Genomic DNA, 55,130 nt, shown 5'->3' on the forward strand with positions numbered 1-55,130 from the left:
GTATCCGAGCGGCCGAAGCCGTCGGTGCCGAGCGATACGAAGCGCCGGCCGTCGACGAACGCGCGGATCTGGTCGCCGACGATCTTCATGTAATCGGTCGCGACGACCACCGGCCCCGTGCGGCCGTCGAGGCATTGCTGCACGTATGGCACGCGCGGTGCCTGCTCGGGATGCAGCAGGTTCCATCGTTCCGCGGCAAGCCCGTCGCGGCGCAGCTCGTTCAGGCTCGTCGCGCTCCACACGTCGCTCGACACGCCGAAGTCCTGCGCGAGCAGGTCGCTCGCGGCGATCACTTCCCGCAGGATCGCACCGCTGCCCATCAACTGCACGTGCGGCGCATCGGTGCGCACCGCGCCTTCGCGCAGCAGGTAGAGACCCTTGAGAATGCCGGCCTGCGCGCCGTCGGGCAGCGCCGGCTGCGGGTAGTTCTCGTTGAGCAGCGTGATGTAGTAGTAGACGTCCTCCTGTTCCGCGAACATCCGCCGCAGGCCGTCGCGCACGATCACCGCGAGTTCGTACGCGTAGGTCGGGTCGTACGATACGCAGTTCGGAATCACCGACGACAGCACGTGGCTGTGCCCGTCGTCGTGCTGCAGCCCTTCGCCCATCAGCGTCGTGCGGCCCGACGTCGCGCCGAGCAGGAAGCCGCGCGTACGCGCGTCGCCGGCCGCCCACGCGAGATCGCCGACGCGCTGCAGCCCGAACATCGAATAGAAGATGTAGAACGGGATCGTCGGCAGGCCGTGGTTGCTGTATGCGGTGCCGGCCGCGATCCACGACGCGATCGCGCCTGATTCGTTGATGCCTTCCTGCAGGATTTGCCCGTCCTTCGCTTCCTTGTAGTAGCTGAGCTGGCCTGCATCCTGCGGCGTATAGAGCTGCCCGAGATACGAGTGGATGCCGATCTGGCGGAACAGGCCTTCCATGCCGAACGTGCGCGATTCGTCCGGCACGATCGGCACGACGAGCTTGCCGAGCGCAGGATCCTTCAGCAGCGTGCCGAGGATGCGCACGAACGCCATCGTCGTCGACAGCCCGCGCTCGCCGCTGTCCCTGAGCTGCGCGTCGAACGCGGCGAGCGGCGGCACCGGCAGCGGCGCCACGCGACCGAAGCGGGCCGGCACGTGGCCGCCGAGTGCGGCACGGCGCTCCGCGAAATAGCGCGCCTCGGCGCTGCCCGGTTCGGGTTTCAGGTAAGGCAGGTCGTCGAGCTGCGCGTCGCTGACCGGCAGCGCGAAGCGGTCGCGGAACGCGCGTACGGCATCTGCGCTCATCTTCTTCAGCTGGTGGTTCACGTTCTGGCCTTCGCCGGCTTCGCCCATCCCGAAGCCCTTGACCGTTTTCGCGAGCACGACGGTCGGCCGCCCGTCCGCGCGCATCGCCTGCGCGTAGGCCGCATGCACCTTTTCCGGATCGTGGCCGCCGCGCGCCAGTTTCCAGATGTCGTCGTCGGACAGGTCGGCGACGAGCTCGAGCAGTTCGGGATACTTGCCGAAGAAATGCTCGCGCACGTACGCGCCGCTCTGCGACTTGAAGGTCTGGTAGTCGCCGTCGACGCATTCCATCATGCGCTGGCGCAGCAGGCCCGTCGTGTCGCGTTCGAGCAGGCGATCCCAGCCGCCGCCCCAGATCACCTTGACGACGTTCCAGCCTGCCGCGCGGAACGTGCCTTCGAGTTCCTGGATGACCTTGCCGTTGCCGCGCACGGGGCCGTCAAGGCGCTGCAGGTTGCAGTTGACGACGAAGATCAGGTTGTCGAGCCGTTCGCGCCCGGCGAGCGAGATCGCGGCGAGCGATTCGGGCTGGTCCATTTCGCCGTCGCCGAGAAAGGCCCAGACCTTGCGGCCCTGATGTGCTTTCAGCCCGCGATATTCGAGGTAGCGCATGAAACGCGCCTGATACGCGGCCGTGAGCGGCCCGAGCCCCATCGACACGGTGGGGAATTGCCAGAAATCCGGCATCAGCCGCGGATGCGGATACGACGACAAGCCGTCACGTCCCGCTTCGCGGCCGGTCTCGCGGCGGAAGTTGTCGAGTTGCGCGTCCGTGATGCGGCCTTCCAGATATGCGCGGCCATAGATGCCGGGCGCCGAATGGCCCTGGATGTAGACCATGTCGCCGTCGAAGGTGTCGGTGCGGCCGCGGAAGAAGTGATCGAAGCCGACGTCGTACAGCACCGCGGCCGACTGGTAGGTCGCGATGTGCCCGCCGACGTTCGAATGCCGGCCGGCGCGCAGCACCATCACCATCGCGTTCCAGCGGATCATCGCGTTCAGGCGCCGTTCGAGTGCGAGATCGCCCGGATAGGGCGGTTGCCGGTCACGCGGCACGGTGTTCACGTACGCGGTCGTGACGCGGCCGTGCAGGTCGCCGTGGCGCGCCGCGTCGAGGTCGGAAAGCTGGTCGAGCAGGTAGTGCGCGCGCGGGCGGCCTTCGAGCGCGATCACGGATTCGAGCGCATCGAGCCATTCGCGGGTTTCCTGCGGGTCGATGTCGGGTAGCGCGAGAGGTGCGGTCATGCAATGTCTCCAGAAGCATAAGGCTGCGCGGGGCGACGGTCGTGGCGCCGCGTCGCGCGACGGGACGCCCGCCGATCGGCGGGCATATAGTTGCAATTGCAATCGTGTGAGGGCAATTGTTATCGAGGTAAAATTTAATTGCAACTGCAATTCAACGAGAGGAACGACCTGACATGAGCGCACCCGAACCCGATCTGTGGTTCTCGTTCGTCCGCGCGCACCGGACGATGATTCGCGAGATCGAGCGCCGCCTCGCGGCGGCCGGCCTGCCGGCTTATGCGTGGTACGACGCGTTGTGGGGGCTCGAGAGCGGGCCCGACGGCACGCGCCGCATGCACGAGCTGGCCGACGTGCTGGCGATCGAGCGCTACAACCTCACCCGGCTCGTCGACCGGCTCGAACAGGAGGGGCTCGTCACGCGCGCGCGGTCGGCGGACGACGGCCGCGCCGCGTATGCGAGCATCACCGACAAGGGGCGGGCGCTCCGCAAGAAGATGTGGAAGGTGTACCAGTCGACGGTCGCGGAACTCTTTCTCGACCAGTTCACCGGCAAGGAGCAGGCGGCGATGGCCGCCGCGCTCGACCGTGCGACCGCCACGGCGCGCGAGGCGGCGGCCGACGCGAAGTAGCGGCGGCCGGCCCGCGCGTCAGCCGCTCGCATGGCGGCGCATCGCCTGCGCGGCCCAGTCGGCCGGCACGCGGCCGTCGTCGGCCAGCAGGCGGAGCGCGACCGCAGCGATCCAGCGTGCATTCGGCGCGCGCGTGTCAGAGCCCGGGCCGGCCAGATCCGCGCCGAGCGCCGCAAAGCGGGCTGGTACGAACGCGCCGATCTGCGCGGCGACGTGCGCTGCGTAGCCCGTCACCGCGAGCACCGGTGTGCGGCTGTCGCCGATGCATCGGCGCACATGCGCGATGCGCGGTTCGGCATGCGGGTGCAGCAGGTTCCACCGGTCGGCCGCATGGCCGTCGCGGGCGAGCTGCGTGTAGCTCGGGCAGCTCCAGATCGTCGAGTCGACGCGCCATTCGTCGTGCAGCAGATCGGCCGCTTCCATCACCTGCGCGAGCGTGCTGCCCGCGCCGCACAGCCGGATCTGCGCGGCCGCACCGGCCGCCGCGCGCCGGCCGGCCCGCACCATGCCGCTGAATGCATCGCGGGCCGCCGTCGCCGACAGCGGCTTCGCATCGGGCACGGGATCGTCGTGGCTCGCGAGGTAACAGAACCCCGGCTGGCCGGCGACATAAAGCGTGCGCAGCGCGTGGCGCAGGATCGCGATCGCCTCATGCCCCGAAGCCGGATCGTACGGCGTGCACGCGGGATTCGCGGCCAGCCAGTGCGGAACGTCGGGTGTCACGCCTTTCGGCCAGGACGACGCGACCGTTTCGGCATCGTTCACGAAGATCCCGCGATCGACGGTTTCGATCGACGCCAGCCGCAGCCGGTCGGTCGCGCGCGCATGCAGCAGGTACAGCAGCGGTTTTTCGAACCGCTTGCGCGCATCGAGAAACCGCAGCGGCCACGCACTGATGCGGCGAGGCGCCCCCGCGTCTGCAGACGGCGCCTGCGCATCGGCACGCACGATCCATACGCGCTCCGATGTTGCCGCATCGCGTTCGAGGCAATCGGCGGCCGCGTGCATCGCGCCGAGCGGCGACACCGCACGGCCACGCGGCGCGAGCTGCTGCGTCAGCAGCCTTTCGAGGCAGGCCGCCGCGGCGCGGCGGGTGTCGGGCGTCCGCACGGGCGGACCGGATCGCGCAGTCTGCATGTCCCTCCTTCGAGTACTGGCATGTCGCCGGGACCATCGGTTCCGGCATAGGATTGCAATTGCAACGATTGTAGTTGCAACTATAACCGGAAGACAAGGACCGACATGATCTCGACGCATCCCCTCACGTTCTATACGGCCGACACGCCGAACGGGCACAAGATCGCCATTTACCTGGAAGAGGCCGGGCTCGCGCACGACCGCGTGCACGTGAACCTGTCCGCCGGCGAGCAGCGCAGCCCGGCGTTCCTCGCGATCAACCCGAACGGCAAGATCCCGGCCATCGTCGATCACGACACCGGGCTGACCGTGTTCGAATCCGGCGCGATCCTCGGCTATCTCGCCGCGAAGACGGGTTTTCTGCAGCCCGACACGCTGGCCGAGCGCACGGCGGTGCAGCAATGGCTGCACTTCCAGATCGGCGGGATCGGGCCGATGCTCGGCCAGCTCTGGTGGTTCCTGCATGCATCGAAGACGGTCAACGCGGAGGCGATCGAGCGCTACCGGAACGAGGTGCGGCGTCTCTATGGGGTCGTGAACGGCCGATTGGCAGAATCGGCGTATCTCGCGTCGGCGCGGTACTCGATCGCCGACATCGCCGCGTTCCCGTGGCTGCGCGCGGCGGCCGAACTCGATATCGATCTTGCCGGCTACCCGCACGTCGAGCGCTGGCTCGCCGGCATCGAGGCGCGGCAGGCCGTTCAGCGGGGCCTGATCGCATGTCGCGCGCCGGAGGAGGAGGACGCGCGCTGACGTCGCATCGCCCGCGCCGCACGGATGGCGCGGGCGCCGGCCGCTGGCCTGCCGGGAAACATCGTTCCCCTTCGTCGTAAACGTCTCGAATGCGTGATATTTGCGCTGCGCGATCCGGTTTAGAGTGGCCGCGAATCGATGACGATGTGTCGTATCGCCGCAGCACCGGGCGGTACAGATGCACCAGAGGAGTGGGAGACAAATGAGTGAAGGCAGGATTACGCAGGTCGAGTCGTTCGGTTTCGAGCGCATTCCCGATGCATCGCGCTATGCGCGGCCGATCGATCTGTTCCGGTTGCTGTTCGGCGGCTGCAATACATTTTCCACCTCGGTGCTCGGCAGCTTTCCCGTGCTGGTCGGGCTGTCGTTCAAGGCGGGTGTGTGCGCGATCGTGCTCGGCGTGCTGGCCGGCACCTGCATCCTCGCGCCGATGAGTTTGTTCGGCCCGCGCAACGGCACGAGCGACCCCGTGTCGTCGGGCGCGCATTTCGGCATTCACGGCCGGATCGTCGGCTCGTTCCTCGCGCTGCTCACGTCGATCGCGTTCTTCTCGCTCGCGGTGTGGAGCTCGGGCGATGCGCTCGTCGGCGGCGCGCACAACATGGTCGGCGTGCCGGTCAACGGCGTCACGCTCGGCGCGGCGTACCTGGTGTTCGCGGTGCTCGTGCTGATCGTCTGCATCTACGGCTTCCGCTTCATGCTGTGGGTCAACAAGATCGCCGTATGGGCCGCGAGCGTGCTGTTCGTCGCGGGGCTGTTCGCGTTTGCCGGTCTGTTCGACACGAACTACGCCGGCACGGTGCAGCAGGGCAGCGCAGGCTTCTGGGCCGCGTTCGTCGGCGCGGTGCTGGTTGCGCTGAGCAACCCGGTATCGTTCGCGTCGACGCTCGGCGATTGGGCGCGCTACATCCCGCAGCACACGCCGAAACATCGCGTGATGGGTGCCGTATTCGCCGCGCAGATCGCGACCTTCGTGCCGTTCTTCTTCGGCCTCGCGACCGCGACGATCATCGCGACGAAAGCGCCTGCGTTCATCGCGTCGAACGACTACGTCGGCGGCCTGCTCGCGATCTCGCCGCGCTGGTTCCTGTTGCCGATGTGCCTGATCGCGATCATCGGCGGGATGTCGACCGGCACGACCGCGCTGTACGGCACCGGCCTCGACGTGTCGAGCATGTTCCCGCGCCTCCTGAACCGCGTGCGTGCGACGCTGCTGATCGGCACGATCGCAATCGCGTTCATCTTCGTCGGGCGCTTCTGGTTCAATCTCGTCGAAAGCGTCGCGACGTTCTCGACGCTGATCGATACGTTCAGCTGCCCGTGGATGGCGATCATGGTGATCGGCTACGTGACGCGGCGCGGCTACTATCTCGCCGACGACCTGCAGGTGTTCAATCGCGGGCTGCGCGGCGGCCACTACTGGTTCGCGCATGGGTGGAACGTGCGCGCGATGGGCGCGTGGCTGCCGGCCGCGTTCGTCGGGCTGTCGTTCGTGAACTTGCCGGGCCAGTTCGTCGGGCCGCTCGGCAACCTGGCGGGCGGGCTCGACCTGAGCGTGCCGGTATCGCTGGTGGTGGGCGGGGTGCTGTATTTCGTGCTGCTGACGCTGCATCCGGAACCGGATGGCGTGTACGGTCCGCACGGGCGACGCTTCGTGCGCGGCGGCAGGCAGGCGGCGCGCGGCAGCGGCGCACCGGCGATCCAGCCGAAGGGATACTGAGCGGCACGTGGTGCATCGCTCCGTCGATGACAATGCCGCCGCGCGGGAGAGCCGCCGGCGGCATTGTCGTTTCCGGGCGTGTGATTGCCTGAAGGGGGCGGCCGTACATTCCACGCACTGCTCCCTGCCAACGAAAACGCCCGCCGGGTTGGCGAGCGCGCGTCGACCCGGATGCGTGTCAGTGGAACGAGCTGCCTGCGAGCATCCCGCCGTCGACGATGAATTCCGATCCCGTGCAGTACGCGGATTCGTCGGATGCAAGGAACAGCACGAGACTGGCCACTTCGTCCGGCTTGCCGATGCGCGCGATCGGCAGGCCGCTGTAGATCGACGATGGATCGAAATCCGCGAACTCGGGCGGGCGCGCCATCGCGGTATCGATGCCGCCCGGATGCACTGAGTTCACGCGAATGCCGTAGCGGCCGAATTCGAGCGCGGCGGCTTTCGTCATCCCGCGCACCGCGAACTTGCTCGACACGTACGCGCTGCCGCCCGCGACGCCTTCCATCCCGGCCGTCGACGACACGTTGACGATCGAGCCGCCGCCCGCCGCCTTCAGCGCGTCAAGCGCCGACTTCATGCCGAGCCAGCAGCCGATCTGGTTCACGTCGATCACCTTGCGATAGTCGTCGAGCGAACACGCTTCGATGGGCACGAGCTTCAGGATTGCGGCGTTGTTCACGAGGATGTCGAGCCTGCCGAACTGCGCGAGCGTCGTATCGACGGCAGTCTGCCAGCCGGCTTCGCTGGTTACGTCGAGATGCTGGAATCGTGCGGCGTCGCCGAGTTCGGCCGCGACGCGCCGGCCGGCGTCGTCCAGCACGTCGGCGATCACCACGCGTGCACCTTCGGCGACGAACCGGCGCGCTTCCGCTTCGCCCTGGCCGCGGGCACCGCCCGTGATCAGCGCCACCTTGCCTTCGAGTCGTTTCATGCTGCTTGCTCCTGTGAGTGAGAGGGGACGCGCACGGCCGCTTACGCGGAGGCGGCTGCCGCGTCGATGAGGCGAACCGGATCGGCGCCGTTCCATGCAAGGGCTTCGGCGATGCCGCGCACGATCATGTCGCGCATGCCGGCGCCTTCGATCACTTCGATGCGCACGCCGGGATCGTCGGCGTCGTCGAGATATACGACGCGGGTGGCCGGGTTGCGCGCATCGAACACGACACGCAGGCCGCGGGCCGTGAGCCGCACAAGCGCGGCATCGAGATCGTCGACGACCCACGCGACGTGATGCAGCCCGACGAGCGGCTGCCCATGCGCATCGCGGTACGGCGACGGTGTGTCGTTCGTCACGTGAATCAGTTCGATCTGCAGATCGCCGCGATACGCGAGCCCGACGTCCATCGCGACCGTCACGGGTTCGCCGAGATGACGGCCGTCGAGACGCACGTTGCGGAACACGGTCCACGGGCCAACGTCGTGGCGTTCGCGCCAGCGCGCGATGCTGCGATCGAGATCGGCGACCACGTAGCCGATCTGGTCGATGGGGCCGAGGACAGGGTCGTTCATGGCGTCTCCGTGGTGGACGCACGTGTGCGTGCCGCGCGATGAATGACGGCCATGATCGCAACAAAGCGCGCGCGGCGTGCCATCCAAACGGATGAGTGCACGCGCTTCGTCGTGGCGTGGCGGGTGGGTGGGGGCGACTGGGCGCGACGATGCCGATGCGCGAAGCGGAACGGAGAGGGGGAGCGCTGCCGGCCGGGCGGTCTGCGCGTTACCGCGCGTTCGGCCCCTTGACCGTCAGCCGGCACACGGTCGCCAGTGCGAGCAGGTTCGGGTCGCGCTCCCGCCGGTGCAGGAAGCTCAGGCCGATCGTCTGGCGGATCGTGGGCCCGGCGAGCGGCACGAGCGCGATCTTGTGCGCGAACAGGTCGCGCACGCGGCCGGGCAGCAGCGAGCAGCCGACGCCGCCCGACACGAGGTTGATCAGCGAGAAGATGTCGCCCACCCGCATCACGACGTTCGGCGTGACGCCGGCCGCGCGGAACGCTTCCGTGAAGCCGTGATGCGTTGCGAAGCCTTCGCCGAGCGACACGTACGGCACGTCGCGGCACGCACCGAGATCGATGGCGTCGTGCTGCGCGTACGGCGAGTCGATCGGCGCGGCGAAGTACATCTCGTCTTCGAACAGCGCGATCGATTCGATCTCGGCGTCCGGTTCGGGCAGCGCCATCAGCGTCGCGTCGATCGCGCGCTGCCGGAGCTTGTCGAGCAGGTCGGCGTTCGAGCCGAGCACGAGCTCGGCCTGCAACTCGGGACGGCGCTCCTTCAACGCGATCACGACTTCGGGTACGGTGCGGATCGTCAACGAGTAGAGCGAACCGATCTTCAACTGGCCGGCGCCGTAGCCGGCCGCCTCGCGCGTCGAGCGGATCCCGTCCGTCATCGTCTTGAGCACTTCGCCCGCGACTTCGGCGAGCACCTGCGCGGCGTCGGTCGGAATCAGGTTCCGCCCCTCGTGGCGGAACAGCGCGCAGTGCATCCCTTCCTCGAGCGTGTGCAGCGCGCGGTGCACGCTGACCGTGCTGACGCCCAGCGCTTCGGCGGCCTTCGCGAGGCTGCCGGCTTCCATGAAGGCGAGCAGCACCTCGAGCTTGCGGAACGTGATCTCTTCGTTGATGCGGTTGCGCATGGTGCGATCGACGGGAAGGGCGGCCGACGATTCTGCCGCAGAACCCAGGCCGCAACAATGCGCGAATTTCCGGGGTTTTCGCATGATGGAGCCCGGCGGGCAACATTTAATCTCCGGCTAATCATCTGCCGCGGGCGTTAATTGATGCGGGTTTTCGGCGTCCCTATGATCGTTTCACGCCGGTCGTGCGCGCGAGCCGCGAGGTTCCGATGGTGCGGGCCCGTGCCCTACCGTCCGGCGATACGAACAGCCGGTTCACCCATGCCAGCCACGGAACGCGGTACGCATGTGGCGCGGCGCCATGAGACTGCAGGAGAAAGGCATGCGCGACTCACGTCGGAACTCGCGGCATCGGCAGGTGGTTGCCGCTGTCGTCGGCAACACCCTCGAGTGGTACGACTTCATCGTTTACGGCTTCTTCTCCGGCATCATCGCGCGGCTGTTCTTTCCGGCCGAGAGCCAGTACGCGTCGCTGCTGATGTCGCTCGCGACCTTCGGCGTCGGCTTCTTCATGCGCCCGGTGGGCGGCATCCTGCTCGGGCTCTATGCGGACCGCAAGGGCCGCAAGGCCGCGATGCAGCTCATCATTTTCCTGATGACGCTGTCGATCGCGCTGATCACGTTCGCGCCGTCGTACGCGGCGATCGGCCCGGCGGCGCCGATCCTGATCGTCGTCGCACGGTTGCTGCAGGGGTTCGCGACCGGCGGCGAATACGCGAGCGCGACCGCGTTCCTCGTGGAAAGCGCGCCGGAGAACCGGCGCGGGCTATACGGATCGTGGCAACTGATCGGCCAGTGTCTCGCGGTGTTCTCGGGTGCCGCGATGGGCGCGTGGGCCACGCAGTCGCTGTCGGAGGCGGCGCTGCATAGCTGGGGCTGGCGCGTGCCGTTCGCGCTCGGGCTGCTGATCGGGCCGGTCGGCCTGTGGATCCGCCGGCACATGGAGGAGACCGAGGCGTTCCTCGACGCGAGCAAGTCGACCGTCGAGCCGCCGGCGAGCGTGTCCGGCGTGCTGCGCGACAACCTGCGCGGCGTGCTGGTGTCGATGGGGCAGACGATCACCGGCACGGCCGTGTTCTACGTGATGCTCGTGAACATGCCGACGTTCGTGCACAAGACCTTCGGACTGCCGCTCGACCAGGTATTCAAGGTGCAGATGGCGGCGGTTGCGCTGCTGACGGTGACGATTCCGGTCGCGGCGCTCGTGTCCGACCGTATCGGCCGGCGGCCCGTGCTGATCGCCGGCACGCTGGCGCTGCTGACGGTCACGTATCCGCTGTTCTCGTGGCTGGCCGCGGCGCCGGGTATCGGGCGCCTGCTCGCGATGCAGCTGGTGATCTGCACGATCATCGGCATCTGCTACGGGCCCGCGCCGACCACGCTCGCCGAGCAGTTCGCGACGCGTTCGCGCTCGACCGGCATCGCGCTTGCCTACAACGTCGCGGTGATGGTGTTCGGCGGCTTCGCGCCGTTCATCGTCACGTGGCTGACGCACGCGAGCGGATCGCCTGTCGCGCCCGCTTGGTACGTGCTGTTCGCGGCGTCGTTCGGGCTGCTCGCGAGCGTGTTCATGCACGACGGCGCGCCGTGCGTGCTCGCGCGCCGGCAGTTTCAGGGCGAGCCGTTGAGCGCCAAGTAGTGGCCGTCGCCCGCTGCACGCGCTGGCGGCCCATCGGCGCAGGCGGCATGCAGGGTGCCTGCGCAGCCGATGGTTAGCATCGCGGGCGGCGGCCTACCGCGGCCGCGGCCCGGTCGTTACGCTTGGGCGATCATCCACTCTGTACGGAAGGTCGCCATGTCCCGGCTCGACTACAAGCTGCTCGGCCCCTGCCTGCTCGCCATCGCGATCGACGCGATGGGATTCGGGCTCGTCTATCCGATGATGTCCGCGATCTTCAGTGATCCGCACGCGGGCATCCTGCCGGCCGATGCCGGCGCGCACGCACGTAATTTCTACCTCGGTCTCGGTTACGGGATCTACCCGTTGTGCATGTTCTTCGGCTCGTCGCTGATGGGCGACCTGTCCGATCGCTACGGTCGCCGCAGGATCCTGCTGCTGTGCGTGCTCGGCCTCGCGGCCGGCTACGCGATGATGGCGGCCGGCGCATGGCACGCGAGCGTCGCGCTGCTGCTGGCCGGCCGCGGGCTCACCGGGCTGATGGCGGGCTGCCAGGGCATCGCGCAGGCGGCCATCACCGACCTGAGCACGCCGGAGAACAAGGCGTACAACATGAGCATCATGTCGCTCGCGTTCAGCGCAGGCGTGATCGTCGGCCCCGTGCTCGGCGGCGTGACGTCGGACCGCACGATTTCGCCGCTGTTCGACTACGGTACGCCGTTCGTGCTGGTCGCCGCGCTGTCGCTGATCTGCGCATTCTGGACCTGGGCGTCGTATCGCGATTCGGCCGCGCCGCGCGGCGATTCGCGCATCGATCCGCTGCTGCCGCTGCGGATCATCGGAGAGGCCGCGCGCCAGCGCAACGTCGCGTTCCTGTCGGCGGTGTTCTTCCTGATGCAGGTTGGCTACGGGCTCTACCTGCAGACCATCATGCTGCTGCTGCAGGCGAAATTCGGCTACACGAGCGCGCGGCTCGGGCTGTTCAGCGGGGTGATCGGCCTCTGCTTCGTGTTCGGCCTGCTGTTCGTCGTGCGGCTGATGCTGCGCGTGTGGCGCGTGGTCGACATCGCGAAGACGGGCCTGCTCGTCGCGGGCGCCGGCCAGGTCCTGTCCGCGCTGTTCCCGCATGAGCCGGTGCTATGGGTGCTCGCGATGGTCGTCGGCTGCTTCGACATGGTCGCGTATACGACGATGTATACGGCGTTCTCCGACGCCGTCAGTGAGGACCGGCAAGGCTGGGCGCTCGGCGTTGCGGGCTCGGTGATGGCCGTCGCGTGGGTCGTGACGGGCGCACTCACGAACCTGCTGCCGGTGTTCGGCGAGACCGGCCTGCTGTTGATCGGCGGCGCGGGCTTCCTGCTGAGCTTCGCGATGATGGTCGCGTACGGTCGCACGCAGCCGGGTGCGCGAACGGCCGCGCTGTCGTAGGTAGCTCGCACGCGCGACGCTGGCCGCGCTGTCGGACACGTTCGGCGACGTGCTGACGACCGAGCAGGTGCTGGCGCTCGGCGTCGCCTGACGGCCGCCGGGCTCGCGCGTCAGTCGGCCCAGCCCGGTGCGGCGTACACGATTTCGCCGCGGAAGCACGTCTCGATCACGCGGGTTTGCGCGAACGTTTCGGCCGGGTGCGCGAACGGATTGCGGTCGAGGATCGCGAAGCTCGCGTCCTTGCCCGCTTCGAGCGAACCCGTGCAGTCGTCGAAGCGCAGCGCATACGCGCTGTTCACCGTATAAGCCTCGAGCATCGTGAGCAGGTCGAGGCGCTCGTGCGGATTCCACGGCGGGCTGTCGGGCGCGTCGATCAGCAGGTGCGTGACGCCCGTCTGGATGATCTGCATCGGGTCCATCGTGCTGACCGACCAGTCGGAGCCGGCCGCGAGCATCGCGCCCGCGTTGCGCAGGCTGCGGAACGGATAGTTGCGCGCGGTGCGTTCCGCGCCGAGCAGATCGCGATAGAGCTGCTGCTGCTCCGCGCGCGCGGCCGTCCACAGTGTCTGCACGCTGGCGATCGCGCCGAGCCGGTTGAAGCGGCTCATGTCGGCCGGATCGACGAGTTGCAGGTGCGCGAGTTGCGCGCGCCGGTCGCGCATGCCGTTGCGGATCTGGACATATTCGAGCGCGTCGAGCGTCATGCGCACCGCGCGGTCGGCGAGGGTGTGGAAGTGCAGATCGAAGCCGGCCGTATCGGCGAGCAGGCAGATCTCGTTCAGCGCGTCCTGGCTCCACAGCGCGAGGCCGCAGTCGTCGGTGCCGGCGTACGGCTCGAGCAGCGCGGCGGTTTTCGATTCGGGTACGCCATCGACGAAGATCTTCACCGTATGCAGGCGCAGGTTGTCGCATTCGTATTCGCGACGCCATCCGGCGAAGCGCTCGATCTGCTCGCGCGGATCGCGGCGCGGGTTCGCATAGAGGCCCGCGCTCATGTACACCTTCAGCCGGCCCGCACGTTGCGCGTCGGCATATGCCTTGAGTTCGGCCTCGTCGACGCGCGCATCGAACCAGCCGGTGATGCCGTAACCGTGCGCCATCGCGTGGGCTTTCGCGAGCGACTTCGGGTAGCCGGCCGGGCTCAGTTGCGGAATGATCGGGCAGACGCGGTAGAACGCCGCTTCGTGCACGACGCCATTCGGCGCGCCGGACCCATCGCGCTCGTAAACGCCGCCGGCCGGGTCGGGCGTATCGGCGTGGATGCCGGCTGCTTCGAGGCCCTTCGTGTTGAGGCAGCCGCTGTGCACGTCGAAGCCGACCACGAGCAATGGCCGGTCGGGCACGATCCGGTCGAGCAGTTCGCGGGTCGGATACGCGCCGAACGCGGCCAGGTTGGCGCCGCCGAGATAGACCCACGGCTCGTTCGGCGTCGCATCGGCGCAGGCGCGGATGCGCTGCAGGATCGTGTCGGGATCGTTGATGCCGGACAGGTCGAAGTCACCGAGGATCTGGTGGCCTTCGAGCGGGTGCACGTGGCCGTCGATGAGGCCCGGCAGCATCAGCCTGCCGGCCAGGTCGACGATGCGCGTCGCGGGGCCGGCCAGTTGGCGGATATCGTCGTCGCGGCCGACGGCGACGATCTTGCCGTCTTTGGTGGCGAGCGCCTGCGCGAAGCGGCGCTGCGCGTCGCCCGTGTAAAGCAGGCCGTTCAGATAGACGGTATCGGCGTGTTGCATGTGTCTCCTCCGGATGGGGGCGGATCGATGGGTGCACGTGTCCGGCGGGCGGGCCGTGCGGCTCGTCCGGTCGCGTGAACCCGGTCGGGTTGGAATGGGATGTGGGGCGGCTAGGTGCCGGTGCTGCGCGGCAGGCGCGGCAGTGCGTCGTGGTGAAGGCCGGCCGCCGCCGGCGCGTCATGCCGATCTTGCCGCCGGGTCTGAATCGGCAGATCGGCGAGCGACGCGCGCGCGGCCGTGCGGGCCGGCGTCCATCCGGTAGTCGGCATTCGGTGTCTCCGTGATATCCGACGCGTTCCTGTCGTCGGGTGAGTCAGATACTAGGAGCGGGGCGGCAGGCTGTCTGTCATCGTTTTGAGGACAACGCGTGACAAAGGCGGCGGGGGGAAGGGGATTGCAGCGATGTGGAGGCGTCGTCTAGTGACCGCGGTCCTCCGGCGCTTCCTCTTCGGTCACGCACCACGCGAACAATCCGGCCCGGTTCGTCACGCCGAGTTTCGCGAGCGCTCGCCCGAGATAGGTGCGCACGCTGCTCGGCTTGAGCGTGAGCGTGTCGGCGATCTGCGGGACGGGCTGGCCTTGCAGCACCGCGCGGCACACGAGCCGTTCTCGCTGCGACAGCGCCGTGCCGCTGGCCGACAGGCGCCGTTCGAATCGCTGCAGCAGCGCGCCGTCGTCCGAGCGCGGCGTCAGGCGTGCGAGCCGCGCATGCTGGATCAGGAGCGGCAGCACGAAATCGCCGAGCTGCCGCAGCAGCGCCAGTTCGGCCAGCGTATAGGACGGCTGGCCGCGCCGGCGGAACAGCGAGAACGCATAGACATAGTCGCGTTCGCTGCCGAGCAGCGTGCAGTCTTCGCCGAGTTCGCCGAGCGCGAATTGGCGACCGTATTCGGTCGCCGTGTCGATGTCCTCGTTGCACGAGAACACGAGCTGCGAATCCGTGGCGCGCTCGATATGCGGGAGCAGCGTGTCGGTGCGCCAGTCGCCCTGTGTATACAGATCGAGCGCGTGGCGTGTGCCGTCGGGATCGTCGCCGCCGGCGAAGAACAGCACGTCGACGCTGTCGACCGACTGCGACGGCGCATCGCGACGGTAGCGCGTCGCGACGCTGTAATGGGACTGGGGATCGACGGTTTCGCGCAGCCAGGCCCAAAGCCGGGCGGGAAACTGCGGACTGCCGAGGCTGGCGACCAGGTCGCCGGCATTGCTGAGGGAAATATGGGCGGGGCTCATCGTTGACACCGTCTTCGCAAACGGCCGCCCATGCCGGCCGTGCTTCGCATGCGACGGCATGGGCGGCGCGGCGGCCGGCGGTGCGGTCATGCGGGACGGAGGCCGGCGCGGCGGCGAAGCTCGATTGTAGGGGACTTCGCCGGCGCGAGGCATTCGCGCTTGCCCGGCGGGCAGCCGATCGTCCGTCGACGCGCGGCGCGCATCGATGGGCCCCGCGTGTCAGAACATCGTGTTCGCGTTCGCGGACGTTTCGGGTACCGGCTGGATCACGTCCCAGTGTTCGACGATCCTGCCGTCCTTCACGCGGAAGATGTCGACGACGGCTTCGCCGCGGTCGCCCGGACGTTCGGTCGCATGCACATGCAGGTAGACGAGGTCGCCGTCGGTTGCGCTGCGCACGATGCGTGCGCGCGATGCCGGGTTCTTCTGGAAGGCGCCGACGAAGTACGACACGAACGGCTTCTTGCCGTCCGGCACGTGCGGGTTGTGCTGCTTGTAGTCGTCCGAGACGACGGCGGCGGCCTCGACGGCTTCGTGCTGGTTGAAGAAGCGGTCGTAGAACGTCAGCACGAGCTGGCGGTTGGCTTCCTCGGCGGCCAGGTTGCGCGCGGCCGGGCCGGCAGCCAGCGCGGCCGTCGACGCGGCCAGCAGGACGAGCGCGGCAACGGCGCGAACGGGGGAGCGGAGCGATGACATGTAGCGGGTTCCTTGTCTGGCGAAGCGTGGGTTGGCGCGCGATACGCGACGGCGGATCGCGCCGACCGTGACGAGCGGCGAGCGACGGGGTGTTGCTGCGGGTACACGTCCCTTGCCGATCCGACGGATTCGTTGCGTAGCCCGTATCGTCAAGATGCGGGCAGGGCGAGGCTGCGCGGCGTTGTCATGCTTCGTTGAACTGGCGAATCCGCGCGGCTGTCGGGCCGATCGAATGGTACAGTTGCCGCGAACCCGTCACAAGAAGTCAGCGCGGTATGAACTGGTCACACCGCGCTGACCGTGCGTTGCCCGTGAAAGAGAATCCAGCCATGCCGTTCCCGCCCGCCGACGAACCCGTCGAACTCGATCAGCCTTGCCCGATCCGCGATGTGCTCGACCGCATCGGCGACCAGTGGAGCCTGCTCGTGCTCGAAGCGCTGTCCGGCGGGACGATGCGTTTCAACGAACTCGGCCGCGCGATCGGCGATGTATCGAACCAGATGCTGTCGCGCACGCTCAAGCGGCTCGAGCAGGACGGCTTCGTCAGTCGTACGCTGTTCGCCGAGGTGCCGCCGCGCGTTGAATATGCGCTGACCGACCTCGGGCGTTCGTTTCTCACGCCGATGCAGGCGATGATCCGGTGGGCCGACGAACATCATCGCGCGATCTGCGCCGCGCGACGTCGTGCACGGGAGCTGGAGGGCGGCGGGCGTTGAGCGGGGCGCACGCACCGTCCTGCAGATGGGTGTTGTGCCGCGGGTCGAGTGCGATGCGACGAGACTCGGCATGGCTGCATGAGGACCGCCATTTCATGATTTCGTTATCCGAATGATCTCGTCGGGGTGGGGCGAGAGCGCCGATGCTGAGATGTGTTCCATTCGTCCGGAATGCGGTAATGCGTTGGCGGTGCTCCGCTTACAAGGGCACGCGCCGGGGCGACCGAAACCGCGGAATTCCGCGGCATGGTGAACGACAGGTGCGGCAGGATCCGTTCGAATCGGGAGGGTGCGCCGTAGATCGGCGAGCAAGTCGATGGTCGAGGTTGCGTGACCGGACGCCGTGGCGCCGGTTTGGGTGCCGGCCTTGCATCGGGGTGGGGAAGGATGCGCAGGGGGGGGCGAGGCATCACGTTGCCGGAGCCGAACGGCGCGGGTTTGCTCGCGCCGCGCGGTTCCGGGCCCGCCATCGGGCGGGGCGCCGGACGGTTGCCTAGCGCCACGTACCGTCGACGTAGATCCACACCTGTCCCTGGCGTCGCCAGTAGCCGGGTACCCACCGACGCCCGGGGCGCCGTGCGACCCAGCGCCCGGACACCCATATGTAGCGGCCACGCTGCCAGCGCCAGTAACCATCCGTCCATATATAGCCGTGCGGCCGTGGCGGCGGCGGACGGCGGTCGTGCCGGGCTGCCGGCGGGGCGAAGCCCGGGCGATCCGCATAGGGCGGCCCGCCGGGCGCGCGGTTCGGGCCGGACGGCCGGTACACGGGCGGCGCGGGCTGGGCCGAGGCGGCACGGAGCCAGCCGGTGCCGACGAAGGCGGCGGTCAGTCCGATGGCGCGCAACAACGAGCGTCGATTCATGGCGTGTCCTATTCTCTATTCAAGGCCGCCTTACATTAGCCTGCCAGTCCGCCGGCCGGGTTACGCGCGCGGTTAAGGCTGTTACCGTGTGTCACGGCAGGCGGGCGAGCCGCCGGCAGGGCGAGGCCGGCCTTTCCGTTGCTTCGGCTGGCCGGGGGCGTTGCCCGCTGTACGAACGTCGCGCCCTGTTCCTGTTTACTGGCCGACGGATGCGCTTTGGGTGCTCGAAGCCTGAAATCCGACACCGATTTAGGTAAAATTTGCCGATTTCGGGGTGCTGCTCCGGATCCGTTTGTTGTTTCTATGCAACCGTCAAGACGATGACATGAAAGAATGGTGCGATGAAAGCCTTCAAAAAGCTACCGTCAAGAAGCCAAAAACAAACGTCAAAACAAATACTTATAACGCGGCCCCATTTCTATTATTTCTAGTTCTGGAAAAGCTTATTTCTTTATTTGCGGATCGCTCCCCTAGGGTACACCCCTAAACTCACGGTTCCCAAACGGGCAACTATCCGGGCGCTGCCAGCAAGATCGATGGCGCTTCCGGGCGGTTGCAGACCGTTTATGAACAAGGTCGCGAGACCTGCCTCTTTTTAGAAGGGAGCTCCACGAATGAACAAGACTCTGATCGTTGCAGCAGCTGCAGCATCGTTTGCTACCGTCGCTCACGCGCAAAGCAGCGTCACGCTGTACGGCGTGCTGGACGCAGGCATCACCTACCAAAGCAACGTCGGCGGCAAGTCGCTGTGGTCGATGGGCTCGGGCGTTGACCAAAGCCGTTTCGGCCTGCGTGGTTCGGAAGACCTCGGTGGCGGCCTGAAGGCAATCTTCACGTTGGAAAGCGGTTTCAACATCGGTAACGGCAAGCTGGGCAACAACGGCGGCATGTTCAACCGCCAGGCTTTCGTTGGCCTGTCGAGCCAGTACGGCACGGTTACGCTGGGTAAGCAATACGACGCAACGCAAGACTACCTGGCGCCGCTGACGGCAACGGGCTCGTGGGGCGGCACGTACTTCGCGCACCCGATCAACAACGATCGTCTGAGCACGAACGGCGACGTCGCGCTGAACAACTCGATCAAGTACACGAGCGCTAACTACGCTGGCCTGCAATTCGGCGGCACGTACTCGTTCTCGAACAACCAGAACTTCGGCAACAACCGTGCATACAGCGCGGGCGCTGCATACCAGTTCCAAGGCCTGAAGCTGGCAGCTGCGTACTCGCAAGCGAACCTGGGTGACGGTACGAACGGCAACGGCGCAACGTCGACGGCAATCACGAACCAAGGCCGCGTCCGTACGTACGGTGCTGCTGCTGGTTACGCATTCGGCCCGGCACAAGTCGGCGCTGCATGGACGCAATCGCGTATCGACAACCAAGCTGCTGGCGCTCCGACGCTGCGCGCTGACAACTACGAAGTCAACGCAAAGTACAACCTGACGCCGGCTCTCGGCCTGGGCGCAGCTTACACGTACACGAACGCGAAGGTTAGCGGTGGCAGCTCGCACTGGAACCAGTTCGGCGTCCAAGCTGACTACGCTCTGTCGAAGCGCACCGATGTCTACGCACAAGCTGTGTACCAGCGTGGCGCGAAGGGCAACAACATCGTTGGCACGGGCATCTACAACGGCGACAACTCGACGGCTTCGAGCTCGTCGATCAACCAAACCGCAGCAACGGTTGGCCTGCGTCACCGCTTCTAAGCGTGACGGCGGGGTAACCCGCTTCGCAGCATCGAAAAAGGCGCCTTCGGGCGCCTTTTTTTTGCCTGCGAAATGTGATGTCGGCGATTGACGTCGTCTGGATGCAAAAAAGCGAGGCCTGTGCCTCGCTTTATTCGTTGTGCGCCGTTGGCACGGTGCCGCCGGCCGGTGGCTCAGCGCGTGTATTCGCCGTTGGCTTCCGGCTGGAACACGATTGCGGCAACCTTCATCAGTTTCTCGGCGCCGCTCGGCTGCATCACCTTGACCATCTGGCCGCGCTGGGTGCCCAGCAGTGCCATGCCGACGGGCGAGAAGACGTTCAGGCGGCCGAGCTCGAGATTGGCGGCATCCGGATAAACAATCGTCCAGGTGGCTTGTTCCTGGGTCGCTTCGTCGAGCAGTGTGATCTGCGAGTTCATCGTGACGACGTTCGCCTTGATGGCATCGGGCTGGACGATGTCGGCGCGCTCGAGCAGCGTATCGAGCATCGTCTGGAAGCGCGGGTTGTGTTCGGCGTGTTTCTCGAGGCGAGCAACGTCGAGTTCGGTCAACTGGTAAAGGCGTGGTTTCATGGCAGTTCTCCAAATGATCGGCAGGGGCAGGCAGGGCGTGCCTATGAGGATCGCCCGGAGCCTGTCTGACCAGGCTCCGGGAGGAGACCGAACGGTCAGATCAGGCGCCGGGCAGGGGCGAGCGGCGCCTGGGCCGTGCGTCGAGCGAGGGGATGCGCCGGATGACCGGCGCGCGCGCGCACGCCGGCCGGGCCGGACGGCGAAACCGAAAGGGGCGTGAGCGCGTACATGGTGGATGGAAGATCGACTGATGAATAAAACCTTACGATTCTACAACACAACCATCGCGATATGTGATTTGACTGTCGGCATTTCGTCAGCGATTGTTGTGTGATTGAAGTAAGTTGCAACGATATCGTCCCGGAAGTGCCGGCGATTTTTGTCAAAATCGCAACGCTGTATGTTCAAACTAAGGGTTTCCCCTTGGAGTGACGAGAACTACACTGGATTCAATCGCTTCAGACAGTCCTGCCGAGGCGACGCCATAAGAGAACATATTCCGGAGGTAAATCATGAAGTCGATCATCTATGCAGCCATCGCCGCATCCGTCCTTGCCGCCCCGATCGCATCGTTTGCGCAGTCCGAGCAGGGGCTGACCCGCGACCAGGTCAAGGCCGAACTCGTGCAACTCGAACAGAATGGCTACAAGCCGCTGGCGAGCGATTCGCAGTATCCGGACAACATCCAGGCCGCCGAACAACGCCTTCAACCGAACCAGCCGATGCTCGCGCAAGCCGATACGAGTGGTTACGGTGCCGTGGCGACGGGTGCCGGGCAAGCCGGCCGTCGCATGACGCGGGAAGCACCGAATCCCGTGAATTCGGTCTACTTCGGCAACTGAATGTCCCCGGGTCTGCCCGAGCGCACCGCTTAATCGACGAGACGCGTGCCAGTAGCGCGCGTCGTTCGCCCGCAGGAGCAGAACCTCCGTCGCCGCATTCCGGCGGCTTTCCGCCCAGACGCTCGCGCGTTTGGGCCTTTTTTGCTGGGGCGGGTCAGGCGGACGTGACTGCGGGCGTGCCGTGGATATAGTGTTCGAGCTGGCTGATCGTGAACTGCTGATCGGCAATCACGCTCTTGACGAGGTCGCCGATCGAGATGAGGCCGACCAGCTTGCCGCCGTCGAGGACGGGCAGGTGGCGCATCCGGTGCTCGGTCATCAGTGCCATGCACTCGTCGGTGGATTGCGACGGTTCGACGTATCGCACCTTCGCCGTCATGATTTCCTCGACGCGGGTGGCTTTCGACGAACGATCCTGCAGGACGACCTTGCGCGCGTAGTCGCGCTCGGTGACGATGCCCGCGATGTCGTCGCCGTCCACGACCAGCAGCGCGCCGATACCCTTTTCAGCCATCAGCTTGATGGCGTCGTAGACGAAATCGTTTTTCGTGACGGTGTAGATGGTGCGGCCCGAATCCGGCTTGGCCTTGAGAATCTGCGCGACAGTCGTGCTCATTCGCTATCTCCGTGTGCAGGTCGATGCTGGGCAGGCAGGGTGATGCGTGTCACCCGACGAGCCCAGTATAGCCGCGCAGGTGGCGGCAGTCGCGTGACGATTCCAGATTAGCGGTAAACTCCCGTCACGCACTATCCACACAACTCCTACATTCCTGAACGTTTCGATTGAATTCATGATGTCTTCGCGTCCCCAATCGCCCACGCCGGGCAATGGCCAGGCCGACGAGTGCGTGACGCTCGTTGCTACCGCGTCACTGCCCACGCGCTACGGTACGTTCACGTCGTATGCTTTCCGCGTTTCGGGCAGCGATGCCGAACATCTCGCGCTCGTGATGGGCGACGTTGCCGGTGAGCAGTCCGTGCTGACGCGGCTGCATTCCGAATGCCTGACCGGTGACGTGTTCGGCTCGTACCGCTGTGATTGCGGCGAGCAGCTCGATCTCGCGTTGCGCTACATCGCGGCCGAAGACCGCGGTGTGCTGCTGTATCTGCGCGGCCATGAAGGGCGCGGGATCGGCCTGAGCAACAAGATCCGCGCGTACGCGCTGCAGGAGCAAGGGCGCGATACCGTCGAGGCGAACCTCGACCTCGGCCTGCCTGACGACGCCCGCGAATACGACTCGGCCGCCGCGATCCTCCGGATCCTCGGCGTGACGTCCGTGCGGCTGATGAGCAACAACCCGGCGAAGTTCGACACGCTCGCGAAGCACGGCATTCCCGTCTGCGAACGCGTCGCGCTTGCGGTGCCCGTGCGCGAGGAAAACGAGCGTTATATCCGCACGAAGCAGACGAAGTTCGGGCATTACTTCGAGGAAAACGAGTAATCGCCGCGGGCGCGCCGGCACCCGTTTCTCGTCATCGGTTCCCTGGATCGTCGCCGGCAGACGCGACGATCCCGATTTCCCCTTCGTCCATTCCGCTTTCGGGTCAGTGACGGCGCTTGCGTTGCGCTGCCTGAACGATCCGCATCCCCCATGTCCATACCGTCGAAGATCGAAACCGCGCGTCTGACGCTGCGCCGCTGGCGGTCGGCGGATGCGGGCGCGCTGTCGGCGATGCACGCGGATCCGGATGTGACCGCGTGGCTCGCGCGCGGCCCGATGTCTGTTGACGAGGCGAGCGACGTCATCGCGCGTTTCGACGCACATTTCGATGCATACGGTTTCGGCCCGTGGGCGGTCGAGCGCCGCGCCGACGCGACATTGATCGGCGTGTGCGGCCTGTCGCGCGAAGTGCGTGCGACGCATCCGATGGCGCCGTGTGTCGAGATCATGTGGCGGCAGGCTCGCCACGCATGGGGGCATGGCTACGTTGCCGAAGCGGCCGCCACCGCACTGGCCGACGGGTTCGACCGGATCGGGCTCGGTGAGATTCTCGCGTGGACGGCCGACACCAACCTGCGATCGCGGCACGTGATGCAGCGGCTCGGCATGCAGCGCCAGCCCGCACGCGATTTCGACCATCCTGCGTTGCCGGAAGGGCATGCGCTACGTCGGCACGTCGTGTATGCCGCCCGCGCCGCCGGCCTGGCCGGCGCGTAATGGCCACGCGGATTTGCGTGTCAGCGCCAGGTGCCGTTCTGCAGCACGATCCGGTAGCCGTCGGCATCCTCGAAGGTCTGGCCGGATATTTCCCAGTACGGATTGAACGACGTCACGGGCATGAAGCCATGCGCTGTGGCGCGCGCGCAGGCGGCTTCCCATTCCGGCCGATCGGGCAGGTAGAACACAATCAGGTCTTCGGGTGTCGGCGACGGCGCGATTGGATGATCGGGGCAGTGCGTGAATTCGAAGTGATAGTCGAGGCCGTCGCGTCCGAGCATCACGCCGGAAAAGCCGTCGTGATCTTCAAAGCGTGCAAGAACGGACAAGTCGAGGGCGTCGCGATACATGCGCTCGGTGCGAGCGAGGTTGCTGACCGGGCGGGCAATGCGCAGATGGGCGTGCAAGATGGCCTCGGGGGGCGAGTGGCGGGCCGGTCAATGATAAGCCGGCCGATCCGGATTGCGCGAGGCGAACGGGGCGCATCCCGGCGCAAGCGCGTCGTATCGAACGATATGGGCTCATTCCGGCCAAACGAATCGAACCTTCAAACCTCGTTCCGCGAACGAAAAACATGACGCTTCCGATCAAATGCGCGCACCCCGTTGCAACGAGTGCTTGTCCGGGCAACCTTCGAAGTTCTGCTTCGGCCTCAACCTGCCGCTCGATTGGCGGATGCGCATATCCCGGATGGGAAGTCGCGAATGGGTAAGCCCGATCTTCGCCGACCGGTTTCGGGACCTTATCGCCAGTCGCGGTGGGCGTCCGGGCTGGAGGCCGCCTTTGGGTGGGTGGCAAAGGGGACGATGGTACTGGCCGGGTTGGCATTGGCCGCGATGATGGCCCTGACAGGCGACCTGGGGGCGCTAGCCGACCTGCCGACGACCAAAAAGGGTTGGCTGTATTTGTTGCTGGCGATTGTCGCGGGGTGCGCGCTGATATTTGCGGTGCACCACTACTGGCTGCGGCCGGCTGGCGTGCGCGCGGCGGGTTAGGCGTGGCGGACGGGGATGTGCCCCTGCAATTGGAGCAGGCAAGAAAAAGCCCGCTACATTGAGCGGGCTGAATCCATGTTTGGAGACATGGAGGAGACAGACGTAAATTTAAGGGAAAACCCGAGGCATGGCAAGCCCTAGTTGTATCGATACAACTTCCTGCTGCACCGCATTCACATGCCGCCAGCCCGCGCGTGCGCCGCAAACGCGCTGAATCGCTCCTGCGCGACAGGCAACGCGAACTTGTCGCGCATTTCCGTCTCGATCCATGCACAAGCTTCGCGTGCGCAGTCGGTCAGTGCGTGCCGCGTCGTATGCCCGTCGATGTCGTAGACGAAGCGCACGCCGACCTCGTCGTCGGCAACCTGCCGCTCGAGCTGGTTGAGCTGCAGTTGCGGCCCGTGCTGTTGCGACAGCGCGCGCAATTCGTCGAAGTGATATTCGAGCCAGTCGGCAAAGAACAGCGCGTCGCTGTGGCACGGCAGCCGGAAGGCCGCGCTGCGCGACGGACGCGGCGCGGCTTCGCCGGCCGATGCGCGCGGTTCGCCGTCGGTGGCGATGGACATGTCGACGGGCGCGAGCGGCTGCTGAATCCGGCGATAGGGCTCGCGATCGCGCAACGCATGCCACAGCAATTCGTCGCCGGCGGCGCCGGACGGCTGCATCGTCAGGTCATGCCGGCCATCGGCAGCCGGGGCGATGTCGCGGATCACGAGGCGCAGCGAGCAGAGCGGCTCGTTCGCGACCAGCAGCGTCGCCGCGCGCGGCAGCCCGCAGACGATCGGTGCGGCGCCGGCGGCACGGAACACGAGCCCGCGGCGGTCGAGCCGCACGAGCGGCAGCGGCCGGGGAAACGACGGGTAGGCGACCGCGATGCGGGCGCCGTTGGCGCCCGTCAACCCGGGCATCATCGCGCGAAAGACCTGGGACTGGTCCACGTTGATTCTCCTTCGTTACGATGCCGCCCGGACAGAAACGCGCGTTCCGGCTCAGGCGGCGATGGCTTGCCGGGTGGCCTGCCCCGGCTCGATTCCTAGTGCGGCAAACGTTTGCGGATCGATGTCGATCCAACACGCGACCACCAGACGGCCGTCCACCTGCTTCGGCGGGCCTGCGCGGTGCGCGTGTATGCCGATCCGGCGGAACAGCCGCTCCATGCTCGCGAACGTCACGCCGATCAACTGCCGCGCGCCGAGCTGCGCCGCGCATTCGACGACGGCCGCGAGCATCGGGCGTACGGCCCATTCGGCGTTGCCCGGGCCGCCTTCGTCGTCGGTTGCCGCAAATCGGGACAGTTCCCAGACGGCGGCCGATTGCGGCAGCGGCATGTCTTCGGCGATCAGGTCGGCGAACAGCGACTTCAGCAGGTACGGGCGCGTCGTCGGCAGCAGGCGCGCACATCCGCACATGTCGCCGCCGGCATTTCTCGCGAACACGTAGACGGTATCGTCGCGATCGAACTGGTCGCGTTCGAAGCTTTCGTTCGCCGACGGAAGCGCCCAACCGAGCTGTTCGACGAACACGCGGCGCCGATAGCGCCCGAGATCCGCTGCAAGTTCGTGTGGTAACCGCCCTTCCTCGTGAACGAAGGTCCGCATGGTGTCCTCGGATCTGTGCTTTTGTATGCGTGCATTACATCGCGCAGCACGAGGAGGCTGTAACTGGTAACTCTTACAGGGTGGCGGTGAAACGATGCCGATCAGGACGTGGTAACGGTTTCTTGATCAACGGGATTGAAAACCCTGCCGCTTTTGCATATAAAGAGCGCCAGCGTCGCGGAAATTGTCAGAGGAATAGATGCGCAGCCAGTTGTCACTGGAGCGTCGGACCGGCATGATAGGCGTCGTTGTGCCCGAGCAGGGCCGACGCGACCGCAGCGGGCCAGTCGATGCACGCCAGCCGTGCGGCGAGCGCGGCGGCCGTGCGGAACATGCCGATGTCGGCGCCGGTGGCGTCGACGGCCATTACGTTGCTGCGGACGTCGCCGCCCGCGATCACGAACGTGCCCGTCGCGCGTTCGAGATACCAGTCCCAGCCGACCGTCACGTAAGCGGCGCCGGCACTGGCCGGGCGATGCCATTCGGTATAGCCGGCGAGGCGTGCGTCGATTGCGCTGTCGCGCAATTCTGCAATCAGCGATGCGTCGAGGCCGCTTGCGACATGGTCGAGCGCAAGCACGGCCAGTGCGCCTTCTGACAGGCGTACGTAGCCGTCCGGGGACGGGCCGGAGACCGGGTGCAGCAAAGGTGAAGTCATGCGCGGAATGTATCAGCGTCGAACGGGTGCTGGAACCTGACAAGTATGACAGCGTATCGTTGTCGGAGAATGAATGGAACTGCGCTGGCAGGATGCCTACCAACAATTCAGCGCCGCGGAAGACGAGCAGCAGCTCTTCCAGCGGGTCGCTGCCTATTCCAAACGGCTGGGATTCGAATACTGCTGTTACGGCATTCGCGTTCCGCTGCCCGTTTCGAAGCCGGCGGTCGCGATCTTCAATACCTATCCGGATGGCTGGATGGCGCACTACCAGGCGCAGAACTACATCGAGATCGACTCGACGGTTCGCGACGGCGCGCTCAGCACCAACATGATCGTCTGGCCGGACGTCGACCGGATCGAACCGTGCCCGCTGTGGCAGGACGCGCGTGATTTCGGGCTGTCGGTGGGCGTCGCGCAGTCGAGCTGGGCGGCCCGCGGCGCGTTCGGCCTGCTGAGCATCGCACGCCATGCCGACCGGCTGACGCCGGCCGAGATCAACATGCTGACGCTGCAGACGAACTGGCTCGCGAACCTGTCGCATTCGCTGATGAGCCGCTTCATGGTGCCGAAGCTGTCTCCGGCGACGGGCGTCACGCTGACCGCGCGCGAGCGCGAGGTGCTGTGCTGGACGGCCGAGGGCAAGACCGCGTGCGAAATCGGCCAGATCCTCAGCATCTCGGAACGGACGGTCAACTTCCACGTCAACAATATCCTCGAGAAGCTGGGTGCGACGAACAAGGTCCAGGCAGTCGTCAAGGCCATCTCGGCCGGGCTGATCGAGACCCCCTGACCTGGAACGAGGGCGGGCGGCAGCGCGAACGCGGCTGCCGCCACGCCGCTCACTCCATCAGCGGCTCCGCTTCCTTTGCGGTCCAGCTCACGCTGGAAATGCTCTTCTCCATGCTCACCCGGCTCGCGATCTGCTCGAGCTTCTGCTGATCCTTCGGATGCAGCTTCAGCGTCGCGGTCACCTTCAGCCGATCCGGCTGGTCGGGCACGTCCTCGCTCGTGAGGCTCTGGAACGACAGCGGCTTCGCATACATCGAGTTCGACAGCAGCGTGCGGATGTGCACCTCGTCGGCGGTCAGGCAGATCACGGTGATCTGGTATTCGCGCACGAGATCGGCGTTCGATACCGGCGTCGCGTTGATCGCCTGGCTGACGCCGCGCAGCACCGTATTGGTCAGCAGCACGACGCCCGTGCCGGCGAGCGCGGGCACGTAATGGCCGGAGCCGGACAGCACGCCGACGGCGGCCGAGCACCACAGCGTCGCGGCTGTGTTGATGCCCTGGATCGAGCCCTTGTCGCGCATGATCACGCCGCCGCCGAGAAAGCCGACGCCCGACACGACGTACGCGGCGATCTGCGTGACGCCCGCGACGCCGTTGCCGGTCAGCACGCCGAGCGTGACGAACAGGCATGCGCCGCTCGCGACGAGCGTGATCGTGCGCAGGCCGGCCGTGCGCTGGCGCATCTGGCGCTCGAGGCCGATCGCGACGCCGCAGGCGAACGCGGTGAAAAGACGGAGTGCGAAATCGAAAGTCATGGTTGTCCTGCCGTGCAAGGCGCGCGTGCCGTTTCGCGTCGCGGCGGCGCAAGGCCGAAGGCGACGCGAAGATAGCCGTCATCGCGCGGTACTGTACCGCGCGAATGCGTCATTCAGTGTGAAACGGTAGGCGTGCGGCTCGCGGAACACGAGCCGGGCAGGAGAACTGCGTCGGACAGGCGTTCAGGCGGCAAGCGGCGCACGCAACGGAGTGCTGCAACTGTCCACGATGGTTCCTGAAGGAAGAATGGGCGGCATTCTAGTGGGCGCCGAGCGCATGCGTCAACCGCCTCGCGACGGATGCGCTACTGCGCCGAGCCGATCGTTCCCGTCGCAAGCGCGAGCGCGGCAGCGGCGGACATTGCACCGGCATAGCTGTCGACCTCCGCGTTGCGGGCGGCGAGCAACTGGCTTTGCGCGATTGTCGCATCGGTGACCGAACCGACGCCGTTCCGGTACGCGGTCAGCGCCGCGTCGTAGCTCGTCTGTGCGGCATCGACGAGCGCCTTTGCGGCGTCGTGCGACGCAAGGCTCGTCTGCACCGCGTTCTGCGCGGCGACGACCTGGCGGACGGCTTCCTCCTTGGTCCGCGTGAGTCGCGCGGATGCGCTTTCCGCATCGTTGCGCGCCTGCATCAGCACGGCCGAGCGCAGGCCGCCGTCGTACAACGGAATCGTCACGCCGAGGAACACGCCGCCGCCGTAGCGGCTGCCGTTCAGGTTGACGGTCGGTGCCTGGTCGCCGATCGCCGGCAGCGCGGAGATGGACGTGCCGCCGCTCGCGTACGATGTCGACGCGGACAGGAATATCTTCGGCATGAATGCGGCTTCCGCGGCCTTGATCTTCGCGCGATTGGCCTTTTCGAGTGCGAACGCGCCCTGCAGGTCGGGGCGGCGCGCGATTGCATCCGACACGATCGCGTCGACCGACGAGCCGAGCGCGGGCGGCAGCGGCCGCTTCGGCAGTGCGGCGATGGCCGGCTTCGACAGCGGCGAGATGCCGAGCGCGGAGACGAGGGCGAGGTAGCTGTCGCTCTCCGTGCCGTTCGCCTGCACGAGCGCGAGGTTTGCCTGCGCGCGGTTCTGCGTCGCCTGTGCGAGCTCGACGACCGTGCCGACGCCGTGCTTGAGCCGCGCGCGGGAGGCTGCGAGGATCGCGTCCGCGTTCGCGAGGCCCTGCTGTGCGCTGAGTGCGCGCGAGCGCGCGGCCTCGTAGCGGTAGTACGCGACGGTCACGTCATGGATGACCTGCTGGTGCACGGCAGTGAACGCGACGTTCGATGCGATCGACGCCTGCTCGGCCGCTTCGACGCGCGCCGCGCGGCCACCGAAATCGAACAGCAGCCATTGCAGCGACAGCGCTGAGATGGTGCCGTGCACGGTGGAGTTGCTCGACGAGTCGCCGAGGATCGACGATGTCGAGCCGTGGTTCGCCTGGTACCCACCCATGGCTGTCGCGGACAGCCTCGGCAGGTAGGTGGCCTTGGCCAGGCCGACCGCGAGCGCCGCGTTGCGTGCATCGTTCCACGCGATGCGGGTCAGCGGGTTCGACGATTCGGCGAGATCGATCAGCTCGGGCAGCGTATACGCGTGCGCGGCATCGAGCGCGGCCGGCGGTGAGACCGATGCAAGCGCGGGCGATGCGGGCAGTGTGTAGTCGTGCGAACCTTGCGCGGACGCGCGCGGCGGGCCCGGCACGATGTCGCCCGCGGCCGACGTTTGCGGCTGCCACGGGCGGTCGGACGCCTCCGGCGCCAGATCGATCGACGACGTCGCGCAGCCGGCCAGCGCGACGGCGGTCGCGAGGGCGGCGGCGGCGATCGAGGCGGCCGGCGGTTCAGGTAGGCGCATGGGGGGCAGGCTCCTTCGGTGTGGCTTGACGGGCGGCGTCGGCGATGTGCGCGAGCCGCGTGTCGATCAGGTTCAGCAGCGCGTCGCGCGCAGGGTCGGTAGGGGCGGCGCCCGCCAGGGGGGCCGGCGGCGCGGGCGAATCCGCGTGGCGTGCGGCTTCGTCGTCGCGCGGCTCGGTCACGCGGGCGAGCTGCGCGCCGATCGCCGCGTCGCCGGGCTTGCGTTCGGCGAGCAGGAATAGCGGGCCTTCGAGCGCGCCGAGTTCCGCGAGCGCGCGCCGCCGCGTGGCGAGCCACGTGGCGGCCGGCCGCACCCATGACGGCTCGTAGTGGACCAGCCCGAGCTCCTGCGCGATCGCGCCGTGGCGCGCGAACGCCTCGGCCGCGAGCGCGCGCCGCTCTGCCGGCTGCGCGACCTGCACGAGGCGCAGCCACTGGTCGATCAGCGCCGCGAGCCCGACGTCGATCTGCTTGCCGATGCTGACGGGCCAGATGCGCGTGAACACGAGATACACGACGACGTTGCCGAGCAGGATGCCGATCGTGCGATCGCGCGCGATCGTCAGGTCGAAGCCGGGGCCGGCGCCCTGGATCACGCACAGGAAAAACGCGAACGCGATCTGGAAGCCGGCATACGCGATGCGAGGCGAACCGAACGCGACCCATGCGGCGAGCCACCCGCCGGCGAACACCAGTGCCATCAGGTGGCCGACCGACGACAGCGACGGCACGACGAATACCAGTGCCGCGGTGCCGAGCAGCGCGCCGACGATGCAGCCGAGGATCCGCAGCGTGAGCTTCTCGACCGTCTCGGCCGTCGAGCCGAGCGACACGATGTAGCAGGTGACGACGCACGTATGGATGCCCGACCAGTCGAGCTGCGAATACAGCAGGTAGCAGAAGATCGCGGCGGCGGTTGTCTTCAGCGCATAGCGGATGTGGTCGGGATTGGTGCGCGCGTCGGGCAGGAAGAAGCCGCCGCGCTGTGAGGGTGGCGGGGCGGCTTCGGGGGTGGCTGCAGGCGTGTCGGGTTCAGCTGCCGAAGCTGCCGAAGCTGCCGAAGCTGCCGAAGCTGCCGAAGCTGCCGAAGCTGCCGAAGCTGCCGAAGCTGCCGAAGCTGCCGAAGCTGCCGAAGCTGCCGAAGCTGCCGAAGCTGCCGAAGCTGCCGAAGCTGCCGAAGCTGCCGAAGCTGCCGAAGCTGCCGAAGCTGCCGAAGCTGCCGAAGCGAAGCGACATCGGTCGTTGCGGCCGGTTCCGCGAAATGCGTGATCGCCGCATGGAGATCGGTTGCCGCGACGCGCGCGAGCGGCGGCAGCGTGTCGGCCGGCGGCAGCGCGAGCGTCACGTCGATCGGGTAGCCGCCCTGTTCGAGGATGTCGGCCATCTCGTCGAGCGTTGCGGCGGTCGGGGTGGCGTACGCGTCGGGCAGCCGCGCGCCCGGTTCGCGATCGGCCAGCGCGACGCCAACGAGCAGCGCAGTGCTCGACGCCACGGCCTGCCGCAATGCCGCGAAGTCGGCGGCGGACGACGAGCCTTCGAGTTTCGACAGCTTGAGCCACGTGAGCAGCTGCTTGTCGCCTTCGTGCAGGCAGGCATCGAATGCGTCGCGGGCTGCATCGTCGCCGCGCAGCCGCTGCGCGGCGAGCCGCAAGCGCTTCGCGAGCTGCGCGTGCGCGAGCTTGCGCGGCGACGGCGCGATCAGCAGGTTGACGACGATCGCGACGCCGACCGGGATCGCGATCGTCAGCCAGATGTACAGCAGCGCGCGGGTCGCGGCTTCGCCAAACGGCGCGAGGCCGAGCTGGTCGAGCCCGAAGCCGACGATCATCGCGAGGATCGCGCCGACGGGGCGCAGCTTGCTGGCCGATGTCAGGTACAGGAGGGCGACAGACAGCACGGCCATGCACGCGACCCGCAGGATCGAATAGTCGATGCTGAAGATCGCGATGCCGAGCACGAGCCCGATCACGATCGTGACGATCACCAGCAGCGCGGCCGCGAGCACGACGCTCGTCACGCGGTCGGCCCGGATCATGAAGAACACGACGTACGCGGACAGCGCGGCTTCGGGCGTGCCGTAGGCGGCCGTCACGAGCGCGGTCAGCGCGCAGATCAGCGCGACCCGCACGGCAATCGACGCGCGCCCCGGAAACGGCGCGAGCAGTCGCAGGACTTCGCGCGGGCCCGGCGAGCGAACCTCAGCGGCAGGCAGTGCCATGCCGGACCTCGACGATCGCGCTGGCGCCGACGCGCACGAGCTTGCCGTCGGGTTCGTCGAGCTTCACGCGCACGGGGAAGCGCTGCGCGACGTGCACCCAGTTCACCGAGTTCTGCACGATCGGCAGCGTGCGCGGCAGGTTGATGCGGGCGCTGTCGGCGATGCCTGCGCCGATGCCGACGACCTTGCCCGTCAACGGGCGGCTGCGGTCGATCATCGAATAGACGGTCGCGCAGTCGCCGACCGCGATGCGGCTCAGCGACGTCTCGCGGAAGTTGCCGACGGCGAACCATTCGCTCGCATCGATCAGCGTGAAGATCGACTGGTTCGGCGTAAGAGTTTCGCCGGCGAGCACGCTCAGGCCCGTGACGAGGCCGTCGTGCGGCGCGCGTACGACGGTGTCTTCGAGCGCGTGCTGGGCGCGGGCCAGCGCGGCCTCGCGCGCATGCAGCGTCGCGATCGCGTCGGCCTCGTCGCCGATCGTCTGCGCGGACGCGCGCTGCTGTTCCTGTGCCTGCGCGAGCGACACGGCCGCGTCTCGCTGGCGGACCTTCGCCTGGTCGAACTGCTGCGCGCTGACGTAGCCCTGCGCGGCGAGCGGTGCGAGCCGGTTCACGTCGCGCGTTGCAAGGTCGTGATTCTGCGTCGCGCGCTTGACCTGCTCGGCGGCCACGGCCGCGTTCGAGCGCTCGCCGATCAGCGAACGGCGGCGCGTGTCGAGCGATGCGCGGGCGAGCTCGAGGTCGGCCTGCGCCTGGGCAACCGTCAGCCGGTACGGCACGGGATCGATGACATACAGCAGGTCGCCCTTCGCGACGCGCTGGTTTTCATGCACCGCGAGCTGGACGATGCGGCCGCCGACCGGTGACGCGACATGCACGACGTCCGCGTCGATCGACGCGTCGTCGGTGGACGGGTAGGCCGTCGTGCGGTGATACGCGTATGCGAGCGCCGCGATGCCGAGCGCGACGATCGCCAGTGCGATCACGCGGCCTTTGATGGAGGGGCGGGCGGTGCCGGCGGCCTTCATGCGAACGGCCCCGTGCCGGTGAGCCATACGATCACGGCGACCACGAGCCCGATCGCGGTGCAGACGGCAAGCTGGTAGGGCACCGTGGCGGCCCAGCCGGTCGCGACGAACACGCGGTGCGCGACGATTGCGCCGACGACACCGACGATCGCGCTGACGAGCCAAAGCGGGAAATACGCGCCGAACAGGACGTACGACGGTGCGCCGCGCGATGCGCAGCCCGCGAGCGGCAGGGCTGGCGCCAGGACGGCAGCGGCGCGCAAGGGCGCGCGCGGCGTTGTTTTTCTCATGGGGTGACGAGCTCGACGTTGGGGGTGGATGCCGGGCGCGGCGCAACGCGGATCGTCGCCGCGACGACGATTCCGGGATACGGAGCCGATAATAAATCAGTGCGATGCGGATCGCCAGCCACCCGGCTTGCGCACCGTGGGGGTGTTGCCGGTCGGGGGGGCACGTCCGCACGTCCGGCATCGTGTTTCGGCAATCGAGGCCGGACCGGCGCGATTCTGCCAGTGCAAGCTCGCGTAGGGTTGCTAACGGACTGTAAAGGATCGTCAGACGAACGAGGGGAGCTGAATTTGCCGTATTGACAGGGCGGAATCGGGGTGGAAGCGGTCGATTGCCGCTCGAATGCACGGGAATTCAGTCGGTTGGACAGGCAGGTGCGCGATGTTGGCGAGCCGGTCGACAGGATTCGAAGCGCGGCAGCGCGTCGCGATCGGCGACGCGGATCTGCGGCGGGCGTTTGGCCCGGATTGTCTGCTGGTCTGCGAGGGCGACTGCGCGCAGCGCCATCGGCTTCGCGTGGCGACGGGTGGCGCTTTCGGGCGCCACTCGGACGTTCGCGTCGATCACCTTGCCGGCCGTCTCGAAGTGGCTGACCTGGATGGGCAAGCGCGACGGGCGCGCATGCCGGTAGCGGGGCGCTTCAGGAAGTCGTCGACCGCGCTCGCTTCGGGCCGGCCGATGACGCCGCGGCCGGGCGTTGCGACGAGCGGCGTCGAAGCCAGGCCGGCGACCGGTCGTCGCAGCCGCGATCTGTGTACCATCGTACGTATGGCGCGACGCGCCGCACGGCGCCCCACGGCCTCGTGCGACACGTGTCGCGGAAGCGGTAAAGCGGTATCGCAACAAAGGTGAGCGTTCCATGCGAAGTTTCTTTGTCCGGTTCATTGCAATCGGCGTGCTGTTCCATCTGTACGTCGGGATGCGGATCATTCCCGATGCGTTCACGTCGCCGGTCGCGCGGACGATCGCGGCGCTCGTGCTGGCGAGCTTCGTCGTACTGATCCCGGTCGGCATGTTCTCGCGCCGCTTCGACGAAGGCTGGGCTGCGACGCTGGCCGGCTGGGCCGGCTCGCTCGTGATGGGCTTCTTTTCGTCGCTGCTCCTGCTGACGTTCCTGCGCGACTTCGTGCTGCTTGGCGTATTCGGATGGCGGCATCTCGGGCACGACGGCGCGTGGCCTGCTGCGGCGACCGACACGGCGCTCGGTGTGCTGGCCGGTGCGGTGCTCGTCACCGCGATCGGGTTCGTCGGTGCACGCCGCACGGCGGCGGTCAAGCGCGTGTCGATCCCGGTCGCGGGGCTGCCGGCGGAGCTCGACGGGCTGTCGATCGTGCAACTGTCCGACATCCACGTCGGGCCGACGATCAAGCGGCCCTATGTCGAACGGATCGTGCGCGCGGTCAACGCGCTCGATGCCGATCTCGTCGTCGTGACGGGCGACGTGGTCGACGGCTCGGTGAAGCGCCTGCGCGAGCATACGGCGCCGCTCGGCCGCATGCAGTCGCGCCACGGCAGCTTCCTGGTGACGGGCAACCACGAGTATTACGCGGGTGCGCATGCATGGATCGACGAATTCCGGCGCATCGGGCTGACGGTGCTGCTCAACGAGCACGTGCTGATCGAACACGACGGCGCGCACGCGGTGCTCGCGGGCGTCACCGATTTCACGGCGGGCGGGTTCGATCCCGCCCATCGCAGCGACCCTGTGCAGGCGCTGGCGGGTGCGCCGCGCGACGTCGGCACGAAGATCCTGCTCGCGCACCAGCCGCGCAGCGCGGAAGCGGCGAACCGCGCCGGTTTTACCGTGCAGTTGTCGGGGCATACGCACGGCGGCCAGTTCCTGCCGTGGCCGCCGTTCGTGCGGCTGCAGCAGCCGGTGATCGGCGGGCTGAGCCGCTTCGGCGATCTGTGGCTCTATACGAGCCGGGGCACCGGGTACTGGGGGCCGCCGAATCGCTTCGGCGTGCCGTCCGAGATCACGCTGATCCGGCTGACGCGCGGCGGGTAGGGCGCGCGCTCCCGTTCGGAAAATTCATCCGTGGGGCCGGTGCTGGCCCGTCATCAACGGGAGCAGGTCCTGGCCGGCGGCCATCACTCGATGCGGGCGATGTCGTCGAAGTCGAAGCGCGGGCTGCGCGGGAACAGGCCGGCCGGATCGCCGTAGCCGAGATTCACGAGGAAGTTGCTCCTGATCGCGGTGCCCGCGAAGAACGCGGCATCGACCTTCGCGCCGTCGAAGCCGGACATCGGGCCCGCGTCGAGGCCGAGTGCGCGCGCGGCCAGGATCAGGTACGCGCCCTGCAGCGACGAATTGCGGAACGCGGTGGCCTCGATCAGCGCATCGTTGCCGGCGAACCAGCTGCGTGCGTCGGCGTGCGGGAACAGGCGTGGCAGGTGCTCGTGGAATGCCATGTCCATGCCGACGATCGCGGTGACGGGCGCGGCCATCGTCTTCGCGCGATTGCCTTCGGACAGCGCGGGCTTCAGGCGCGCCTTCGCTTCGGGCGACTTGACGAACACGAAGCGCGCGGGGCTCGCATTCGCCGATGTCGGGCCGAATTTCGTCAGCTCGATCAGCCGGTGCAGCAGCGCGTCGTCGACGGGTTTGTCCTGCCACGCGTTGTGCGTGCGGGCGGTGAGAAACAGTTGATCGAGGGCGGAGTCGGACAGCGTCGTCATGATGGGATCCGGAAAGAAAGCGGCCGGATCGCGCCGGCCGGCGTGGCGGAAGAAGGAAAGCGGCACCCCGCGGCAGGGCGGGCCGCGACACGCCGCGATGATAGCGTGATGCGCGAACGCGCTTCGCGGGGCGCAGCGATTTCCTTTCATCCGCGAATGACAGCGCATGGCAGTGTGCGATGCCGTTGGCTAGTATGCAGGCATGCACTGTTCGCACCATTCATCGCCCGTTCCTTTTCGACATGTCGACGCCCGATCTCTTCGCTGACACGCCCGCGCCCGACGTGGACTGGTACCCGGACTGGCTGGCGCCGCCCGATGCCGATTGCGCGCTGGTCGCGCTGATCGACGAGGTCGCGTGGCGGCAGGACACAATCCGCACGCCGCGCGGACGCATTCCGTTGCCGCGGCTCACCGCCTGGCAGGGCGAGCCGGATGCCGTCTATGTGTATTCGGGGATCCGCAACGTGCCGGCGCCGTGGACGCCAGCCGTGCTCGACCTGAAGCGCGCAGTCGAGGCGACGTGCGGCGCGCGTTTCAACAGCGTGCTGCTCAATCGTTACCGCAACGGGCTGGACAGCCTCGGCTGGCACGCGGACAACGAGCCCGAGCTTGGCGATGCGCCGGTGATCGCGTCGGTGAGCCTCGGTGCGATGCGCGTGTTCGACCTTCGCCATCGCGCAACCGGCGTCACGCATGCGTATCGACTCTTGCATGGCAGCCTGCTCGTGATGCGCGGGCGCACACAGGCCGAATGGCAGCATCGTGTGCCCAAGGCGCCGGGCGTGCAGGGCGAGCGCGTGAACCTGACGTTCCGGCGTGTGATGCCGGTTGGCACGAGCCGGTAACGACCCTCGTCATCGACGGGCACGGATCGCAGGGCGATTCCCGCCCCGTTTTTTCGATTCATGTGCGACCGATGCAGGCAAGCGATCGCGTGTGCGGCACGTTGCCGCATGAGCGCTGAACCATGCGGTCGAAACGGCGCTGAGGCCCGCGCCATATGGGTTTCAGGAAAATTTGATCGACCGCCCGGTTCCGATAGATGAGTGAAACCTCTGATGGTGCGTCGCAACAATCCTTGACTAGACTGTCGAATGGCAGAAGCGCGTCGCATCCCGGCGCGATCCTTTCGACATGCCTCAAGCGTTACCGATACGGTGCGCAAGGGGGCAGGAGCAAAACGCGTGACCGTATTCGACCCTTCCTTCGAACCCTCGCTGCACGTCTTTGAACAAGACGGCGGATGGCAATGGGCGCTGACGGTGAAGCGGGCGACCGGCGTCGGCGTGAAAGTCGTTGCGTTCAGCCGGGAAGGCTTTCGCGGCGAAGCCGAGGCTTACGCCGCCGGCCAGCTAGCCCGCGCCGAGTATGACGCCGCCGTGACGGCCTGACGCCGTCGCGTCGATCCCGCCCGAGGATCGTCTTCACTGTTCACCGCCCGCCGCAGGGTGGTTTTTCTCGATCGCCTTCAGTTTTCCGTCCATCCGTTCGCCCGTCGCGCTGCGTTACGCCCGTCGCGCGATGGCCCATGCGGCGCGCCAGTGCGCTTGTCCGTCCGCGCCCGCGGCGCCAAATGGTCCGTACCATTCGACACGTATTTGCCATACGCCGCGCTTAACGTCCCTGCACGGCGTCCATCGCGCCGGCACTGCGGCTTCGCGCTGCGGGCTGAACGCCGGATGCCGGACGACGACCCATCGACAAGAACGCAGGTCATGTGCGACGACAGAACCGACAACCGCTGCCATGCGCGCGTCGAATTCGCGTCGCTCGGCGATCCCGACGCGGATGCGACGCTGCGGCAACTGCTCACCGCCGGCCCGCTGGCGGAGCCGCGGCTGCCCGACATGCTGCAGCCGTTGCGCGTGCGCCTGCGGCTCGCGGCGAATCCCGATGCGGCTGCCGCCGCACCGGCTTCGGCGGCGCGCATGCCGTGACACCAGAGGCCGCGCGCTGACGTGGCCGGATATCGTAATAACATATGAGGTATTGCGTCGGAAGGACGATGACGTCCTTCTTCACAAGGAGCCACCCATGCAACTGTCCCAGCTCGGCGGGCATGTCGCCCAGTCCGGTTTCGCCGAACGGCAGAAGCACGCCCAGGCGCTGATGTTCGGCATGGCCGACATCAACGAATATGTTTCCGGCGGCGTCTGCTATGACGCCGCGGCCTATGTCCGCTACCTGCTGCGCGGTGACGCGATGATCGCGCCCGGTGCGCTGCTCGACACGATCGGCCAGCACTGGAGAACGCGGTTCAACTTCGAGACCGGCGATGAATGGGACGGGCGCGCGAGCATTCCGGCGGGAACCGCGGTCGGCTTCTCGCGGGGCGGCACGGTCTTTCATGCCGCGATCGCCGTCGGCGGCAGCCGGATCCGGGCGATCAACGGGGGCCGTCTGGGCAGCGGATGGATGTACGCGGTCGATCTTGCGCGGGTGCTCGAGCCGGACGCGGCCGGCGGCTTCACGTATGACCGCGCGAACATCCGGGTTCTCCTGTCACGCCTGTAGGCGGCGACGGCCACGCCGGCCGCTATCCTTCTGCCGCTCGCCGCTCGCCGCTCGCCGCTCGCCGCTCGCCGCTCGCCGTCCAAACGCTCGGGCGGCCGGCTTCCCGCCGTCCGGCGATTTCCGCATGGCGTCGCGCTGTCCATCGCTGCTATCCTCTCGACCGTGAATGACTATTCGTGGGGCCGTGGATGCGCATGCTGCGCCGCGGCGATGCACGCGGGTGCGAGCCTGCGTGCGCGCTGAGGTAGCATGGCCGCCTGTCCACGCCGATCCATGACCCGTTTCGTGATTGATTTCCTTCCGTCCATGTCCACATGGCCAAGACAACGATGAGCGGTGCGCCTGAATCCGCTGCGCCCGGCGACGACGAATCGTCCGGCGGCGCGTCGTCCTATCTGGTGCCCGGGCTCGAACGCGGGCTGCGGATCCTCGCCGAATTCTCCGCGCGCGAGCCGGTGCTCGGCGCGCCCGAGTTGTCGAAGCGCATCGGCATTCCGCGCACGACCACGTTCCGCCTGCTGCAGACGCTCGAAGCGCTCGGTTTCCTCGAGCGTGTGAACGGCGACCGCTATTTCCGGCTTGGCGTCGGCGTGCTGCGGCTCGGCTTCGAGTATCTGAATTCGCTCGAACTGACCGATCTCGGCGCCCCTGTACTCGAGCGGCTGCGCGACGCGACCGGCCTGTCGACGCATCTGCTGATCCGCGACCAGCGCGACGTCGTATTCGTCGCGAAGGCGCAGAGCAACGCGTCGATGTTCGGTTCGGTGAAGGTGCACGTCGGCACGCGCCTGCCCGCACATGCGACCGTGCACGGCCACGTATTGATGGGCGACCTGACGCGCGACGCGTTGCGCCAGCTCTATCCGGAAAAAAAGCTCGAGCAGTTCACCGAGCGCACGCCGGGCACCGTCGACGAGCTGTACGAACGCGTGCGCCATTACGCGCGCCTTGGCTACGCGGTCAGCGAGGCGGCGTTCGAGAGCGGCATTTCGGCAGTCACGGCGCCCGTGCGAGATCATTCGGGCTCGATCGTTGCGGCGATCACCGCGACGGTGCCGCGCTCGGAGATCGGCGAGGCCGGCGAGAAGGAACGGCTCGTCGAAGCCGTGTGCGGCGCGGCGGTCGATCTGTCACAGCGGCTGAACTATCGTCCGCTCGAAAGCGACCCGACGTTCGCGCACGCGCGCCACAAGGTCGCGATGTTCTGATCCGTCGAACGAACCGCGTTGCGCGCCTTCGCCAGAAAAAAGAGCAGCCCCGCGGGCTGCTCTTTTCGTTTCCGGCATCGGGCGCATGCGCCCGATGCCGCTCAGAACGAGTGATGAATGCCGGTGAGCACGATCACCTGATTCGCGGTGCTCGACACGCCTGCCGTGAAGAACGCAGCCTTCGCGCCACCCGAGCCGTGCTCGTACAGCACGTTCGCATAAAGCTGCGTGCGCTTCGACAGCGAATAGATGTCGCCGAGCTCGACTTGCGTCCAGCGGCGGCCGGCCAGCGTGGTGGTTGCCGCGCCGCCCGCGATCGTGTTGAACGCGCTGCTGCGGTAGTTCACGCCCGCGTCGTAGCTCTGGAACGTGTCCGAAAAACCGTTCGACTGCATCTTCGTGCGCGTGTACAGCCCATGCACGAGGAAGTCGCCGAACTGGTAGGACGCGCCCGCCCCGATGTTCTCCACCTTGCTCGCGGTATAGCCGTTCGCGGTGTTCTGCCCCTGGAACGACGTGATGCCGGTCGTGCCGATCAGGATCGAGCGGTCATGCTCGTTCGAGTACACGGCCGACGCCTTGAACGGCCCGTTCGCATAGTTCAGCGCGATGCCGACCGACTTGCCGGTCGAGAAGTTCGTCGTGTTGCCGAGCGCCATCGTCGCCGCGGCCGAGAAGCCCGCGAAGGTCGGCGAGCGGTACTTGACCGAGTTGTTGTACGGCACGTTGCCGGTCGCGGCGAGCCCGTCGATGTTGCCCGGGTGGAACGCGTACCAGCTCATCGCGAGGTAGGCCGTGCTGAGCGGATCGAGATAGTCGAACGACAGCGGCGTCTGACGGCCCAGCGTCAGCGTGCCGTAGCGTTCCGAGCCGAGGCCGACGAATGCCGCGCGGTTCCAGATCGTGTTCGCGGTCGCGAACTGGCCATTGTTCGTATAGAAGCCGTTTTCGAGCTGGAAGATCGCCGACAGACCGTTGCCGAGGTCTTCCTTGCCCTTCAGGCCCCACCGATCGGGCTGCGTATTGCCCTGGATCATCGCCCACTTCGCATGGCCGCCGACGTTGTTCACGTACGCGACACCCGCATCCATGCTGCCGTACAGCATCACGCTGCTTTGCGCCCACGCGCCCGACGCGGCGCCCAATCCGATCACTGCTGCTGCTGCTACCGCATGCTTGACCATTTGATCTCCTGAATCTCCAACCTGATGAAAACGTGTCGTGGCGGCACGCGCAGGAACGGCCGGCCGTCGCGCGTTTTCGCCATCGAGTGGGCATTCGTATGTTCCATATAAGGAACAGTGTGCCTCTGATGGAATGGAGTATAGAGGCGTCGAGCGCCGGATCAAAAATAAATTTTTCGGGACGGATGGGTTTTCGACCGATGCCCGGCATCGGTGCGAGATGTCTCTAAAAAGCCGCTAAATCCCTGCCATACAACAAAAAATTACATTCGATAAGGCAGCCGAAGGCGATCGTCGACCCATCGGTCAGTGTTTTCCCTAGGACATGCAGCTTTTTGTTTTACTCGTGAAAAGTCACTCCTATAATCACCATCCATAAACTGCTGTTCCGGGTATGGAACAAATCGGAACAAACCGAGAGTCGATCAGAAGGAAGGGTGTGAGATGTCTGAACAATGGGTTTGCGCCGGGCACGCCGGCGCGCTGTCGGAAGACACGCCGATCGAGTTCAAGCGGACCGACGGCGTCGAAATCGGGATCTACCGCGTCGGCGACGACGTGTATGCGCTCGAGAACGTGTGCCCGCATGCGTACGCGCTGCTGACGCAGGGGTTCGTCGACGAAGGCACGGTCGAATGCCCGCTGCACGAGGCCGTGTTCGACATCAGGACGGGCGAATGCCTGAAGGGTCCGGGCGGGCGCGCACTGAAGCAGTACGCGGTGCGTCTGGCGGGCGAGGAAATCCAGATCAAGGTGGAATGACATGAAAGAAGCGACCGTCAACTTCAATCCCTTCCTGAAGCCGTGGGTGGCGCCGCAGCCGAACAACGTCGCGGGCAAGGGGCAGATCGAGATCCCCGGCCAGGTCGAGAACCAGGTCTGGCAGAACCGCAAGGCCGCACCGACCCAGTACGAGAACGACCTCGGCGATGCGCTCGAACGCGTGTTCGAAGCCGGCGCGACCGAGCTGGACGATGTCGTCGCGGGCTTGAACCGGATCGGTTTCCGCGCGCCGGACGGCACGGCGTGGACACCCGAGCGCTTCCGCGCCGAAATGGCCTCGCTGGCGGAATGAGCGCGCGAGCCGCGTGACCGCCGACCCGACGACAACCGCATCCGGAGCACACTGATGACGTCCCCCGTACAACACGCAGTCCAACACGACCCGGTCCGTGACTATCTCGACCGCGGCATCAAGAACTACTGGTATCCCGTCGCGCCGAGCTGGCAGGTGTCGAACGCACCGGTCGGCCTCACGCGGCTGTCCGAGCAGATCGTGCTGTGGCGCGATCACGACGGCAAGGTTCACGCGCTCGAGGATCGCTGCCCGCACCGCGGCGCGCGCCTGTCGCTCGGCTGGAACCTCGGCGGCAACATCGCGTGCTGGTATCACGGCATCGAAGTCGACGGCGGCGGCACGGTCAACCGCGTGCCGGCGGTGTCGAACTGTCCGCTCGAAGGCACGAAGTGCGTGAAGTCGTATCCGGTCGAGGAGAAGGCCGGCGCGATCTTCCTGTGGTTCGGCGACGCAGCGCACGGCGAGCCGGCGCCGCTGAACCTGCCCGAGGAACTGGTCGCCGACGAGTACGGCCACTTCCTGTGCGTATCGAACTGGAAGTGCAATTACCAGTACGCGATCGACAACGTGATGGACCCGATGCACGGCGCGTACCTGCATGCGACGTCGCACTCGATGGCCGAAGGCGACAAGCAGGCCGACATGCGCGTGCGCAAGACGGAAACGGGCCTGATGTTCGAGAAGATCGGCCAGCGCGACGTGAACTTCGACTGGGTCGAGCTTGGCGAAACGGGTTGCCTGTGGATGCGCCTTGCGATTCCGTACAAGCAGAAGTTCGGCCCGGGCGGCAACTTCGGGATCATCGGCTTCGCGACGCCGGTCGACGGCGACAACTGCCAGGTCTACTTCTGGCGCACCCGCAAGGTCAGCGGCTGGCAGCGCGACGTGTGGCGCTTCATGTACCGCAACCGCCTCGAGGGCCTGCACTGGGATGTGCTCGAGCAGGACCGCTACGTCCTCGAAAGCCTCGCGCCGCACGCGCGCGATCACGAATACCTGTACCAGCACGACGTCGGCATCACGCGCGTGCGCCGGATGCTGCGCCAGCGTGCGCAGGAGCATCTTTCCGCGCTCGACACGCATCGCGCGGCGCAGGCCGCAGCGGAGCCCGCGAATGGCTGAGCGCACTCCGGTCGTGTCGCTCCCGGGGCGCCGCGTGCTCGTCACGGGCGGCGCGCGCGGGCTCGGCGCGGCGTTCGTGAAGGCGCTCGTCGACGCGGGCGCGCAGGTCGCGTTCGGCGACGTGCTGGCCGACGAAGGCCGCGCACTTGCCGCGCAGCTCACGCAAGCCGGCCACGTCGCGCATTTCTTCGCGCTCGATCTCGCCGATCCGGCGAGCGTCGCGGCGTTCGTCGCGCAGGGCGCGGCAGCGCTCGGCGGCATCGATGCGCTGATCAACAACGCGGCGATCACGAACTCGGGCGGAAAGCTGTCGACGGAGCTCGACGTGTTGACCTGGGACGCCGTGATGAACGTGAACGTGCGCGGCGTGTGGCTCGTCAGCAATGCAGCGCTGCCGTACCTCGCGCAGTCGGGTCGCGGCGCGATCGTGAACCTCGCGTCGGACACCGCGCTGTGGGGCGCGCCGAAGCTGCTCGCGTACGTCGCGAGCAAGGGCGCGGTGATCGCGATGACGCATGCGCAGGCGCGCGAATTCGGCGCGCACGGCGTGACGGTCAACGCGATCGCACCGGGGCTCACCGAAGTCGAGGCGACGGCCTACGTGCCGGCCGAGCGCCACGCGTTCTACATGCAGGGCCGCGCGCTGACGCGTGCCCAGGTGCCCGACGACGTAACGGGCCCCGTGCTGTTCCTGCTGTCGGACGGCGCGCGCTTCGTGACGGGTCAACTGCTGCCGGTGAACGGCGGCTTCGTAATGAATTGAAGTTTTCACACCGAATGAAGGAGAGGACGATGGCGGACGCCGATCTCGAACGCAAGTCGTGGGACCAGCCGGAAGGCGCAAGCTTCAACGACTGGATGGAAGGGCGCGTGGCGCGCTATGCGACACGTCGCTACGACTGGGACGCGCTGAAGTTCCAGGCCGACTACGACCCGAAGTACCGCCGTGCGCAGATGCGTTACGTCGGCACGGGCGGCACGGGCGTCGCGAAGGACGTCAACACGGTGCCGGCCGGTGGCTTCACGTTCTCGACGATGGTCATCCCGGCCGGCAATATCGGCCCGAGCCACATCCATATGGATGTCGAAGAAATCTTCTTCGTGCTGCGCGGCAAGATGAAGGTGATCTGCGAGCGCGACGGCGAGACGTGGGAAGCGGTCCTCGGCGAGCGCGACCTGATCTCGGTGCCGCCGGGCGTGTATCGCACGGAAATCAACATCGGCGAGGAAGACGCGCTGATGTGCGTGATGCTCGGTTCGCCGAAGCCGATCACGCCGACGTATCCGCCCGATTCGCCGCTCGCGAAGATCAAGCGTTGAGACGGAGCAGGTGAAGCAATGAGTGTCATCGACAAACGTGAACGCGACCGCACCGCGGCGTTCGCCGCGCTGCTCGGGCAGTTTCCCGAGCAGCGTTGCGCGGCCGGCGCGGCGGGCACGATCGGCTACCGCGAGGCTGGCGCAGGCGAGGCCGGCGCGCAGCGTGCGGGCCGTGCGCTGCCCGTCGTGCTGCTGCACGGCATCGGCTCGGGCGCCGCATCTTGGGTCCGCCAACTCGACACGCTTGGCGCGTCGCGCCGCGTGCTCGCGTGGGACGCGCCCGGTTACGGCGTGTCGACGCCCGTGCACGGCGCGTCGCCGGCCGCCGCCGATTACGCGGCATCGCTGAACGCGTGGCTCGAGGCGCTCGGCATCGAACGCTGCGTGCTGGTCGGGCATTCGCTCGGCGCGATCATCGCGGGCGGCCTCGCCCGCGTGATGCCCGCGCGGATCGCCGGACTGCTGCTGGTGTCGCCTGCGGGCGGCTACGGCAGCGCACCGGCCGACACGCGCGAATCGCGCCGCGACGCGCGGCTCGCGATGCTCGCGGAACTCGGTCCGGCCGGGCTCGCCGAGCAGCGCAGCGGCAACATGCTGTCCGGTTTCGCGAACGAGGATGCGCGTGCATGGGTGCGCTGGAACATGGCGCGCATCGTGCCGGCCGGCTATGCACAAGCCACGCATCTGCTCGCGAACGCCGATCTCGCGGCCGATCTCGCCGGTTTTCGCGGCCGCACGGCCGTGGCCGTCGGCGCGAACGACGCGATCACGCCGCCCGCCGCGTGCGAACGGATCGCCGCGGCCGCGCACGTCGGGCTGCAGGTGATTCCGCAAGCCGGTCATGCCGGCTATGTCGAGGCACCGGCCGTTTATTCCGCACTGATCGACACGTTCTGCCGTCAGTGCGACCAACAGCGGGGGCTGGCATGAGCGAACCGCTGAAAAATCACGAATCCGAACACGCGAGATCCGAAGCCAGCTACGTGGTGCCCGGCCTCGAACGCGGGCTGCGGATTCTCGCGGAATTCTCGCCGCGCGAGCCCGTGCTCGGTGCGCCCGAGCTGTCGAAGCGGCTCGGCATTCCGCGCACGACGGTGTTCCGCCTGCTGCAGACGCTCGAATCGCTCGGCTTCCTCGAGCGCGCGGACAAGGATCGCAACTACAAGCTCGGCATCGCCGTGCTGCGGCTCGGCTTCGAATACCTGAGCTCGCTGGAGCTGACCGATCTCGGCCTGCCCGTGATCGAGAGCCTGCGCGATGCGACCGGCTTCACGACGCACATCGTGATTCGCGACAGCCGCGACGTGGTGTTCGTCGCGAAGGCGCAGAGCCAGGCGCCGGTGTTCAGCTCGATCCGCGTGAACGTCGGCACGCGCTTGCCCGCGCATGCGACGACGCACGGCCACGTGCTGATGGGCGACCTGTCGTTGAAGGAGCTGCAGGCGCTGTATCCGGAAGGCGCGCTGAACCGGATGACGAACGCGACGCCGGCAACGGTCGACGCGCTGTACGAAGTGATCCGCGAAGATGCGCTGCGCGGCTACGGCGTCAGCAACTCGTCGTTCGAGCGCGGCATCTCGGTGGTCACGGCGCCGGTGCGCAACGAGACGCAGAAGATCGTCGCGTGCATCACGGTGACGGTGCCGCGGCCGGAAATCGACGCGGCGCTGATCGCGGACGGTCTGATCGACAAGGTGCAGCGCGCGGCGGCGGAATTGTCGCGGCGGCTCAATTACCGCTCGGATGACGAGCACACGTTTCTCAAGGCTTTAGGATTGAAATGAGACCCCCACGCATGCTACGCACGCTGCCCCCCGAGGGGGCGGTCAATCCTCTTGGGGCGGCCCGGCGATTAACGAAGTGCCCCGACGTTCGCTTTGCTCACTGCCCCCCGGGGGGGCTGTCGGCCCTCTTGGGGCGGCCCGGCGAGGACCGACGACATGATTGAGATCGATCTGGCCGGGCAGGTGGCGGTGGTGACGGGCGGTTCGTCCGGCATCGGGCTCGCGACCGCCGAACGGTTCCTGCAGGCAGGCGCGTCGGTCGCGATTTGCGGCCGCGACGGCGGCCGTCTCGCACGTGCCGAAGCGATGCTCGTTGAAAAATACCCGGGCGCGCGACTGCTCGCCGCACGTTGCGACGTGCTCGACGAAGCCGATGTGGCTGCGTTCGCACAAGCGGTATCGACACGCTTCGGCCGCGCCGACATGCTGGTCAACAACGCCGGCCAGGGCCGCGTGTCGACCTTCGCCGACACGGCCGACGACGCATGGCGCGAAGAACTCGAACTGAAGTACTTCAGCATCATCCGCCCGACACGCGCGTTCCTGCCGTTGCTGCGCGACGCGCAGGCGCCGACGATCACCTGCGTGAACTCGCTGCTCGCGCTGCAGCCGGAGCCGCACATGGTCGCGACGTCGTCGGCGCGCGCGGGCGTGCTGAGCCTCGTGAAGTCGCTCGCGACCGAACTCGCGCCGCAGCGCATCCGCGTGAACTCGATCCTGATCGGCATCGTCGAGTCGGGCCAGTGGCGCCGCCGCTACGAAGCGCAGGCGCAGGCCGGCGAAAGCTGGGAGGACTGGACGGGCGCGCTCGCCCGCACGAAGAACATTCCGCTGAACCGCTTCGGCAAGCCTGACGAGGCCGCCTGGGCACTCTTTTATCTCGCAACGCATCTGTCGTCCTACACGACGGGCAGCCATATCGACGTTTCTGGAGGCTTTGCACGCCATGTCTGAAAAAACCACGGTTGGCGAGCTGATTGCCGCCTTTCTCGAGCAGTGCGGCGTGAAGACCGCATTCGGTGTCATCTCGATCCACAACATGCCGATCCTCGACGCGATCAACTCGCGCGGCAACATCCGGTATGTCGGCGCGCGCGGCGAGGCCGGCGCGTTGAACATGGCCGACGGCCTGGCCCGCGTGTCGGGCGGCCTCGGCGTCGCCTTCACGAGCACGGGCACGGCGGCCGGCAACGCGGCCGGCGCGATGGTCGAGGCGCTGACGGCCGGCACTGCGCTGCTGCACGTCACGGGGCAGATCGAGACGCCGTACCTCGACCAGGATCTCGCGTACATCCACGAAGCGCCGGACCAGTTGTCGATGCTGGACTCGATTTCGAAGGCCGCATTCCGCGTGCGTACCGTCGAAACCGTGTTGCCGACGATCCGCGAAGCCGTGCGCATCGCGCAAACAGCGCCGACGGGCCCCGTGTCGGTCGAAATTCCGATCGACATCCAGGCCGCCGAAATCGAATGGCCGGAAGATCTCGCTCCGGCACACGTTGCGGTGCGCGAGCACGACGCCGCACGCGTCGCGAAGCTCGCCGATGCACTGGCGGCCAAGCGCCGCCCGCTGCTGTGGCTCGGCGGCGGCGCGCGCCACGCACGCGAGGAAGTCGAACGCCTCGTGAAGCTCGGCTTCGGCGTCGTGACGAGCGTGCAGGGCCGCGGCGTGCTGCCCGAGGATCACCCGGCGACGCTCGGCGCGTTCAACGTGCACGCGTCCGTCGAAGCGTTCTACAAGACCTGCGACGCGCTCGTCGTCGTCGGCTCGCGCCTGCGCGGCAACGAAACGCTGAAGTACAAGCTCGCGCTGCCGCAGCCGCTGTTCCGCGTCGATGCCGACGCGCTCGCCGACAACCGCGGCTATCGCAACGAGCTGTTCGTGCATGGCGATTCGAAGCGCGTGCTGGCCGAGCTGGCCGACCAGCTCGAAGGCCGCCTGTCGGTCGACCCGCAGTTCGCGGCCGATCTCGCGGCAGCCCGCGAGCAGGCGGTGGCCGACGTGTCGAAGGGCCTCGGGCCGTACAAGCAGCTCGTCGACACGCTGCAGGGCGCCATCGGCCGCGACTACAACTGGGTGCGCGACGTGACGATCTCGAATAGTACGTGGGGCAACCGCCTGCTGAAGATCTTCGAGCCGCGCTCGGGCGTGCATGCGCTCGGCGGCGGCATCGGCCAGGGCATCCAGATGGGCATCGGCGCGGCGCTGGCCGGCTCGGCCGCGAAGACGGTCTGCCTGGTCGGCGACGGTGGCCTGATGGTCAACGTCGGCGAGCTCGTGACGGCCGTGCAGGAAAACGCGAACGTGATGATCGTGCTGATGAACGACCAGTGCTATGGCGTGATCCGCAACATCCAGGACGCGCAGTACGGCGGCCGCCGCTGCTTCGTGCAGCTGCACCAGCCCGATTTCGCGCAGTTCTGCGCGAGCTTCGGCCTCACGCACTACCGAATCACGTCGCTCGACCAGGCCGAAGCGATCGTGCGCGAAGGGATCGCGAAGGAAGGCCCGGTGATGGTCGAGGTCGACATGCTGTCGGTCGGCTCGTTCGCATCGAACTTCGCGGGCCCGCCGGTGAAGAAGGAAGAGCCGTCGGAGCGGCAATATGCGTAACGGACACGCACGCGGGCACGCACCCGTCGACGTCGCGATGATCGGCTTCGGTGCGATCGGCGCGGCCGTGTACCACGCGGTCGAGCACGATGCGTCGCTGCGTGTCGCGCACGTGATCGTGCCGGAACACCAGCGCGCGGCGGTGCAGGGCGTGCTGGGCGGCGCGGTGGAGGTCGTGTCGTCGGTCGACGCACTGGCCCGCCGCCCCGAATTCGCGCTCGAATGCGCGGGCCACAGCGCGCTCGTCGATCACGTCGTGCCGCTGCTGAGGGCCGGCACCGATTGCGCGGTCGCGTCGATCGGCGCGCTGTCCGATCTCGCGCTGCTCGACGTGCTGGCACAGGCGGCCGACGAAGGCAACGCGACGGTGACGCTGCTGTCCGGCGCGATCGGCGGGATCGATGCGCTGGCATCCGCGAAGCAGGGCGGCCTCGACGAAGTGCTGTACGTGGGCCGCAAGCCGCCGCTCGGCTGGCTCGGCACGCCCGCCGAGGCATTGTGCGACCTGCGCGCGATGACCGAGGAAAAGGTGATCTTCGAAGGCAGCGCGCGCGATGCCGCGCGCCTGTATCCGAAGAACGCGAACGTCGCGGCAACCGTCGCGCTTGCGGGCCTCGGACTCGATGCGACGCACGTGCGCCTGATCGCCGATCCGGCCGTCGCGCGCAACGTGCACCGCATCACGGCGCGCGGCGCATTCGGCGAGATGTCGCTGGAAATGAGCGGCAAGCCGCTGCCCGACAACCCGAAGACGTCCGCGCTGACGGCGTACAGCGCGATCCGCGCGCTGCGCAACCGCGCGGCCCGCTGCGTGATCTGACCGGGCCATTGAATGTCCGCCCGCGCCACGGCGAGGGCGGACGTGCAGAGACAGATTTGTGGGACTTGTGACATGACTCCTTTCGATACGAGCCTCGTACCCGACGGCAACATCCTGATCGGCGGCGAATGGCGGCGCGGCCGTGGCGCGCCTTACGCGAGCATCTATCCGGCCGACCAGTCGCTGAACATGGAAGTGTCGACCGCGAGCGCGGAAGACGCGGCCGACGCCGTCGAGGCTGCCGACGCCGCCTGGCGCCGCGCCGACTGGGCCGGGCTGAAGCCGCATCTGCGCGCGCAGGTGCTGTACCGCATCGCCGATCTGATCATGCAGCGCCACGAGGCGCTCGCGAACCTGCAGCGCCGCGACAACGGCAAGCCGATCGGCGAGACGCGCGTGCTGGTGGCGAGCGCCGCGAATACGTTCCGCTATTTCGCGGCGTGCCTCGAAACGCTCGACGAGGAACTGACGCCGTCGCGCGGCGACTACCTGACGATGAGCGTGTACGAGCCGATCGGCGTGATCGCGGCGATCACGCCGTGGAATTCGCCGATCGCGTCGGATGCGCAGAAGCTCGCGCCGGCGCTGGCCGGCGGCAACGCGGTGGTGCTGAAGCCGGCCGAAGTCACGCCGCTCGTGTCGCTCGCGCTGGCGCGCATCTGCGAGGAAGCCGGCGTGCCGAGGGGCGTGCTGAGTGTGCTGCCGGGCAAGGGCTCCGTGATCGGCGACGTGCTCGTGCGTCATCCGCTCGTGAAGAAGGTGTCGTTCACTGGCGGCACCGAAGTGGGCCGCGGCATCGCGCGCATCGCGGCCGAGAAGCTGATGCCTGTGTCGCTCGAACTCGGCGGCAAGTCGCCGACGATCGTCTGCGACGACGCCGATCTCGATCACGCGGTCAACGGCGTGCTGTACGGCATCTTCAGTTCGTCGGGCGAAGCGTGCATCGCAGGTTCGCGGCTGTTCGTGCAGCGCGCGGTGTACGACGAATTCATGAAACGCCTGGTGGCCGGCGCCCGCAAGCTGCGCGTGGGCGACCCGACGCGGCCCGACACGCAGATGGGGCCGCTGATCACCGCGAAGCACCGCGAATCGGTGGAGCGCTACGTCGCGCTCGGTCTCGAGGAAGGCGGCCGCCTGCTGTGCGGCGGCGAGCGACCGTCGGGCGACGGGCGCGAGAACGGCTTCTTCTATCAGCCGACGATTCTCGAAGGCTTGCCGAATAGCGCGCGCATCTGCCAGGAAGAAATTTTCGGCCCGGTGCTCGTCGCGATGCCGTTCGACGACGAAGCGTCGCTGATCGCGCAGGCGAACGACAGCGTGTTCGGCCTGGCGGCCGGCATCTGGACGCGCGACTACAAGCGCGCCTGGCGCATCGCGCGAGCGCTGGAGACGGGCACCGTCTGGATCAACACGTACAAGCTGTTCTCGATCTCCACGCCGTTCTCGGGCTGGAAGGAGAGCGGGATGGGGCGCGAGAAGGGGCGTCTCGGCATCCGCGAGTACATGCAGCAGAAGAGCCTCTACTGGGGCTTGAACGACGCGCCGCTGCCGTGGGCGAACTGAGCGAAGGGGAATGACGCAATGAGCATCTTGGGAATCGAGCAGATCACGTACGGTGTCGACGACCTCGCGACCTGCCGGCGCTTTTTCGCCGACTGGGGGATGAAGGAAGTCGCGCACGACGACACGCGCGCGCGCTTCGAGACGTTGAACGGCTGCACCGTGCTGGCCGTCAAGGCCGACGATCCGGCGCTGCCGCCCGCATTCGAGGCGGGCCCGACTCTGCGTGAAGTCACGTGGGGCGTCGCGACGCAGCAGGAGCTCGACGCGCTGCGCACGAAGCTCGCCGGCCAGCCCGGCTACTACGCACAGGACGATGCGGTCGGCTGCATCGACCCGAACGGGATGGCGATCCGTGTCGAAGTCACGCGCAAGCGCGAACTCGACATCACGGGCTCGCCGTCGAACGTGTGGGGCCGGACGCTGCGCGTCGACCAGCCGAGCCCGATCTATGCGCGTGCGGAGCCGGTCGAGGTCGGGCATGTCGTGTTCTTCACGAACTGCCTCGACGCGCAGGAAAAGTTCTATCACGCGCTGCTGGGCTTCGAGACGTCCGACCGTTATCCGGGCCGCGGCGCGTTCATGCGCTGCGCGCCGCACGGCGGCCACCACGACCTGTTCCTGCTCGCGCTGCCGAACGGCAAACGCGGCCTGAACCACGTCGCGTTCACCGTGCGCGACATCCACGAGGTGTTCGGCGGCGGCATGCACATCGACCGCTGCGGCTGGGAAACGCAACTCGGCCCGGGCCGGCACCCGGTGTCGTCCGCGTACTTCTGGTACTTCCAGAACCCGGCCGGCGGCCTGATCGAGTACTACGCGGACGAAGACATGCTGACGCCCGAGTGGCAGCCGCGCGAATTCGAGCCGGGCCCGACCGTGTTCGCCGAGTGGGCCGTCGACGGCGGCCTCGACGGCAACACGCGCCGGCAGAAGAACGCGAAGGCGCCGGAAGGCAAGTTCATGACGGAGCGCAAATCGTGAGCGAAGGGAACACACAGGAGCAGGCAGCGCCCGGCACGGTCGTCGTGATCGGCGGCGGCCAGGCCGCCGGCTGGGTGCTGAAGACGCTGCGCGCGGAAGGCTTTGCGGGCCGTCTCGTGATGATCGCCGACGAACCGCATCTGCCGTACGAGCGCCCGCCGCTGTCGAAGGCCGTGCTGGCCGGCGATGCCGACATCGAAACCGTGCGCGTCGTGCGTCCCGACGAATTCGACGCGCTGAACGTCGAAGCATGGCAGCCGGAACGCGCCGCATCGATCGACCGTGCGCGCCGCGTCGTGACAACCGAAAGCGGCCGCGAGATCGAATACGACCGCCTCGTGATCGCGACCGGCGGCACGTCGCGCCGCCTGCCGGACGCGCTCGTGAAGACACCGAACCTGCATTACCTGCGCACGCTCGACGAAGCAGCCGCGCTCGGCGAGAAGCTGCGCGCGAGCCAGCGCGTGCTCGTGATCGGCGGCGGCTGGATTGGCCTCGAAGTCGCGGCGACCGCGCGCAAGCTCGGCGTCGAAGCGGTCGTGGTCGAAGGCGCGCCGCGGTTGTGCGGCCGCTCGGTGCCGCAGATCGTGTCGGATTTCCTGCTCGACCTGCATCGCGCGAACGGCGTCGACGTGCGCCTCGGCGCGGCGCTCGCGTCGCTCGACGCGCAGCCGGACGACGCGTCGAAGGTACGCGCCACGCTCGCCGACGGCACGACGATCGACGCCGATTTCGCGGTGGCCGGCATCGGCCTCGCGCTGAATGCGTCGCTCGCGAGCGATGCGGGGCTGGCCATCGACGACGGCATCGTCGTCGACGAATACGGCGCGACGAGCGACCCGGCGATCTTCGCGTGCGGCGACGTCGCGAACCATCACAACGGCTGGCTGAAGCGGCGCGTGCGGCTCGAATCGTGGGCCAATGCGCAGAACCAGGCGATTGCGGCCGCGAAAGCCGTGCTCGGCATGCGCGTGCCGTACGCGGAGATTCCGTGGTTCTGGTCCGATCAGTACGACGTGAACCTGCAGATCCTCGGCGATCTGCCGGCCGATGCGCAGCTCGTCGTGCGCGGCGAGCTTGCCGCGCGACGCGCGACGCTGTTTTTCGTGGGCGAAGGGCATGTGAGAGGTGTCATCGCCGTCAACAACGCGCGTGAGCTGAAGCTCGCGCGCAAGTGGATGAACCAGGGCCGGGCAGTGGATACGGAAGTCCTGGCAGACACGAGCAAGACACTGGCCTGACCGGGCGACGAGACACAGGAGACACCCCGCATGAGCACTTTCGACAACGTCGTGGCCGGTCGCGCCACGATGGAAGCTGCCGCTTCCACGCCCGGCGCGATCATCGCGCGGCTCGAGCGGCTTCCGGCCAACGCGATGCAGATCCGCGCGCGCGTGCTGATCGGCACCGCGACGTTCTTCGACGGCTTCGACGTGATCACGATCGCGGCGACGCTGCCGCTGCTGATTCACAAATGGGGGCTGTCGCCGACGCAGATCGGCCTGCTGATCGCATCCGGCGCGATCGGCCAGCTGATCGGCGCCTTCCTGTTTCCCGCGCTGGCGGAGAAGCACGGCCGCGTGAAGGCGATCGCGTGGAGCTCGGCCGTGATCGGCATCACGAGCATCGCGTGCGGCTTCGCGCCGACGTTCGAGATCTTCGTACTGCTGCGGATCCTGCAGGGGCTCGGCCTGGGTGGCGAGCTGCCGGTTGCTGCGACGTACATCAACGAAATCACGCGCGCACATGGCCGCGGCCGCTTCGTGCTGCTGTACGAGATCGTGTTCCCGATCGGCCTGCTCGTGTCGATGGCGCTCGGCGCGTGGCTCGTGCCGCGCTTCGGCTGGGAGATCATGTACTTCGTCGGCGGGCTGCCGCTGATCCTGTCGCTCGTGCTGACGCGCCTCGTGCCGGAGTCGCCGCGCTGGCTCGCATCGCGCGGGCGGCTCCCGGAAGCCGGGCGTGCGGTCGGCGTGTTCGAGGCGTCGGTGCGCGGCGAACTGCCGCCGGTCACGCAGGTGGCCGCGTTCGACGAGATGGTGCGCCAGCACCCGAAGCGCCGGATGAGCGACCTGTTCAGCGCCGCGTATCGCAAGCGCACACTCGCGGTGGCGACGCTGTGGGCGACCTGCGGGTTCATCCAGTACGGGCTGTCGACGTGGCTGCCGACGATCTACAAGAACTTCTATCACGCGCCGCTGCAACTCGCGCTGAACCTCGCGGTGATCGGCTCGGTGATGGGCGTGCTCGGGTCGCTGGCCTCCGCGCTGCTCGTCGACAAGCTCGGCCGCAAGCCGGTGATCGTGTGGTCGTTCGTGCTGTGCGCGCTGTCGCTGGCGCTTGCGGGCGTCTATCACGCTTCTTCGGTGTATGTCGTCGCGATCTTCTGCTCGCTGTCGCTGGGGCTGATGGCATCGGGCTTCATCACGGCGTACGTCTATACGCCGGAACAGTATCCGACGAGCATCCGCGCGTCCGGCTGCGGGCTCGGCAGCGCATGGCTGAAGATCGCATCGTTCGCCGCGCCGATGATCGTGCCGCACGCGATCATCGGCGGCAACCTCGCGCCGGCGTTCTACCTGATCGGTATCGTGCCGCTGATCGCAGCAGTGACCGTGCACTTCGTCGGAATCGAGACGAAGGGGAAGGTGCTGGAGGCGCTTGAAGCGTAAGCGCGGGCGGCGGTAACGGATGAAGTGAAGAGGCCCGGGCGATGTCTGGGCCTTTTTGTTTTGCGGCGCCCCGGTTGCCGCGGTGGGGCGCGGCGTGCGAGTGCACGAAATGGCCGACTTGCGGCTTGCGTGTTCTAATTCACGATTCCGTTTTCGACCGACTGTCGCCATGCCCTTGTTCGAACCCGTCACGCTGGATACGTCCCGCCTCGTTCTGCGGCCGCTGCGCGAAGCCGACACGCACGCCTTCTTCGAGATCTGGTCGGATGCGGAAGCGATGCGCTATTTCTCGTTCTCGCCGATGACACATATCGAACAGGCGATCGAGCGCGTCGCGCGCAACCTGAAGACGTCCGCGAGCGGGCAGGACCTGGTCTGCGTGCTCGAACGGCGGGAAACCGGCGAGGCGCTCGGCGAATGCGTGCTGTTCCATGC

General features: G+C 67.3%; 56 protein-coding genes and 2 pseudogenes (2 of these 58 cut by a window edge). 34 read left to right on the forward strand and 24 right to left on the reverse strand.

The window, feature by feature from the left end; all coding sequences use genetic code 11:
• Positions 1-2,519 carry the 5' portion of a pyruvate dehydrogenase (acetyl-transferring), homodimeric type gene (gene aceE, locus B7G54_RS00235; RefSeq protein ID WP_085037218.1) on the reverse strand. The gene continues 163 nt to the left of window position 1, outside the view, so only the first 2,519 of its 2,682 coding nucleotides appear in the window; it begins with the start codon at positions 2,517-2,519; its stop codon lies off the left edge, out of view.
• A 173-nt stretch (positions 2,520-2,692) separates the two neighbouring features.
• On the opposite strand from aceE, the gene B7G54_RS00240 reads away from it, so the two are divergent.
• Positions 2,693-3,148 carry a MarR family winged helix-turn-helix transcriptional regulator gene (locus B7G54_RS00240; protein ID WP_085037219.1) on the forward strand — a complete coding sequence of 152 codons (456 nt, stop codon included), beginning with the start codon at positions 2,693-2,695 and terminating at the stop codon, positions 3,146-3,148.
• Between the two features lie 18 nt (positions 3,149-3,166).
• Here B7G54_RS00240 and B7G54_RS00245 read toward each other — a convergent pair whose 3' ends face one another.
• Positions 3,167-4,285 (reverse strand): transketolase-like TK C-terminal-containing protein, encoded by a 1,119-nt coding sequence (locus tag B7G54_RS00245; protein ID WP_085037220.1) that lies wholly within the window; start codon positions 4,283-4,285, stop codon positions 3,167-3,169.
• A 105-nt stretch (positions 4,286-4,390) separates the two neighbouring features.
• On the opposite strand from B7G54_RS00245, the gene B7G54_RS00250 reads away from it, so the two are divergent.
• Both B7G54_RS00250 and B7G54_RS00255 read left to right on the forward strand, forming a co-directional pair.
• Positions 4,391-5,038, forward strand: a complete 648-nt coding sequence (locus tag B7G54_RS00250; protein ID WP_085037221.1) for a glutathione S-transferase family protein — start codon at positions 4,391-4,393, stop codon at positions 5,036-5,038.
• A gap of 202 nt (positions 5,039-5,240) precedes the next feature.
• Positions 5,241-6,758: a purine-cytosine permease family protein gene (locus B7G54_RS00255; protein ID WP_244289227.1), complete on the forward strand. Its 1,518-nt coding sequence runs from the start codon at positions 5,241-5,243 to the stop codon at positions 6,756-6,758.
• A 178-nt stretch (positions 6,759-6,936) separates the two neighbouring features.
• On the opposite strand, the gene B7G54_RS00260 is transcribed toward B7G54_RS00255, so the two are convergent.
• From B7G54_RS00260 to B7G54_RS00270, 3 genes are all read right to left on the reverse strand, one after another.
• A complete protein-coding gene (locus B7G54_RS00260) occupies positions 6,937-7,692 on the reverse strand; it encodes a glucose 1-dehydrogenase (RefSeq protein WP_085037223.1) in 756 nt (251 codons plus the stop codon).
• A gap of 41 nt (positions 7,693-7,733) precedes the next feature.
• Positions 7,734-8,270, reverse strand: a complete 537-nt coding sequence (locus tag B7G54_RS00265; protein ID WP_085037224.1) for a VOC family protein — start codon at positions 8,268-8,270, stop codon at positions 7,734-7,736.
• Between the two features lie 208 nt (positions 8,271-8,478).
• Positions 8,479-9,396 carry a LysR family transcriptional regulator gene (locus B7G54_RS00270; RefSeq protein WP_085037225.1) on the reverse strand — a complete coding sequence of 306 codons (918 nt, stop codon included), beginning with the start codon at positions 9,394-9,396 and terminating at the stop codon, positions 8,479-8,481.
• Positions 9,397-9,718: 322 nt separating this feature from the next.
• Between B7G54_RS00270 and B7G54_RS00275 the strand changes: the two genes are divergently transcribed.
• The 3 genes and pseudogenes from B7G54_RS00275 to B7G54_RS39470 all read left to right on the forward strand — a co-directional run.
• Positions 9,719-11,035 carry an MFS transporter gene (locus B7G54_RS00275; protein ID WP_085037913.1) on the forward strand — a complete coding sequence of 439 codons (1,317 nt, stop codon included), beginning with the start codon at positions 9,719-9,721 and terminating at the stop codon, positions 11,033-11,035.
• 156 nt (positions 11,036-11,191) lie between these two features.
• Complete coding sequence (locus tag B7G54_RS00280) at positions 11,192-12,442, forward strand: MFS transporter (RefSeq protein WP_085037226.1); 1,251 nt, start codon at positions 11,192-11,194, stop codon at positions 12,440-12,442.
• 4 nt (positions 12,443-12,446) lie between these two features.
• Positions 12,447-12,533 (forward strand): annotated as a pseudogene (locus tag B7G54_RS39470) (cysteine hydrolase); the annotation flags it as partial.
• 19 nt (positions 12,534-12,552) lie between these two features.
• On the opposite strand, the gene B7G54_RS00285 reads toward B7G54_RS39470, so the two are convergent.
• From B7G54_RS00285 to B7G54_RS00295, 4 genes are all read right to left on the reverse strand, one after another.
• A complete protein-coding gene (locus B7G54_RS00285; RefSeq protein WP_085037227.1) occupies positions 12,553-14,178 on the reverse strand; it encodes an amidohydrolase in 1,626 nt (541 codons plus the stop codon).
• 110 nt (positions 14,179-14,288) lie between these two features.
• The gene (locus B7G54_RS38895; protein ID WP_165765524.1) at positions 14,289-14,447 is read right to left on the reverse strand and encodes a hypothetical protein; all 159 of its coding nucleotides are present in this window, start codon (positions 14,445-14,447) and stop codon (positions 14,289-14,291) included.
• A 148-nt stretch (positions 14,448-14,595) separates the two neighbouring features.
• Positions 14,596-15,411 carry a helix-turn-helix transcriptional regulator gene (locus tag B7G54_RS00290; RefSeq protein WP_244289228.1) on the reverse strand — a complete coding sequence of 272 codons (816 nt, stop codon included), beginning with the start codon at positions 15,409-15,411 and terminating at the stop codon, positions 14,596-14,598.
• A 219-nt stretch (positions 15,412-15,630) separates the two neighbouring features.
• Positions 15,631-16,107, reverse strand: a complete 477-nt coding sequence (locus B7G54_RS00295; protein ID WP_085037228.1) for a nuclear transport factor 2 family protein — start codon at positions 16,105-16,107, stop codon at positions 15,631-15,633.
• A gap of 329 nt (positions 16,108-16,436) precedes the next feature.
• Between B7G54_RS00295 and B7G54_RS00300 the strand changes: the two genes are divergently transcribed.
• Positions 16,437-16,823 (forward strand): winged helix-turn-helix transcriptional regulator, encoded by a 387-nt coding sequence (locus tag B7G54_RS00300; protein WP_085037229.1) that lies wholly within the window; start codon positions 16,437-16,439, stop codon positions 16,821-16,823.
• A 493-nt stretch (positions 16,824-17,316) separates the two neighbouring features.
• On the opposite strand, the gene B7G54_RS00305 is transcribed toward B7G54_RS00300, so the two are convergent.
• Entirely contained in the window at positions 17,317-17,688 is a 372-nt protein-coding gene (locus B7G54_RS00305) for a YXWGXW repeat-containing protein (RefSeq protein ID WP_085037230.1), read from the reverse strand.
• A gap of 614 nt (positions 17,689-18,302) precedes the next feature.
• On the opposite strand from B7G54_RS00305, the gene B7G54_RS00315 reads away from it, so the two are divergent.
• Positions 18,303-19,394 (forward strand): porin, encoded by a 1,092-nt coding sequence (locus tag B7G54_RS00315; protein ID WP_085037232.1) that lies wholly within the window; start codon positions 18,303-18,305, stop codon positions 19,392-19,394.
• 173 nt (positions 19,395-19,567) lie between these two features.
• Here the strand turns inward: B7G54_RS00315 and B7G54_RS00320 are convergent, their stop codons facing one another.
• Positions 19,568-19,966 (reverse strand): GreA/GreB family elongation factor, encoded by a 399-nt coding sequence (locus B7G54_RS00320; RefSeq protein WP_085037233.1) that lies wholly within the window; start codon positions 19,964-19,966, stop codon positions 19,568-19,570.
• A 512-nt stretch (positions 19,967-20,478) separates the two neighbouring features.
• On the opposite strand from B7G54_RS00320, the gene B7G54_RS00325 reads away from it, so the two are divergent.
• Complete coding sequence (locus tag B7G54_RS00325) at positions 20,479-20,808, forward strand: DUF4148 domain-containing protein (protein WP_085037234.1); 330 nt, start codon at positions 20,479-20,481, stop codon at positions 20,806-20,808.
• A 154-nt stretch (positions 20,809-20,962) separates the two neighbouring features.
• On the opposite strand, the gene B7G54_RS00330 is transcribed toward B7G54_RS00325, so the two are convergent.
• A complete protein-coding gene (locus B7G54_RS00330; RefSeq protein ID WP_085037235.1) occupies positions 20,963-21,424 on the reverse strand; it encodes a CBS domain-containing protein in 462 nt (153 codons plus the stop codon).
• Between the two features lie 175 nt (positions 21,425-21,599).
• Between B7G54_RS00330 and ribA the strand changes: the two genes are divergently transcribed.
• Positions 21,600-22,250, forward strand: coding sequence for a GTP cyclohydrolase II (gene ribA / locus B7G54_RS00335; protein ID WP_069260282.1), 651 nt, complete (start codon positions 21,600-21,602; stop codon positions 22,248-22,250).
• 150 nt (positions 22,251-22,400) lie between these two features.
• Entirely contained in the window at positions 22,401-22,967 is a 567-nt protein-coding gene (locus B7G54_RS00340; RefSeq protein ID WP_085037236.1) for a GNAT family N-acetyltransferase, read from the forward strand.
• A gap of 20 nt (positions 22,968-22,987) precedes the next feature.
• Here the strand turns inward: B7G54_RS00340 and B7G54_RS00345 are convergent, their stop codons facing one another.
• Positions 22,988-23,374, reverse strand: coding sequence for a VOC family protein (locus tag B7G54_RS00345; protein ID WP_021162343.1), 387 nt, complete (start codon positions 23,372-23,374; stop codon positions 22,988-22,990).
• Between the two features lie 297 nt (positions 23,375-23,671).
• Between B7G54_RS00345 and B7G54_RS00350 the strand changes: the two genes are divergently transcribed.
• Positions 23,672-23,962, forward strand: a complete 291-nt coding sequence (locus B7G54_RS00350) for a hypothetical protein (RefSeq protein WP_085037237.1) — start codon at positions 23,672-23,674, stop codon at positions 23,960-23,962.
• Positions 23,963-24,135: 173 nt separating this feature from the next.
• Here B7G54_RS00350 and B7G54_RS00355 read toward each other — a convergent pair whose 3' ends face one another.
• The 3 genes from B7G54_RS00355 to B7G54_RS00365 form a co-directional block, all read right to left on the reverse strand.
• On the reverse strand, positions 24,136-24,900 hold the full coding sequence (locus tag B7G54_RS00355; RefSeq protein ID WP_165765525.1) for a hypothetical protein: 765 nt from the start codon (positions 24,898-24,900) through the stop codon (positions 24,136-24,138).
• A gap of 51 nt (positions 24,901-24,951) precedes the next feature.
• Positions 24,952-25,560, reverse strand: coding sequence for an acyl-homoserine-lactone synthase (locus B7G54_RS00360; protein WP_049035377.1), 609 nt, complete (start codon positions 25,558-25,560; stop codon positions 24,952-24,954).
• 214 nt (positions 25,561-25,774) lie between these two features.
• On the reverse strand, positions 25,775-26,218 hold the full coding sequence (locus B7G54_RS00365) for a DUF4902 domain-containing protein (RefSeq protein ID WP_085037239.1): 444 nt from the start codon (positions 26,216-26,218) through the stop codon (positions 25,775-25,777).
• 73 nt (positions 26,219-26,291) lie between these two features.
• On the opposite strand from B7G54_RS00365, the gene B7G54_RS00370 reads away from it, so the two are divergent.
• A complete protein-coding gene (locus tag B7G54_RS00370) occupies positions 26,292-27,011 on the forward strand; it encodes an autoinducer binding domain-containing protein (protein ID WP_085037240.1) in 720 nt (239 codons plus the stop codon).
• Positions 27,012-27,060: 49 nt separating this feature from the next.
• On the opposite strand, the gene B7G54_RS00375 is transcribed toward B7G54_RS00370, so the two are convergent.
• The 6 genes and pseudogenes from B7G54_RS00375 to B7G54_RS38480 all read right to left on the reverse strand — a co-directional run bounded on the left by B7G54_RS00375 (position 27,061) and on the right by B7G54_RS38480 (position 33,759).
• Entirely contained in the window at positions 27,061-27,768 is a 708-nt protein-coding gene (locus B7G54_RS00375; RefSeq protein ID WP_085037241.1) for an MgtC/SapB family protein, read from the reverse strand.
• Between the two features lie 305 nt (positions 27,769-28,073).
• Complete coding sequence (locus tag B7G54_RS00385) at positions 28,074-29,618, reverse strand: TolC family protein (protein ID WP_085037242.1); 1,545 nt, start codon at positions 29,616-29,618, stop codon at positions 28,074-28,076.
• A pseudogene (locus B7G54_RS00390) lies at positions 29,605-31,835 on the reverse strand (FUSC family protein). The gene B7G54_RS00385 and the pseudogene B7G54_RS00390 overlap by 14 nt, the downstream one beginning before the upstream one ends.
• Positions 31,816-32,865, reverse strand: a complete 1,050-nt coding sequence (gene mdtN, locus B7G54_RS00395) for a multidrug transporter subunit MdtN (RefSeq protein ID WP_085037243.1) — start codon at positions 32,863-32,865, stop codon at positions 31,816-31,818. Before mdtN ends, B7G54_RS00390 begins: the two are co-directional and overlap by 20 nt.
• Positions 32,862-33,155 (reverse strand): hypothetical protein, encoded by a 294-nt coding sequence (locus B7G54_RS00400; RefSeq protein ID WP_085037244.1) that lies wholly within the window; start codon positions 33,153-33,155, stop codon positions 32,862-32,864. Before B7G54_RS00400 ends, mdtN begins: the two co-directional genes overlap by 4 nt.
• A 352-nt stretch (positions 33,156-33,507) precedes the next feature.
• The gene (locus B7G54_RS38480) at positions 33,508-33,759 is read right to left on the reverse strand and encodes a type 2 periplasmic-binding domain-containing protein (protein ID WP_133059127.1); all 252 of its coding nucleotides are present in this window, start codon (positions 33,757-33,759) and stop codon (positions 33,508-33,510) included.
• A gap of 253 nt (positions 33,760-34,012) precedes the next feature.
• On the opposite strand from B7G54_RS38480, the gene B7G54_RS00405 reads away from it, so the two are divergent.
• Positions 34,013-35,161, forward strand: coding sequence for a metallophosphoesterase (locus tag B7G54_RS00405; RefSeq protein WP_085037245.1), 1,149 nt, complete (start codon positions 34,013-34,015; stop codon positions 35,159-35,161).
• A gap of 83 nt (positions 35,162-35,244) precedes the next feature.
• On the opposite strand, the gene B7G54_RS00410 is transcribed toward B7G54_RS00405, so the two are convergent.
• Positions 35,245-35,832, reverse strand: a complete 588-nt coding sequence (locus tag B7G54_RS00410) for a malonic semialdehyde reductase (protein WP_085037915.1) — start codon at positions 35,830-35,832, stop codon at positions 35,245-35,247.
• Positions 35,833-36,074: 242 nt separating this feature from the next.
• On the opposite strand from B7G54_RS00410, the gene B7G54_RS00415 reads away from it, so the two are divergent.
• From B7G54_RS00415 to B7G54_RS00435, 5 genes are all read left to right on the forward strand, one after another.
• On the forward strand, positions 36,075-36,680 hold the full coding sequence (locus B7G54_RS00415; RefSeq protein ID WP_085037246.1) for an alpha-ketoglutarate-dependent dioxygenase AlkB family protein: 606 nt from the start codon (positions 36,075-36,077) through the stop codon (positions 36,678-36,680).
• A gap of 339 nt (positions 36,681-37,019) precedes the next feature.
• Positions 37,020-37,226, forward strand: a complete 207-nt coding sequence (locus B7G54_RS00420; RefSeq protein ID WP_059585120.1) for a hypothetical protein — start codon at positions 37,020-37,022, stop codon at positions 37,224-37,226.
• A gap of 324 nt (positions 37,227-37,550) precedes the next feature.
• Positions 37,551-37,772, forward strand: a complete 222-nt coding sequence (locus B7G54_RS00425; protein WP_244289230.1) for a hypothetical protein — start codon at positions 37,551-37,553, stop codon at positions 37,770-37,772.
• A gap of 97 nt (positions 37,773-37,869) precedes the next feature.
• Positions 37,870-38,349, forward strand: coding sequence for a type 6 secretion system effector deamidase TecA (gene tecA, locus B7G54_RS00430; RefSeq protein WP_085037247.1), 480 nt, complete (start codon positions 37,870-37,872; stop codon positions 38,347-38,349).
• A 314-nt stretch (positions 38,350-38,663) separates the two neighbouring features.
• Positions 38,664-39,557 (forward strand): IclR family transcriptional regulator, encoded by an 894-nt coding sequence (locus B7G54_RS00435; RefSeq protein ID WP_085037248.1) that lies wholly within the window; start codon positions 38,664-38,666, stop codon positions 39,555-39,557.
• Between the two features lie 101 nt (positions 39,558-39,658).
• Here B7G54_RS00435 and B7G54_RS00440 read toward each other — a convergent pair whose 3' ends face one another.
• Positions 39,659-40,741: a porin gene (locus B7G54_RS00440; RefSeq protein ID WP_085037249.1), complete on the reverse strand. Its 1,083-nt coding sequence runs from the start codon at positions 40,739-40,741 to the stop codon at positions 39,659-39,661.
• 444 nt (positions 40,742-41,185) lie between these two features.
• Between B7G54_RS00440 and B7G54_RS00445 the strand changes: the two genes are divergently transcribed.
• The 15 genes from B7G54_RS00445 to B7G54_RS00515 form a co-directional block, all read left to right on the forward strand.
• The gene (locus tag B7G54_RS00445; RefSeq protein WP_021161517.1) at positions 41,186-41,503 is read left to right on the forward strand and encodes a non-heme iron oxygenase ferredoxin subunit; all 318 of its coding nucleotides are present in this window, start codon (positions 41,186-41,188) and stop codon (positions 41,501-41,503) included.
• A gap of 1 nt (position 41,504) precedes the next feature.
• A complete protein-coding gene (locus B7G54_RS00450; protein WP_085037250.1) occupies positions 41,505-41,816 on the forward strand; it encodes a recombinase-like helix-turn-helix domain-containing protein in 312 nt (103 codons plus the stop codon).
• Between the two features lie 54 nt (positions 41,817-41,870).
• A complete protein-coding gene (locus B7G54_RS00455; protein WP_085037251.1) occupies positions 41,871-42,941 on the forward strand; it encodes an aromatic ring-hydroxylating dioxygenase subunit alpha in 1,071 nt (356 codons plus the stop codon).
• Positions 42,934-43,704: an SDR family oxidoreductase gene (locus B7G54_RS00460; protein WP_085037252.1), complete on the forward strand. Its 771-nt coding sequence runs from the start codon at positions 42,934-42,936 to the stop codon at positions 43,702-43,704. Before B7G54_RS00455 ends, B7G54_RS00460 begins: the two co-directional genes overlap by 8 nt.
• A gap of 29 nt (positions 43,705-43,733) precedes the next feature.
• Complete coding sequence (locus B7G54_RS00465) at positions 43,734-44,261, forward strand: cupin domain-containing protein (protein ID WP_085037253.1); 528 nt, start codon at positions 43,734-43,736, stop codon at positions 44,259-44,261.
• A gap of 18 nt (positions 44,262-44,279) precedes the next feature.
• Entirely contained in the window at positions 44,280-45,191 is a 912-nt protein-coding gene (locus B7G54_RS00470) for an alpha/beta fold hydrolase (protein WP_085037254.1), read from the forward strand.
• Complete coding sequence (locus tag B7G54_RS00475) at positions 45,188-46,045, forward strand: IclR family transcriptional regulator (protein WP_085037255.1); 858 nt, start codon at positions 45,188-45,190, stop codon at positions 46,043-46,045. The genes B7G54_RS00470 and B7G54_RS00475 overlap by 4 nt, the downstream gene beginning before the upstream one ends.
• A 156-nt stretch (positions 46,046-46,201) precedes the next feature.
• Positions 46,202-46,999: an SDR family oxidoreductase gene (locus B7G54_RS00480; protein WP_085037256.1), complete on the forward strand. Its 798-nt coding sequence runs from the start codon at positions 46,202-46,204 to the stop codon at positions 46,997-46,999.
• Positions 46,992-48,659, forward strand: a complete 1,668-nt coding sequence (locus B7G54_RS00485) for a thiamine pyrophosphate-binding protein (protein ID WP_085037257.1) — start codon at positions 46,992-46,994, stop codon at positions 48,657-48,659. Before B7G54_RS00480 ends, B7G54_RS00485 begins: the two co-directional genes overlap by 8 nt.
• Entirely contained in the window at positions 48,652-49,479 is an 828-nt protein-coding gene (locus tag B7G54_RS00490) for an aspartate dehydrogenase (RefSeq protein WP_085037258.1), read from the forward strand. Before B7G54_RS00485 ends, B7G54_RS00490 begins: the two co-directional genes overlap by 8 nt.
• Positions 49,480-49,551: 72 nt before the next feature.
• On the forward strand, positions 49,552-51,042 hold the full coding sequence (locus tag B7G54_RS00495) for an aldehyde dehydrogenase (protein WP_085037259.1): 1,491 nt from the start codon (positions 49,552-49,554) through the stop codon (positions 51,040-51,042).
• Positions 51,043-51,060: 18 nt separating this feature from the next.
• Positions 51,061-52,023 carry a VOC family protein gene (locus B7G54_RS00500; protein ID WP_085037260.1) on the forward strand — a complete coding sequence of 321 codons (963 nt, stop codon included), beginning with the start codon at positions 51,061-51,063 and terminating at the stop codon, positions 52,021-52,023.
• Positions 52,020-53,264 (forward strand): NAD(P)/FAD-dependent oxidoreductase, encoded by a 1,245-nt coding sequence (locus tag B7G54_RS00505; protein ID WP_085037261.1) that lies wholly within the window; start codon positions 52,020-52,022, stop codon positions 53,262-53,264. The genes B7G54_RS00500 and B7G54_RS00505 overlap by 4 nt, the downstream gene beginning before the upstream one ends.
• Before the next feature lie 30 nt (positions 53,265-53,294).
• Positions 53,295-54,695, forward strand: a complete 1,401-nt coding sequence (locus B7G54_RS00510) for an MFS transporter (RefSeq protein ID WP_085037262.1) — start codon at positions 53,295-53,297, stop codon at positions 54,693-54,695.
• A 169-nt stretch (positions 54,696-54,864) separates the two neighbouring features.
• Positions 54,865-55,130: the 5' end (the start) of a GNAT family N-acetyltransferase gene (locus B7G54_RS00515; protein WP_085037263.1), read on the forward strand. It continues 286 nt past the right edge of the window; the window shows 266 of its 552 coding nt (coding positions 1-266); its start codon is at positions 54,865-54,867; its stop codon lies beyond the right edge, outside the window.

It is taken from the genome of Burkholderia puraquae (assembly GCF_002099195.1).
GTDB lineage: Bacteria > Pseudomonadota > Gammaproteobacteria > Burkholderiales > Burkholderiaceae > Burkholderia > Burkholderia puraquae.

What these genes read in the sequence shown, in the direction of transcription:
- B7G54_RS00495 (WP_085037259.1), top strand. Translation starts at nt 49,552, where the DNA reads ATGACTCCTTTCGATACGAGCCTCGTACCCGACGGCAACATCCTGATC.
- B7G54_RS00315 (WP_085037232.1), top strand. Translation starts at nt 18,303, where the DNA reads ATGAACAAGACTCTGATCGTTGCAGCAGCTGCAGCATCGTTTGCTACC.
- B7G54_RS00415 (WP_085037246.1), top strand. Translation starts at nt 36,075, where the DNA reads ATGTCGACGCCCGATCTCTTCGCTGACACGCCCGCGCCCGACGTGGAC.
- B7G54_RS00270 (WP_085037225.1), bottom strand. Translation starts at nt 9,396, where the DNA reads ATGCGCAACCGCATCAACGAAGAGATCACGTTCCGCAAGCTCGAGGTG.
- B7G54_RS00410 (WP_085037915.1), bottom strand. Translation starts at nt 35,832, where the DNA reads ATGACGACGCTGTCCGACTCCGCCCTCGATCAACTGTTTCTCACCGCC.
- B7G54_RS00250 (WP_085037221.1), top strand. Translation starts at nt 4,391, where the DNA reads ATGATCTCGACGCATCCCCTCACGTTCTATACGGCCGACACGCCGAAC.
- B7G54_RS00510 (WP_085037262.1), top strand. Translation starts at nt 53,295, where the DNA reads ATGAGCACTTTCGACAACGTCGTGGCCGGTCGCGCCACGATGGAAGCT.
- ribA (WP_069260282.1), top strand. Translation starts at nt 21,600, where the DNA reads ATGATGTCTTCGCGTCCCCAATCGCCCACGCCGGGCAATGGCCAGGCC.
- B7G54_RS00240 (WP_085037219.1), top strand. Translation starts at nt 2,693, where the DNA reads ATGAGCGCACCCGAACCCGATCTGTGGTTCTCGTTCGTCCGCGCGCAC.
- B7G54_RS00365 (WP_085037239.1), bottom strand. Translation starts at nt 26,218, where the DNA reads ATGACTTCACCTTTGCTGCACCCGGTCTCCGGCCCGTCCCCGGACGGC.
- B7G54_RS00480 (WP_085037256.1), top strand. Translation starts at nt 46,202, where the DNA reads ATGATTGAGATCGATCTGGCCGGGCAGGTGGCGGTGGTGACGGGCGGT.
- B7G54_RS00265 (WP_085037224.1), bottom strand. Translation starts at nt 8,270, where the DNA reads ATGAACGACCCTGTCCTCGGCCCCATCGACCAGATCGGCTACGTGGTC.
- B7G54_RS00360 (WP_049035377.1), bottom strand. Translation starts at nt 25,560, where the DNA reads ATGCGGACCTTCGTTCACGAGGAAGGGCGGTTACCACACGAACTTGCA.
- B7G54_RS00300 (WP_085037229.1), top strand. Translation starts at nt 16,437, where the DNA reads ATGCCGTTCCCGCCCGCCGACGAACCCGTCGAACTCGATCAGCCTTGC.
- tecA (WP_085037247.1), top strand. Translation starts at nt 37,870, where the DNA reads ATGCAACTGTCCCAGCTCGGCGGGCATGTCGCCCAGTCCGGTTTCGCC.
- B7G54_RS00375 (WP_085037241.1), bottom strand. Translation starts at nt 27,768, where the DNA reads ATGACTTTCGATTTCGCACTCCGTCTTTTCACCGCGTTCGCCTGCGGC.
- B7G54_RS00470 (WP_085037254.1), top strand. Translation starts at nt 44,280, where the DNA reads ATGAGTGTCATCGACAAACGTGAACGCGACCGCACCGCGGCGTTCGCC.
- B7G54_RS00320 (WP_085037233.1), bottom strand. Translation starts at nt 19,966, where the DNA reads ATGAAACCACGCCTTTACCAGTTGACCGAACTCGACGTTGCTCGCCTC.
- B7G54_RS00370 (WP_085037240.1), top strand. Translation starts at nt 26,292, where the DNA reads ATGGAACTGCGCTGGCAGGATGCCTACCAACAATTCAGCGCCGCGGAA.
- B7G54_RS00455 (WP_085037251.1), top strand. Translation starts at nt 41,871, where the DNA reads ATGACGTCCCCCGTACAACACGCAGTCCAACACGACCCGGTCCGTGAC.
- B7G54_RS00385 (WP_085037242.1), bottom strand. Translation starts at nt 29,618, where the DNA reads ATGCGCCTACCTGAACCGCCGGCCGCCTCGATCGCCGCCGCCGCCCTC.
- B7G54_RS00405 (WP_085037245.1), top strand. Translation starts at nt 34,013, where the DNA reads ATGCGAAGTTTCTTTGTCCGGTTCATTGCAATCGGCGTGCTGTTCCAT.
- B7G54_RS00460 (WP_085037252.1), top strand. Translation starts at nt 42,934, where the DNA reads ATGGCTGAGCGCACTCCGGTCGTGTCGCTCCCGGGGCGCCGCGTGCTC.
- B7G54_RS00330 (WP_085037235.1), bottom strand. Translation starts at nt 21,424, where the DNA reads ATGAGCACGACTGTCGCGCAGATTCTCAAGGCCAAGCCGGATTCGGGC.
- B7G54_RS00285 (WP_085037227.1), bottom strand. Translation starts at nt 14,178, where the DNA reads ATGCAACACGCCGATACCGTCTATCTGAACGGCCTGCTTTACACGGGC.
- B7G54_RS00475 (WP_085037255.1), top strand. Translation starts at nt 45,188, where the DNA reads ATGAGCGAACCGCTGAAAAATCACGAATCCGAACACGCGAGATCCGAA.
- B7G54_RS00435 (WP_085037248.1), top strand. Translation starts at nt 38,664, where the DNA reads ATGGCCAAGACAACGATGAGCGGTGCGCCTGAATCCGCTGCGCCCGGC.
- B7G54_RS00400 (WP_085037244.1), bottom strand. Translation starts at nt 33,155, where the DNA reads ATGAGAAAAACAACGCCGCGCGCGCCCTTGCGCGCCGCTGCCGTCCTG.
- B7G54_RS38895 (WP_165765524.1), bottom strand. Translation starts at nt 14,447, where the DNA reads ATGCCGACTACCGGATGGACGCCGGCCCGCACGGCCGCGCGCGCGTCG.
- B7G54_RS00340 (WP_085037236.1), top strand. Translation starts at nt 22,401, where the DNA reads ATGTCCATACCGTCGAAGATCGAAACCGCGCGTCTGACGCTGCGCCGC.
- B7G54_RS00450 (WP_085037250.1), top strand. Translation starts at nt 41,505, where the DNA reads ATGAAAGAAGCGACCGTCAACTTCAATCCCTTCCTGAAGCCGTGGGTG.
- B7G54_RS00260 (WP_085037223.1), bottom strand. Translation starts at nt 7,692, where the DNA reads ATGAAACGACTCGAAGGCAAGGTGGCGCTGATCACGGGCGGTGCCCGC.
- B7G54_RS00305 (WP_085037230.1), bottom strand. Translation starts at nt 17,688, where the DNA reads ATGAATCGACGCTCGTTGTTGCGCGCCATCGGACTGACCGCCGCCTTC.
- B7G54_RS00440 (WP_085037249.1), bottom strand. Translation starts at nt 40,741, where the DNA reads ATGGTCAAGCATGCGGTAGCAGCAGCAGCAGTGATCGGATTGGGCGCC.
- B7G54_RS00280 (WP_085037226.1), top strand. Translation starts at nt 11,192, where the DNA reads ATGTCCCGGCTCGACTACAAGCTGCTCGGCCCCTGCCTGCTCGCCATC.
- B7G54_RS00445 (WP_021161517.1), top strand. Translation starts at nt 41,186, where the DNA reads ATGTCTGAACAATGGGTTTGCGCCGGGCACGCCGGCGCGCTGTCGGAA.
- B7G54_RS00350 (WP_085037237.1), top strand. Translation starts at nt 23,672, where the DNA reads ATGGGTAAGCCCGATCTTCGCCGACCGGTTTCGGGACCTTATCGCCAG.
- B7G54_RS00255 (WP_244289227.1), top strand. Translation starts at nt 5,241, where the DNA reads ATGAGTGAAGGCAGGATTACGCAGGTCGAGTCGTTCGGTTTCGAGCGC.
- B7G54_RS00275 (WP_085037913.1), top strand. Translation starts at nt 9,719, where the DNA reads ATGCGCGACTCACGTCGGAACTCGCGGCATCGGCAGGTGGTTGCCGCT.
- B7G54_RS00465 (WP_085037253.1), top strand. Translation starts at nt 43,734, where the DNA reads ATGGCGGACGCCGATCTCGAACGCAAGTCGTGGGACCAGCCGGAAGGC.
- B7G54_RS00290 (WP_244289228.1), bottom strand. Translation starts at nt 15,411, where the DNA reads ATGAGCCCCGCCCATATTTCCCTCAGCAATGCCGGCGACCTGGTCGCC.
- B7G54_RS00295 (WP_085037228.1), bottom strand. Translation starts at nt 16,107, where the DNA reads ATGTCATCGCTCCGCTCCCCCGTTCGCGCCGTTGCCGCGCTCGTCCTG.
- B7G54_RS00490 (WP_085037258.1), top strand. Translation starts at nt 48,652, where the DNA reads ATGCGTAACGGACACGCACGCGGGCACGCACCCGTCGACGTCGCGATG.
- mdtN (WP_085037243.1), bottom strand. Translation starts at nt 32,865, where the DNA reads ATGAAGGCCGCCGGCACCGCCCGCCCCTCCATCAAAGGCCGCGTGATC.
- B7G54_RS00425 (WP_244289230.1), top strand. Translation starts at nt 37,551, where the DNA reads ATGTGCGACGACAGAACCGACAACCGCTGCCATGCGCGCGTCGAATTC.
- B7G54_RS00325 (WP_085037234.1), top strand. Translation starts at nt 20,479, where the DNA reads ATGAAGTCGATCATCTATGCAGCCATCGCCGCATCCGTCCTTGCCGCC.
- B7G54_RS00500 (WP_085037260.1), top strand. Translation starts at nt 51,061, where the DNA reads ATGAGCATCTTGGGAATCGAGCAGATCACGTACGGTGTCGACGACCTC.
- B7G54_RS00485 (WP_085037257.1), top strand. Translation starts at nt 46,992, where the DNA reads ATGTCTGAAAAAACCACGGTTGGCGAGCTGATTGCCGCCTTTCTCGAG.
- B7G54_RS00245 (WP_085037220.1), bottom strand. Translation starts at nt 4,285, where the DNA reads ATGCAGACTGCGCGATCCGGTCCGCCCGTGCGGACGCCCGACACCCGC.